The following is a 57,671-nucleotide window of genomic DNA, read 5'->3' on the forward strand; positions in this document are numbered from 1 at the left end:
ATATGTGCCAGAAACAGTGACGTATGAAAAACGATTTGAAGCGGCATTACAAATGATAGATATTTTTTATAATGAAATTCTATCGCTACCAGGTGTGAGATTTATCCGAACGAAAGAGGATATAAATAGATTAAAACAAGACGAGGTTGGCGCGCTATTAACGTTAGAAGGGTGCGAAGCAATTGGCAAAGAAGCGATGAAATTACGTTTGTTTTATCGGTTAGGTGTACGTTCTTTCGGATTAACATGGAACTATGCGAATTTGTTAGCTGATGGGGCGCTAGAGACGCGTGGAGCAGGTTTAACTACTGTTGGTAGACAAGTTGTACAAGAGTTGAATACTTTGCAATTATGGACGGATCTATCACATTTAAATGAGAGAAGTTTTTGGGATGTGATAGAAATTGCAAATAACCCAATTGCATCCCACTCAAATTGTTATAAACTGTGTGAGCATCCACGCAATTTAAATGACGAACAAATTAAAGCGCTTATACAGAGAAATAGCATAATCGGTGTTACTTTTGTACCGCAGTTTCTAACAAGTGAAAGACAAGCAAATATAACAGATATAGTAAAACATATCGAATATATTTGCTCGCTAGGTGGAGAAAACAATATAGGGTTTGGTTCAGATTTTGATGGGATTGTAGATACGGTTGTCAATGTATCTGCCTACGGAGATTATGAAAATGTCATGAATGAGCTTTATAAATACTATGCTGCATCTACTGTAGAAAGATTTTTATATGATAATTTTGTTGAACATATGAGTTTTTAAGTTTTTGGTTTAAAATTCAGAATAATTAAAATTAATTCATTTGATTTTATTGCTTTTTTTAAGACCTAATACTAGAATGAAAAACAAAATAGCTTTATACTAAAGATTCAGGGAAATCAGAAGAGGCATAATTTGCGTCCGTTGTAGTTTATTTGCATAAAAAATGCTAAACTATTACTGTAAAAAAATACACTACAATGAATGCAGCCAAAAGGGGTGTAGGAGATGATTAGTCAACTTTCATGGAAAGTTGGAGGCCAACAAGGTGAAGGAATTGAAAGTACAGGAGAAATCTTCTGTATTGCATTAAACCGATTAGGATATTACCTATACGGTTACCGCCACTTCTCATCACGTATAAAAGGCGGCCATACAAATAATAAAATTCGTGTAAGTACAACAGAAGTACGAGCGATCTCAGATGATTTAGATATTTTAATTGCTTTTGACCAAGAAACAATTGATTTTAACTTCCACGAACTACGTCCAGGTGGAATTGTAGTTGCGGATGCGAAATTTAATCCAACAATACCTGATAATACAGATGTAAATCTATATGTGATACCGTTTACAGATATTGCTTCAGAATTAGGCACATCATTAATGAAAAACATGGTTGCTGTTGGAGCATCAAGTGCAGTATTAGGATTAGACGAAACAGCTTATTTAGATGTTGTTGAAGAAATCTTTGGTCGTAAAGGAGAGCAAGTCGTTCAAAAGAATATGGACGCAATTAAACGCGGCTCTCAATATATGAAAGAATTACTAGGTGAGAAAGTAAACATGATGCAGCTTGAAAAAGCTGATGGTAAAAAACGCATGTTTATGATTGGAAACGACGCAATCGCATTTGGTGCGGTAGCTGGTGGTGCTCGTTTTATGTCAGCATACCCAATCACACCTGCATCAGAAATTATGGAATACTTAATTAAAAAATTACCGAAAGTCGGCGGAACAGTAATCCAAACTGAGGATGAAATCGCAGCTTGTACAATGGCAATCGGTGCAAACTATGCTGGTGTTCGTACATTAACTGCATCTGCTGGTCCTGGTCTTTCATTAATGATGGAAGCAATCGGTTTAGCAGGTATTACAGAAACTCCATTAGTAATTGTTGATACACAACGTGGTGGTCCAAGTACGGGATTACCAACGAAACAAGAACAGTCTGACTTAATGGCGATGATTTACGGTACGCATGGTGAAATTCCAAAAATCGTAATGGCGCCAAGTACAGTTGAAGAAGCTTTCTATGACATTGTAGAAGCATTTAACTTATCTGAAGAATATCAAGTTCCTGTTATTTTCTTAACAGATTTACAGCTTTCGTTAGGAAAACAAACAGTAGAACCACTTAAATTAGATAAAGTGGAAATTCGTCGTGGTAAGCTTGATTTAGAAGCGGAATTACCAGAACGTGAAAATAAAGCATACTTCAAGCGTTATGAAGTAACTGAAGACGGCGTTTCACCGCGTGTTTTACCTGGTATGAAAAATGGTGTTCACCATGTTACAGGTGTAGAACATGATGAAACTGGAAAACCATCGGAATCAGCAATAAACCGTAAAGATCAAATGGACAAACGTTTCCGTAAAATGGAAAACTTGAAGTTTAATACCCCTGTTTATAAAAATGTTAAGCATGAAGAAGCAGACGTATTGCTTGTTGGATTTAACTCAACTCGTGGTGCGATCGAAGAGGCAATGACGCGTTTAGAACAAGAGGGTATGAAAGTAAACCATGCTCATGTACGTTTAATTCACCCGTTCCCAACAGCTGAAATCGATCCACTTGTGAAAAAGGCGAAGCGTGTTGTAGTAGTAGAAAACAATGCAACAGGTCAGCTTGCTAACATTATGAAAATGAATCTTGGTAATGGTGAGAAAATTTCTAGTCTTTTAAAATATGATGGAAACCCATTCTTGCCGAAAGAGATTTACAACGAATGCAAAAAAGGGGTTGTATTAAATGGCAACATTTAAGGACTTTCGTAACAGTGTAAAGCCAAACTGGTGCCCAGGTTGCGGAGACTTCTCAGTGCAAGCTGCAATTCAACGTGCGGCAGCTAACGTTGGTTTAAATCCAGATGAACTTGCTGTTATTTCTGGTATTGGCTGTTCAGGCCGTATTTCAGGTTATATTAATTCATATGGTGTGCATAGTATTCATGGTCGTGCCCTTCCGATTGCACAAGGTGTAAAAATGGCAAATCGTGATTTAACAGTCATCGCTTCAGGTGGTGATGGTGATGGATTTGCGATTGGTATGGGACATACAATCCATTCTATTCGTCGTAATATCGATATTACGTACATCGTAATGGATAACCAAATTTACGGGTTAACAAAAGGGCAAACTTCACCACGTAGTGAAGCTGGATTTAAAACGAAAAGCACACCGCAAGGTTCAATTGAACCATCACTAAATGTAATGGAAATGGCTTTAACAGCTGGTGCGACATTTGTGGCGCAAAGCTTTTCGAGTGATTTAAAAGAATTAACACAAATTATTGAAGCTGGTATTAACCATAAAGGATTTTCATTAATTAACGTATTTAGCCCATGTGTTACTTACAATAAAGTAAATACCTACGATTGGTTTAAAGAGAATTTAACGAAACTAAGCACAGTAGAGGGATATGATCCATCTAATCGCATGATGGCTATGCAAACTTTAATGGAAAATAACGGTTTAGTAACAGGTTTAATTTATCAAAATACTAAGCAACCATCATATCAAGAACTTGTTAAAGGCTATAGTGAAGAGCCTTTAGTGAAATCTGATTTAAATATGGATCAGAAAATGTTTGATGAGCTTGTTGCTGAATTTATGTAATATAAGAAGAGGAGGTTGCCATGTGGCAACCTTTTTTTATTAGAAAAATATAGGGTAGTCTTATTTACTTAGAAAATTCAGAATGGTAAAATAATATATAAATCGTTGTATGAAAATGGCAAGTTCATTGCTTATGAAATGTAAGATAATAAAGGGCCTCTGTATTGTTAAAATTGGCGAAACAGGTCATACTATGGTAATGTTTATAGGGATAAAGCAATATGCTTTTGGGTAGGACAACAAGAAATAATAAAAAGGGAATGTCTATTTGCGTGGGGAAGACTTCATTCTTATGAATGATTAGATTGATTACTCAAGTTTCAAAGGACAAGTTATCTCTCAAGCTATCTAACCATTTTTGAGGTGAGTCTAGGCGCATTAAAATGGACTATAGAGTGTGTATAGTTAAGGGTGAAAGGAGATTACCGATGAACGAGCAACAACGATTAGCAAGTCAACAAGCAAATTCCTCTACGAAAAAAGAAGAGAAAGATTATAGTAAATACTTTGAAAGTGTATATCAACCACCTTCCTTAAAGGATGCGAAAAAGCGAGGGAAAGAAGAAGTTAAAATTGAACGGGATTTTGGCTTACCTGAAGAGTTTCGCAATTTTGGTACAGGAAGAAAGTTCTATATTCGTACATATGGTTGTCAAATGAATGAGCATGATACGGAAGTAATGGCAGGTATTTTCACAACGCTTGGATATGAACCAACTTTTTCGACTGAGGATGCAGATGTAGTTTTATTAAATACTTGTGCAATTCGTGAAAATGCTGAAAATAAAGTGTTTGGTGAACTAGGCCATTTAAAGTCACTAAAGCGAAGAAATCCGGACCTTTTAATTGGTGTATGTGGTTGTATGTCTCAAGAAGAATCTGTTGTAAATAAAATTATGCAAAAAAATCAGCATGTAGATATGGTATTTGGAACGCATAATATTCATAGATTACCGTACATTCTAAAAGATGCGATGTTCTCGAAAGAGACGGTAGTTGAAGTATGGTCAAAGGAAGGCGACGTAATTGAAAACCTTCCGAAAGTACGTCGTGGTGATATTAAAGCTTGGGTAAATATTATGTATGGCTGTGATAAGTTCTGTACGTATTGTATTGTACCGTATACGCGCGGAAAAGAGCGGAGCAGACGTCCAGAAGATATTATCCAAGAGATTCGTCATTTAGCTGCGAATGGTTATAAAGAAATTACATTACTTGGACAGAACGTAAATGCATATGGTAAAGACTTTGAAGATGTAGAATACGGTCTTGGTGATTTAATGGACGAACTTCGTAAAGTTGATATTGCCCGTATTCGTTTTACAACGAGCCATCCACGTGATTTCGATGATCACTTAATTGAAGTGCTTGGCAAAGGTGGCAACTTAGTAGAACATATCCATTTACCAGTTCAATCTGGAAGTACAGATATGCTGAAAATTATGGCGCGTAAATATTCACGTGAGCATTATTTAGAACTTGTAAGAAAAATTAAAGAAGCAATTCCAGATGCAGTATTAACAACAGATATTATCGTTGGTTTCCCAAATGAAACAGATGAGCAATTTGAAGAAACGATGTCGTTATATCGTGAAGTAGGATTTGATACTGCCTTTACATTTATTTATTCTCCTCGCGAAGGTACACCAGCTGCAAAAATGAAAGATAATGTACCTATGGAAGTGAAGAAAGAACGTCTTCAACGCTTAAATACACTAGTAAATACGTTGGCAATTGAAAAGAATAGTCGTTACAAAGGTCAAATTGTAGAAGTGTTAGTTGATGGGGAAAGTAAAAATAATCCGGAAGTACTTGCAGGTTATACTCGCACGAATAAACTTGTAAACTTCGTCGCTTCAAAATCTTTAATTGGTCAGCTTGTGAAAGTAAAAGTAACGGAAGCAAAAACTTGGTCTCTTAACGGGGAATTAGTTGAAGAGCCGATTGAGGTGAAATAATAGATGAAAGTATATTCGAAAGATGACATTGTTGAACAAGCAAAAGAATTAGCAAAAATGATTTCTGAAACAGAAGAAGTTGATTTTTTTAAGAAAGCAGAGGCGCAAATTCATAAAAATGAAAATGTAAAGCGCGCAATCGATGAAATTAAAGCACTGCAAAAACAAGCAGTAAACTTGCAGCATTACGGGAAGTGGGAAGCTTTAAAAAAGGTAGAAGCTGAAATTGATGCATTGCAAGATAAGTTAGACAGTATTCCAGTCGTACAAGAATTTAAATCTTCACAAACATATGTAAATGACTTATTACAGTTAGTTGCTAGTACAATTTCTAACAACGTAACAGATGAAATATTAATTTCAACTGGTGGCGATGTACTTAAGGGTGAAACTGGCGCAGCGGTAGAAAGTAAAAAAGGAAATTGTGGTTGTTAAAGAGATGTCATATTGACATCTCTTTTTTTTAGTTGATTAAACGTAAGTTCTTCTCAAAAAAAGAATGACACATTCCGCTATTGTCACGCATATGATTAAGTGAATAGTGATTGAGGAGGGTTACGAATGTCCGAATTTAGAGAGATTATTACAAAAGCAGTGGTTGGAAAAGGACGTAAGTATACAAAGTCAACGCATACATGTGAATCGAATAATGAACCAACAAGTATTTTAGGGTGCTGGGTAATTAACCACTCGTACGAAGCAAGAAAGAATGGGAAGCATGTGGAAATTGAAGGTTTCTATGATGTGAACACTTGGTATTCATTTGATGGAAATACAAAGACTGAAGTTGTAACAGAACGCGTGAACTACACGGACGAAGTAAGCATTGGTTATCGTGATAAAAACTTTTCTGGTGACGATTTAGAAATTATTGCTCGTGTTATTCAGCCACCAAATTGTTTAGAAGCGCTTGTATCACCAAACGGTAATAAAATTGTTGTAACTGTAGAACGTGAATTTGTAACAGAAGTAGTTGGAGAAACGAAAATTTGTGTAAGTGTAAATCCTGAAGGCTGCGTAGAATCAGATGATGATTTCCAAATTGCTGATGATGAATTTGAAGAATTAGATCCGAACTTTATCGTTGATGCAGAAGAAGAGTAATAGAAAGCTAGGGAGAAGTTCTTCCTAGCTTTTTACTTTACATAAGTGGCGCTGAATGAACATGATTCTTTATGAAATATGTTATAATGAAGATAGACTCCTGAAATAGGAGATATGGATGTCCGTGAAATGTGACATATATGAAAATTGATTACTATGTAAGAATTATGGAGGAAAAGTATGACGCAATATACCCCTATGATACAGCAATATTTAAAGGTTAAGGCAGACTATCAAGATGCCTTTTTATTTTTCCGATTAGGCGATTTTTATGAAATGTTCTTTGAAGATGCCGTTAAAGCAGCTCATGAACTTGAGATTACATTAACGAGCCGAGATGGTGGCAGTAGTGATCGTATACCGATGTGCGGTGTACCGCATCATGCAGCTAAAAACTATATTGAACAACTTGTTGAAAAAGGATATAAAGTTGCTGTTTGTGAGCAAGTGGAAGATCCAAAAACAGCTAAAGGTGTAGTGCGCCGTGAAGTAGTACAACTAATTACGCCAGGAACGATGATGGAAGGGCGTACAATTGATGAGAAAGAAAACAACTTCTTAGCCGCATTAACACATTTTGAAGATGGATCATATGCTTTAGCTTGTAATGATTTAACGACTGGACAAAATACAGTAACGTTATTGACTGGTTCAGTAGAAGATATTTTATTGGAAGTGTATGCAACTGGTTCGAAAGAAATTGTTGTAGATTCTTCATTTTCTAAAGATGAATTAAATAAATTAACTGAAACGTTAAAAATGACAATTTCATATGAAGATGCAACGGCAATTCCTGAAGGATTAGAACATCTTGTGAAAAATGTTTCGCAAGCAAAGTTAATTAAAGCAATTGGACGCTTATTTAACTATGTGATAAGAACGCAAAAACGTTCATTAGATCATTTACAACCTGTAGAAATTTATTATACGAATCAATTTATGAAAATTGATGTGCATTCAAAGCGAAATTTAGAGCTGACGGAAACACTTCGAACGAAAGAAAAAACAGGATCATTATTATGGCTATTGGATAAAACAAAAACAGCTATGGGTGGTCGTATGTTAAAACAGTGGATGGAACGTCCACTTATTCAGAAAGAAAAAGTTGAAGAGCGTTTAGAAATGGTTGAAACATTTGTAAATGATTACTTCTTACGTGAAGATTTAAAAGAAAAATTAAAAGAAGTATATGATTTAGAACGTTTAGCAGGAAAAGTTGCATTTGGTAATGTCAATGCACGGGACTTATTACAGTTAAGACGATCTTTACTTCAAGTACCAGCTATTTTAGAAGCGATTAGTTTGTTAGATAATGCTTATGCAGCAAGGTTAATTCAAGGCGCGGATCCATGTGAGAGCTTAACTGAATTACTAGGAAGAAGTATTCAAGAAAACCCACCGCTTTCTATTAAAGATGGAGATATTATTAAAGACGGTTATAATGACAAGCTTGATCAATATCGTTACGTTAGTAAAAACGGAAAAACGTGGATCGCTGAGCTTGAAAAACGAGAGCGTGATATTACAGGAGTTAAATCGTTAAAAATCGGGTACAACCGTATTTTCGGCTACTACATTGAAGTGACGAAGGCGAATCTTGCAGCACTTCCAGAAGGCCGCTACGAACGAAAACAAACGCTTGCTAATGCTGAACGTTTCATTACAGATGAACTGAAAGAAAAAGAAACGTTAATTTTAGAAGCAGAAGAAAAAATTGTACAACTAGAATACGATTTATTTACAGCGCTTCGTGAAGAAGTAAAAGTATTTATTCCGAAATTACAACATTTAGCAAAAGTAATTAGTGAATTAGACGTACTGCAAAGTTTTGCGACAGTTAGTGAAGAAGAACAGTTTGTAAAACCTGTACTAACAACGAAGCGTGAAATCTTTATTAAAGATGGTCGTCATCCTGTCGTTGAAAAAGTATTGAACGGGAAATTGTATGTACCGAATGATTGTATTATGCCAGAGAAGATGGATGTCTTTTTAATTACAGGACCGAACATGTCTGGTAAAAGTACGTATATGAGACAGTTAGCACTTGTAACGGTTATGTCACAAATTGGTTGTTTCGTACCAGCGACAGAAGCAGTATTACCTGTATTTGACCAAATCTTTACGAGAATTGGTGCAGCAGATGATTTGATTTCAGGTCAAAGTACATTTATGGTCGAAATGTTAGAAGCGAAAAATGCAATTGCAAACGCATCAGAAAGAAGTTTAATTTTATTTGATGAAATTGGACGAGGTACATCTACGTATGATGGCATGGCACTTGCACAGGCAATCATTGAACATATTCATGACCAAATTGGGGCAAAAACGTTATTTTCTACACATTATCATGAATTGACTGTGTTAGAAGAGAGTTTAGATCAACTGAAAAATGTACACGTTTCAGCAATTGAAGAGAATGGTAAAGTAGTATTCCTTCATAAAATTCAAGATGGAGCAGCAGATAAAAGTTACGGAATCCACGTTGCGCAACTTGCAGAGCTTCCAGATAGCTTAATTGCCCGTGCGAAAGAAGTGTTAGCACAACTAGAAGGACAAGAAGAAATTATTATTCCAAAGCGTGTAGAAGTGAAAGTGCAGGAGCAAGAAGTTATTCCAGAACCTGTAGTTGTAAAAGAAGAGCCAGTAGAAGTACTAGAGGCGAAAGTAGAGACTGAGGAAGAATCACAACTATCTTTCTTTGGAGGAGAACAGTCTTCGAAGAAACAAGACAAGCTTGCGTTAGATCAAAAAGAAACAGCAGTACTGGCGCAAATTAAAAAAATTGATTTACTTGATATGACGCCTTTAGAAGCGATGAACGAACTGTATCGCTTACAGAAAAAGTTAAAGAAAGGATGAGTAAGTAGATGGGGAAAATTCGCAAACTCGATGACCAACTCTCTAACTTAATTGCGGCAGGAGAAGTAGTAGAGCGTCCTGCTTCAGTCGTAAAAGAACTTGTGGAAAATTCTATCGATGCGAATAGTACATCTATTGAAATCCACTTAGAAGAAGCTGGTTTATCGAAAATTCGCATCATTGATAATGGAGATGGCATTGCAGAAGAAGATTGCATCGTAGCTTTTGAACGACATGCGACAAGTAAAATTAAAGATGAAAACGATCTGTTTCGCATCAGAACACTCGGTTTCCGTGGTGAGGCATTGCCGAGTATCGCCTCAGTTAGTGAATTAGAATTAATCACTAGCACAGGTGATGCACCTGGTACACACCTTATTATTAAAGGTGGAGACATTATAAAGCAAGAGAAAACCGCGAGCCGAAAAGGAACAGATATTACAGTACAAAACTTATTCTTTAATACACCAGCGCGTCTTAAATATATGAAAACCATTCATACAGAGCTTGGTAATATTACAGATATTGTGTATCGTATTGCAATGTCACATCCAGAAGTATCGTTAAAGCTGTTTCATAATGAAAAGAAATTGCTTCATACGTCAGGTAATGGTGATGTAAGACAAGTACTTGCATCGATTTACAGCATTCAAGTTGCGAAGAAACTTGTTCCGATTGAAGCTGAATCTTTAGATTTCACAATTACAGGCTATGTAACATTACCAGAAGTAACGAGAGCATCTCGAAATTATATGTCAACAATCGTAAATGGCCGTTACGTTCGAAACTTTGTATTAATGAAAGCAATTCAGCAAGGATATCATACATTACTGCCAGTCGGACGATATCCAATCGGATTTTTATCGATTGAAATGGATCCAATGCTTGTTGACGTTAACGTACATCCTGCAAAATTAGAAGTTCGTTTTAGTAAAGAACAAGAATTGCTAAAGCTTATCGAAGAAACATTGCAAGCTGCATTTAAAAAAATACAGCTCATTCCAGATGCAGGCGTAACAACGAAGAAAAAAGAAAAAGACGAGAGTGTGCAAGAACAGTTCCAGTTTGAGCATGCGAAGCCGAAAGAACCATCCATGCCGGACATTGTTTTACCAACTGGCATGGATGAAAAACAAGAAGAACCGCTGCCTGTGAAACAGCCAGCACAACTGTGGCAACCGCCGAAACAAGAATGGCAACCACCACAGTCGCTCGTAAGAGAAGAACAAAGTTGGCAGCCATCTACTAGACCGATAATGGAAGAACCAATTCGAGAAGAAAAATCGTGGGACAGTAATGAAGAGGACTTTGAATTAGAGGAATTGGAAGAAGAAGTTCAGGAAATAAAAGAGATTGAAATGAACGGTAATGACTTACCGCCACTTTATCCAATTGGACAAATGCATGGAACATATATTTTCGCTCAAAATGATAAAGGCTTATATATGATTGACCAACATGCCGCGCAGGAACGTATTAATTATGAATACTTCCGTGATAAAGTAGGAAGGGTAGCGCAAGAAGTACAAGAACTGCTTGTACCGTACCGTATCGATTTATCTCTTACTGAATTTTTACGTGTTGAAGAGCAACTAGAAGAACTGAAAAAAGTCGGTCTATTCTTGGAGCAATTTGGCCATCAATCCTTTATCGTCCGCTCACATCCAACGTGGTTCCCGAAAGGACAAGAAACAGAAATTATCGATGAAATGATGGAGCAAGTTGTTAAACTAAAAAAAGTTGATATTAAAAAATTACGTGAAGAAGCAGCCATCATGATGAGCTGTAAAGCATCGATTAAAGCGAATCAATATTTAACGAACGATCAAATATTTGCTTTACTGGAAGAACTACGTACAACAACAAACCCGTATACATGCCCGCACGGAAGACCGATTCTTGTGCATCATTCTACTTATGAGTTGGAGAAGATGTTTAAGAGGGTTATGTAGAGTGAATAAACTACATTTCAAAAGGGGGCAACATTTACTGTTGCTCCCTTTTAATATGTAGATTTAATTGTTAAACGAGAATATGGTGAAGTAATTTTGCAGTTTATTTCTTGGCTGCGTTAGCTTATATTTATCTATGTATAAAAAAGCGCTGTATACAGCACTTTTTAAAAGGTGCATGAATAGTATAATGAAGATTTTTACATTATTAAAGACATAACTATGCATGGCCTAATATTGATTCTTATTTGGTTAATTGTCATAAGGATCTATACGATTATTTATTTTTATTATTATTAATTTTTTCAGTGTATAGAACTTGCTCTTTGTAGTGTTTCTTAATTGGAAAGTTATGTGTACCTGTGCCGTTCTTGAATTTTTTATCAATGGGGTTCTTTAGAGGAACTGTTGTGGTTTCAGTAAATTCATATGGGTAATTTATTTTAGATTTATCTTCAAACATGAAAATGCCTCCTTTTAGGATTTCCTAAATTCTTTACTATAACATGATATGCATATAGATTTTTTTTGGACTAGTTATTTATATAGGTTAATGGAATTTAATTACATAACCACTGAAGCCTTTTAAAGGAAAATAATTTGAGAAAGAAATGGTATGAATAGCCGTTGGCTCCTATTGTTATTTTTTTGTTTGACAGCGCAGTGAATAATGTATATAAATTCAATATAGATTGTTTTTATAATATGATTTATATGAGATTTTCTTGATAATATAATGTGGAATATTATAGTATTATTAGGTTATTAGGAACATTTAATGCTGTTTCATAACTGAAAGGGAATTGAAAAAAAACTGAAACTTTTCTCATAAAAATTCAATCTAACTTGAAAAATGAAAGGAAAATGAAATTTTCCAAAAGATATTCTTTGTTAAGATAAAAAGCATACATACAAAAAGTATTGGTATATCTTAAAAATGTATTTTCAAGATATAGTGGGGGGAAAAGATGAGATTAGAAAAACAATTAATAAAAAAGATGTATTATGAAACATTCCTAATGGAGAATGAAACAAAACCAACTCTTGACGTACTTGGACAAGCTTATGTAAACGATGAAAAAAATGAGATTTCTGATGGGTCTTATATTCGTTTTGCACAAGGTGAATTTTATTATCGTCATCAAGATTTTGAAGCAGCTATTTTTAAATGGGAGAAGGTTAGTAATGAATTAGCACCATGGGCACAAAAAAATATTGCGGATGCTTATTTCGAACTTAATCAATTATCATATGCTGAAAATATTTATACTTCTATTACTACTGATAATAAAATATTGATGATCGAAATTAGACTACAATTACTTTCTCTTTACATTGAGCAAAATAATTTTGACTCAGCTTTCGGTGTTATTAAAGAAGCAGTTTCTTTAAATCCTGATTATCCGAATGTCACAAAAATTGCCCGTTCCTTTTATGAGGAACAGCAAGATTTTGATAGTGCAGTAGAGCTTGCTGTGAATGAGTTAATTCGAATAGAATCGTATCCGTGGTTTGAGGTATTAAAAGGATATATTGATAAAGGGTTTACTAAACATATTTCACCAGATTATTTTTATAATGCATTAGCTACATTAAATAATGTAGATCAAGTACAGTTTACGCAAATGGTTTCATCACTTTGGAACAGTTATAAAGATGAACAAAATTATTTATTATGGCTTAATACAATAAATGAATTTTTCTTACATATTGAAATACATTCGTCCGATATATGGAACAAAGTTTCTGCTCTTTACGAAGAAACTTACTTTGCATTAATTCAAGGTCAATATACGCTTAGACAATTAAACGATATCATACCCAATCTGTTAGCAAATTGGTTAAAAGTAGTTAATCCATCTTATGCTGTATTTCCATCTGCAGCTGTATTGGCATGGGATGAGATTTTCCCTTCCAAAATAGATTCAGCAAATATAGAGCATGCGGAAAACTTACTGTCACATTCTATTAATCATGTAAATGGCTTAGAGTACAGCTTACACCTTTTTGAATCTATTACACAGTGGGCACAAAAGCACAATATAGAAATAGGTCACCGATTTAAATGGTTAGTTGACGAACTCGCAGATTTAAGAACAAATCGTATTTTAGTAACGGGAACTTCAGGAAATGGAAAAACTACATTTATTAACTCTATATTAGGAGAAAACATATTAGAAAAATCAATTTCAAATGTAGTAGTTTTAAAAAATGATGCTCATATAGAAATAAACGCTATAACAGACTCAGCAATTACAACAACGGAAGATGTCTCTGATTACCATAATATGATGTCTCAGCACCATCAAACATATAGAGATAGAGCGTGTGTTGAATTTAAATTACCATGCAGATTTTTAAATGAAAATAAACTTACATTTGTAGTGACACCTGGCTTTAATAGGAATAACGACACTAGAGATGAGATATTCGAATATTTAAATTCTGTAGACGAATTACTGTTCGTATTGAATGCGGATTCACCTTTTACTGACAAAGAACGTGACATTCTATTAAGTATTCAAGAACATACGCCAAATTTACAAATTCATTTCTTATTAAATAAAATCGATAACATTTACAGTGAAGCAGAAGTGAAAAGGGTATTACATGATACGGCAACGAGAATAAACACATATTTCCCGCATGCGAGAATTTTCCCTTATTCCTCGTTATATACAAGTAGTAAACAATTAAATGATTTAACTGAGTTTATTCATTTTAACTTTAATCATAAAAATATCGATGCAGAACGTACTGAAAAGTTATTATTTTTCATTCGAAAAACAATTACATATCTTTTGGATAAACGTGTTGAGAAAGAAAATAATCTAGTAGATGCTATTAATTGGAATGAAGATATGCTAGTGAAACTAAACGGTAGCATTAATAACCTTACTGCATTTGAGAGGGAAAAAATTCATTTCATTACACAATCATATCGTTCAATGAAGACTGAAATTACAAATGATCTTACTGAAAATATTCCGAAGATATTAAAGAGCTGTTCTAATTTAATTAGTGAAGAAAGTGATTTCGGGCACATGGATACGGAACTAAATAAAGCAATGAATGAAAAAGTGCATAAATATTTAGAACAAACTGTATTACCTAATCTCGCTCTTTCTATGCAAAATTGGATTGCAACTTCTAATAATGAGCTTCTTCAAAGTCAAACGTATTTAGAAGAACTTAGTGAAGGGCTTAATTCACTATTTGGAGAAAATAGAATACAATTAGAATGTGATTTTAAAGTGCTTGATGACTGGCGCAGAGATACTGACAGGATGACGACTAGAATACAAATGGATGAAGTAAATATTTTACGTCGATTTACGCCAGCACAATTTTTGTTGAAAAGTGCCGGTAAATTATTTGGAGTTCTTCCTAAAAATAAATCTATGCTATATAACAAATACAAACAGTATGTAGAAAATGAAGATTATACTGAAGTAACGGCTTCTATTATGAAGAAATTTTTCTTGCAATTTGAGCTGTTTGAAAACACACAAGAGCGAGATATTAATATATTCTTTAGGAATCCATTTAACTCCTTAAAGCAAGCTGTAGAAAACACGCATTTAGAAATACAAGAAAAACAAGAGATATTACATAAGATGAAATCAAATCCTGAAATCTATCATGATTCTATCATGCTCTTTGAATTGAGATTGCGTCAATGTGAAGTAATTTTAAATATAGGTGATGATAATACCTATACGGATGTAGCTTTAGAAACAAGCGTAGAATAAAAGTAAACACATCAGATTTTTTATATGAAAAATCTGATGTGTTATAAGAAAGTAAAAAGGAGCAATTGTAATAAGTTGCTCCTTTTTCATATATAGATTATTTTTCTGTTTCTTTAATTTTAGTTTGTACTTCGCCAGTTTTAATTTTATTACTTTCTGAGAAGCGTAATAAATCGCCTTCAATAATTTTGTCAGACATTCGTAATTCATTTTGTGCACGTTTAATGAGGGCTTGAGCTTCTTTTTTTGGTAAATCTACAATTTCCCCTGTTATACGGTCGTAGAAAGTGTTGTTTTTGTATGCATACTTATCTGTAACGAAGCTACCATCGCGTAAAACAACAAAGCCAGTATATTCATCTGAAAACATATCATGGCCAAAACGGATATCATTCGTAGAACCAACACCTAATAAATTTAGAATAGTAGGTTTCATATCGATTTGTCCCGTAGGCTTTGAAATAGTTTGACCTTCTGTTTGTCCAGGAATATGAATATATAAAGGTGTACGTTGTAAATTTAAAGTATCAAATTCTGTTATTTGATCTTTGTCTAAAAACTGTGCCATTGCACGATTATGTTTTTCGGAAATGCCATAATGATCACCGTATAACACAATAATAGAATCATCATACATTCCCTCGGCCTTTAAACGCTCAATAAATTTTTTAATTGATTCGTCTAAGTAACGTGCAGTTACGATGTAACGATCGAATACGCCATTACCAGAGTTGTATGGTTCAATGAATTTTGTATCTTCATCATACGTGAATGGATAATGGTTTGTTAAAGTAAGGAAACGAGCATAGAATGGTTGATCAACAGTTTTTAATATATCTACTGATTGATCAAAGTATTCGATATCTTTTAATCCCCAATTTAAATTTGTTTCTGGCGTAATTTTGTAATCAAGCTCATTATAGTAACGATCATAACCAAGAGCGGAGTACATAATATTACGATTCCAAAATGTTGCGTTATTCGCATGGAATACAGAAGTGAAATAACCTTGCTGACGTAAAATTTCTGGAGTCGCAGTATAATCATTGTTACCGTGTGTGAAGAATACAGCCCCTCGATTTAATGGATACAACGACGTATCGATTAGAAATTCAGAATCGGATGTTTTCCCTTGACCAGTTTGATGGAAAAAGTTATCAAAGTAATAACTTTCATTTATGAATTCATTTAGGAATGGTGTAACTTCTTGCCCATTGACTGATGCGCCTATTAAGAAGGTCTGCAAGGATTCAAGAGTGACGACAATTACGTTTTTTCCTTTCGCTGCACCAAACATATTAGGGTTTGGCTCGCTTTGGTTTGCTTTTACGTAGTTTTCAGTTTCTTGTAATTTACTACTATCAGCAAGTGCTTTTTGTGACCCAGCTTTTACTTGCAGTGTTAAGTCATATACTTGGTGAGTATATAAGCCTAAATTTTTGACAAGCATTACCCGGTCGAATGATCTCGTTAATAATTCAGGGCGCTCTTTTTCTGCAAGCTGTAGATTCGCAAAGAATACACCAATCGTTAAAAGAAAGTATAACAAGCGTGTAGAATGAGTTACACGTTCTGTTTTAAAGACCAATGATTTCTTTTTTAATAAAATAAAGAAGAAAACAATGTCTACGAATGCGAGTATAATTTTGTAGTTTAATATCTCTATAATACTGCCGCCTACTTGGCCAAAGTTTGAGGTTTGTCCAAGTACTGGTAATGTAACGAAATCACTATAAAAATCATAGAACATTACATTTCCAACAAGCACGATCGTTAATAAGAAATTAATACATAGCGCTATATAATTTCGCTTTTCACCAGTTGCAAATAATGCTAATCCAACAAATGCTAATGATGCGGCTAGAGGGCTAATAAACAAAATAAGCTCTTGCGTTGAAGACTCAATTTTTAAATCAAAACTGAATCGCGTAATAAGATATGTTTTTAACCATACTGCTAAAGCCATTATTATAACAAAACTTATATTTTGCATTTGTAAATTTATTTTATTCTTCATTTTTACACCTTCTTTATACAATTTATTTAATTGAAGTTATATATTATGTTTTTATAACTATTAGAGTTTAATGAACCATTTAGATTATGTTTTCTAAAGGGAATAATTTGAAGTATTCATATACATACAATGGGGATTTTTAAAGCGTAGTAGCATAAATATAACTCTTTTTGAGAAACGGGCAGAACAAGTCATAGTTGTAGTGAAATTGACTTATAGACATCCTACCATATTAAACACTATGATGATGTTACAAAATATCGAACAAATGAAAGTGAAAATGGATAGAGACTTTTAAAACTGTTGACATTCAATTTATTAGAATTGAATGTCAATCGTTTTAAATATACAGTTATGTTACATATGTATTTTGTAAAATTCCGTTTCTTTGCCAGTTAATCATTAGCCGGGAAGGATAGGAGGGATTATTAAAACACTTTTACTATATATAAGTAAAAGTGTTTTGGAATTGAAAATATTTGACTGACATCTTAATGATAGAAATTAAATGTCAGATAAGTACTTTCCAACATACAGACCACTTGCAGCAGCTTGAGATAAGGAATGAGTGACGCCGGAACAATCTCCAACTAAAAATAGTCCATGCACACTTGTTTCAAAAGAGTTATTGATTTTTATCGTAGGAGCATAGAACTTTCCGTCAATTCCATATAGTAAAGTATGTTGATCAATAGGCTCTTGTATAAATTGTTCTAAACGTAATAAAAATTCTTTCAGCCCTTCAATATATAATTGAGGAACTTCTTGATTCAAATCTCCATAATCCCCCTGTAGTGTAGGTTGTATACGATTATGTTCCATGCTGTTTTTCGCCGTAGGTTGTTTCTTTAATAAGTCCTCTAAGCGCTGTATAACAATCCGATCTCGTCCTTGGTTAATGCCTTTAATAATTGAACTTGCGTATACATTTGCTTCTTTGAGAGTTGGAAAATAGCGAGGAATAAATAAAGTGAAGTTTAAATTAGAAGTGCCAGTTCCTTGCTCTCGAAAATTTTGACCGTCAGGCATAACTAAACCTTCTTCGTACTTTCGAATGATGCGTCCTTTTGGATTCATACAGTAAGTAGTTGCTGTGAAATGCTCACCTTGATAAGAAAGTTTTGTTTCAAAAGTATCTTTTAATATAGAACGTAATTGATGTTCTTTCATTTCTACTCTAATTCCTAAATCTACACGTGTTTGCTCCTGAGAAATACTTAGAGAACTGCATATTTCTTTTAACCAATCGGCCCCTGAACGCCCAGTTGCAAATACTAGTTGCTTAGTTTGAACTGTTCCTTGATTTGTCTCTATTGTAAAATAATCTTCCTGTTTCAGAATATGTTGTACATCTATTTGAAATTTGATCTTTATTTTCGTCAATAAAAATTCATAGAGCTGCTGAAAAATGTTATTGGAAAGGGGAGTACCAAGATGTCTTACTTCTGTTGTTAGCATTTGTAAACCACACGCTTCAGCTCTTTTAGTGAGACTTGAATTTTCAGTACAATATTTTGAGACAGAACTTCCACCAAACTGACATAGAATTTCATCTACTTCAGCCATGAGCTGTATAAAGCCCTCTTTACCGACTTTTTGCTCAAGTTCTCCGCCAAATCCGTTTGTATAATTAAATTTCCCTTCAGATCTTCCTAAACCACCAAACCCGAAATATTTATCACATGTAGTACAATTACACACTTTTCCTTCGTCTAAAGGACAATGGCGATCTTCTAGCGCTTTACCTTTATCAAGAATTAAAACTTTTTTGTTACTTTTAGCTAGTGAATAAGCCATAAAAATGCTACTTACTCCAGCGCCGATAATTGTAACATCATACATATTCTTTCACCTGCTAACGAATAGTTTGTTTTTTATTTTTCTAGTGTATAACAATTTTATGAAGTTAAGAAATAGCTTTTATTAATAAAGTGGGAGTTTTTGAACTTGATGCTGTATTAACTTCTCCGAGTGGTGGAGTAAATACAAAAATTTTTATTTGAAAGAAGAAATAGTTTGAAAAATCACTATGTCATATGATTAATAACATCTTACATAGAAAAAAAACAGACCTTTTAAGTGAAGAGGTCTGTTAATGATTTTAAATCTTATTTAGCAAACACATGGTTACCAATTACTGCTACTGTTTGACGTGTCGTAATCCACTTGTCTGTTGATGTTTTTGGATTGTAGAAATAAATCCAGTCAGAATGTACTCCATTTGTGGAGATAGCCTCTTCTACAGCCATTTTTGCTTCTGCACTTGCAGGCTGATTAATTCTGCCATCTGTAACAGGAGTAAATGCATATCCGTATTTAATAGGTTCATAAATAACACCTGTTATTGTATTTGGAAAACCTTTTGCATTTACACGATTTAGTATAACTTTTGCTACTGCTACTTTTCCTTTATAGGATTCGCCACCTGCTTCAGCAGTAACTAAGCGTGCCATTAAGTCTTTTTCTTTTTGTGAAATGCTTGAGTTAATTTTTAAATGTTGTCCTGTATAAAGCTTGTTTCCGACTGTATTGTTAATTTGTTTTATAGATTGGACGGTGACATTGTAACGCTTTGCTATCGTTTCTAATGAATCCCCCGGTTGTACTTGATAAATAATTTGTCCAGAAATGCTCGCAGGCTTGGCGTTTTGAGGAACAGTGATTTCATTTGATTTCACGGACCCTGGAATATGTAACTGTTCGCCAATAAAGGTTTTATCGTTTCCTTTATTATTAGCCTGTTTAATGGATTGTATTGAAACTCCGTATTGTTTACTAATGCCCCAAAGTGTATCGTTCTTTTTTACTGTATGAATGGTAGAAGCTTCAGCTGTACTTTGACTACATACGAATGTAATTGCAGCCGCGGATAAAGGGATTATATGTTTTATTTTTAGTAATTTCATTGTAAATCCTCCTAAGAAAAAATTAAGGTGAAACTATTAAGTAATGTAGTTCAAAATGTGTATATGCGTAATATATTAATGTAAGTATATTAGCACATATAAAATAAATAATCACTATAAGTTTCATATTCGTGTAGTGTAGAGTCAGAATATGAAATATTGCATATGAAAATACATTGAAGTTCATATTTCTGATTACTATAATCTATTTAGTAGAAAGGGAATACGTTATAGAAATAAAATCATTATAGATTAATATAATGATTAATAATTAATAATTATTAATAGGAGGATTGATGTAATGAAAATATTTCAAAAAATGTATGCGTCAACTGTAATCATTACAACACTTTTAGGAACAGGAGGTACTATCAATAGTGTACATGCTGATTCTATAGAACAGCAGAGTAAATTAGGGATAGAACAAGAAACAGATAAGCAAATCATTGTAAAATTTAAAGCAGATTTGGATTTTCCATATGAAGATGGTATTGAAAAACAAATACAATCTCAAACGAATGATAAAGTAATAAAAGATCTTTTGACAGAATATCCAGATGTAACATTTACTCGTTTATTCACATCTGTAAGCCCGGAACAAATACAAAACCTTGAAGTGAAAGCACCTAATCATGTATCTACAAGTTTATTAAACTACTATATTCTTCAAAATCAAAATAGTGGGTATGAAGAAGAAATAGTAGATAAGTTAAAGGCATCTTCTTTAATAGAAGATGCGTATATGAAGAAACAAGAGAAAATAATGCCACCTGAAGTGCAATCATCAAGTGTAGCTCTTAATCCTAATAAAAATCCTAGATTTAAAAAACAAGGTTATCTTGAAGCAGCCCCATACGGTATTAATGCGCCTTTCGCCTGGGGAGTTCAAGGCGGTAATGGAAATGGTATCACTTTTGTTGATATGGAATACGGATGGCTATTAAATCATGAGGATTTATTACATCAAAATATTGAATTAATGTCTGGAAGAAATATAAATCAGCATGTCGGTCATGGGACGTCTGTACTAGGAATTGTATCCTCTGAGGACAATGAAGTCGGGAATATTGGGATTGCGCCAAAAGCGAAAGCAAAGGTTATCTCTCAAATAAGAGATAACGGACAGTATAATACGGCTGATGCAATATTAAGCGCTGTAAATCAGTTAGAAGCTGGGGATGTTTTATTGTTAGAGGCGCAAGCATCCTTTGATGGATATGGTGATAAATATTTACCTGTTGAAGTACAACCAGATATTTTTGATGCAATTCGTGCTGGTACAGATAAGGGAATTGTAATTATAGAGGCTGGAGCAAATGGGTGGAATGATTTAGATCAGTTCAAAGATAGAAAGGGTAAGCAAGTCTTAAATCGTAATAGTAAAGATTTTAAAGATTCGGGTGCAATTATGGTAGGAGCTGGCTCTTCATCTTTCCCTCATGAACGTATGTGGTTTTCGAATTATGGAAGCCGTATTGATGTGTACGGATGGGGAGAAAATGTAGATACAACTACAGCCGAGCAAAGTAGAAGTGCTGTAAATCTTTATACTTCAAGCTTTAGCGGAACATCTAGTGCTTCGCCAATTATTGCTGGGGCAGCGACTTTAGTACAAAGCATTGCTAAAGAAAATTTAGGACAACCATATAGACCTAGTGAACTAAGAGCAATATTAAGCAACCAGAGCACAGGAACAAAATCTAAAGATCCATATGCAGATAAAATTGGTGTTTTACCAGATTTGAAGTCTATACTAGTAAACTTAGGCTTAGGCTATGAACAAAGAAAACTAAACGGTGGGAATGAATTACAAGTAACAGAAAATGAACCAAATAATGAGCCTAGACAGGCAAATAAAGTTAACTTTCATACACCGGTGAAAGGAACGCTACATAATAGTGATAGAGTAGATGTATTTACTTTCCAAATTGACTCGCCGGAAAATATTAATATTTCTCTACTAAATGAACAAAATATCGGAATGACATGGGTACTTCATCATGAATCAGATTTAAATAACTATGTAGCATATGGTGAAAATGAAGGAAATGTAGTTAAAGGAACTTATAATGCAAAGCCAGGAAAATATTATTTATACGTCTATAAATATGAGAATAAAGATGGTTCATATGTATTGAACATAAAATAAGCAAAGGGAACTTCAGATGAAGTTCCTTTAAATTTTTCTAATTTAGTATATGTGAATGATTTTTTAACTTTACTTCTATGCAATATTTCATATTGATGAAATGTTATTTATTTTTTATGAACTAGCCTATATTATATTCAATAAGTTTGATATAAAAACAGAAAAAGAGAGTGATAATAATGAGAAATAAGAAGTTAATTTTGAAATTATTCATATGTAGTACAATATTTATCACATTTGTATTTGCTTTACATGATAAGAGAGTAGTTGCAGCTAGCTCTGTTAATGAGCTTGAAAATTGGTCAAAATGGATGCAACCTATACCTGATAATATTCCGTTAGCACGAATTTCAATTCCAGGAACACACGATAGTGGGACGTTCAAGTTGCAAAATCCGATTAAGCAAGTGTGGGGAATGACGCAAGAATATGATTTTCGCTATCAAATGGACCATGGAGCTCGCATTTTTGATATAAGAGGACGTTTAACAGATGATAATACGATAGTTCTTCATCATGGGCCATTATATCTTTACGTAACACTGCATGAATTCATAAATGAAGCGAAACAATTTTTAAAAGATAACCCGAGTGAAACAATTATTATGTCTTTAAAAAAAGAGTATGAGGATATGAAAGGGGCAGAAAATTCATTTAGTAGTACGTTTGAAAAAAATTATTTTGTTGATCCTATCTTTTTAAAAACAGAAGGAAATATAAAACTTGGAGATGCTCGTGGGAAAATTGTACTACTAAAAAGATATAGTGGCAGTAATGAATCTGGAGGATATAATAATTTTTATTGGCCAGATAATGAGACGTTTACCACAACTGTAAACAAAAATGTAAATGTAACAGTACAAGATAAATATAAAGTGAGTTATGATGAGAAAGTAAAATCTATTAAAGATACAATCAATGAAACGATGAACAATAGCGAGGATTTAAATCATCTATATATTAATTTTACAAGCTTGTCTTCGGGTGGTACAGCATGGAATAGTCCATATTATTATGCGTCTTATATAAATCCCGAGATCGCGGCATATATTAAACAAGAGAATCCAAAAAGAGTTGGTTGGGTTATCCAAGATTATATTAGTGATAAGTGGTCACCGATTCTCTATCAAGAAGTTATAAGAACTAATAAGTCGCTTTAATTTTTATCATAATTTCATAGAAACAATATAACTCTATTAAAAGTCTTGTGGAATTCCCATAAGACTTTTTAGTATTTGATAGTATGAGAATCAAGTTCTTCGAATATAATTATAAGATTAATAAAAAAATGTCGATAAATGTCGATTGTTGTTGTAATATAAAACAAGTAAAATATAATATATAGATGGAGTGATTTTGTTGTCTTTTATTAAAAATAGTAAAATTGGAACGAAATTAAATGTGTTAGTCATTATATCGAGTTTGGCTTGTATCATGTTATCTTCACTCGGGTTTTTAGGGCTTCAAAAAGGTGAAAATGCATCTTCTAGTATGTATGAAGAAAGACTATTACCAATTGAATGGATAGGAATTGTAGAATCAAATTTTTACCATGTTAATATGAATTTTATGGAGATTATGATATCGAAAGATGAAAAAAGAATGAAAGAACTCATAATAGAAATGGATAAGACTAGAAAAGAAAATGATGAGCTGTTAAAACAATTTGAAACTAGAATTAGTTCTCATAAAGAAAAAGATTTGTATAATGCGTTTCAAAGTCAATTTAAAGATTTAAGAGTACAAATGAAAAAAGCACAAGATTTGGGACTGACTAATAATGAAGAAGCCTATAGCTATTATTTAAAAGAAATTGACCCTAATATGGAAAAAACAATTCAGTCTATTCGTGAACTTATTTTATATAATAATAATGCTGCTGAACAGCTACAAAAAGAGAATGTTAATAGTGTGAAAAATACAATCATAACATTTGTAATTATTTCATTTGTTGGAATCATAATAATCATTTTTATTGGTTTTATAACAAAAAATGCTATAAAAAAACCAATTGTATTATTACAAAAAGATATGGAACGAGTATCTGCTGGAGATTTAACAATTCGAACTTCTTATAAATCCGAGAACGAATTAGGCCATATTGTACAGTCCTTTAATAGTATGTTAGATAACTTGCAACAATTAGTCGGTCAGGTGAAGGTTACGGCGAAAGAAGTGATTGTTTCAACTGAAAATATGCTACAAGAGACGAAAACGGCAGCACATATATCAAACGAGGTTGTTCGAACTACTTCTGAAATAAATAAAGAAATAGAGGGACAAGTGACTAGTATTCAAGAAAGTTCAACTTCAATGGAAGAAATTGCAACTGGTGTTCAAACAGTAGCTGAATCTTCAGCGATGGTTGCTGAAGTTGCTGTTGCAACAATAGACCAAGCAAACTCTGGTAGTGAAGTTATAAAACAATCTATTCATCAAATGAATAGCGTGAATGAAGTTGTCGAAGAAACTTCTAAGGTCATTGATAGACTTGTTACGCGTACACAACAAATTGAAGAAGTGTTAGATGTTATTACTAATATTGCGGAACAAACGAATTTACTTGCTTTAAATGCTGCAATTGAGGCAGCACGTGCTGGAGAAAATGGAAAAGGATTTGCAGTAGTTGCAGCTGAAGTAAGAGGTCTAGCTGAGAAATCTAAAACATCTGTAAATGATATAAATAATTTAATACGTTTTATACATCAAGATACAGAGGATACAGTTCATGTAATGAAAAAAGGTCAACAACAGGCTAGTGGTGGTAAAGAAGCAGCGCATAAGGCAGAACTCGCATTTTCATCTATTATGCAAGATATTAATAGAATAACGACCCAAATTCAAGAAGTGTCTGCTGCCACAGAAGAAATGTCTGCTGGGACAGAAGAAGTAAATGCCTCTTTGTCAATAGTTTCTGAAACTGCAACACAAGTCGCACAAGAAACGAATCGAACGGTACAATCAATTCAAGCACAAGCCACATTGATTCAAGAAATAACGACGAAATCTAATGAAATGAAAAAGAAAGTCGAAAATTTAGAAATGCTAATTTCACAATTCATTATTGAAGAATAAGTCTATTAACATTTATCCCGCTATTTGCCGGGCAGTAAGACCCCTACCTCAAAATTCAGCGGAAGCAAAGAAGTTAGGTAGGGGCCTGCTGCCCGTAAAAGCCCGATTGGTGAAGACTGATTAAAGTTTCACTTTATCATTAGTATAAACTTTAAGATACTCAACATAGTGCTGTGTTGTATAATTTGAAAAAGGACCTTCATAGGTTCTTTTTTTGTAAATGGTGTGAACGATACTTTTCATTATGAAAAAATCAAACTTTTAAATCGGGTTAATTTCAAGTGGAAAATGGATATAATTAACCTTGCGAAAAAGCAACTGGTCCTAAGTGATCAGTTGCTTTTTATTTTTAAAGTGGATGAGCAAAAAAACGCGAAAGTGGTTGGTCCGCTTTTTACAAACATCTATTATGATAAGAGAAGAAAGGTAGTATGTTATCAGCATTTTAAAGAGGAAGGTTTTTATGTAAGTTCTTTAATTAAAATAGATGGGTCTTAGAGAGGTGAAAAGACAATGAGTTTTGCAATTTCACTAGTCGTTATTATTGTAATTGTATCGCTATTTGGGACTGTACTAGTTGCAAGAAACGTGGAGGAGAATTACGGCAAGTCTACAAAAAGAAATGTGAAAAACTTATCTGCAATCTATATTCTTCTTCTTTTTGTTCTACTGGTTGGGGTAACATGGTATGTGGTAATGATTTGATAGTTTGTGAAAGAACTGAAATGAGAGTATGAAGTTGGAATTTCAGAAGCTATCGAGTAATCAGAAAGAGAACTATTTTGGATATATCCATTTACGGATAAGAAAATGTGACTAATTAATACTATTTTTACGGTGAATACTGTTAGTAAAAAATGAGGATAGTTCGTTTTGAAAGGAGGGAACTAGATGGAATGGAAACCAAATCGTGCAGATAAGACACCTGTATATAAACAAATTGCTGATTATATTGAAAGAGGCATTTCTTCAGGTGAATTTCCTTCTGATAGTAAGTTACCTTCTGAGCGTATATTGGCAAAGGGATTACAGGTGAACCGGAGTACAATAGTAGCTGCGTATGAAGAATTAAAATCACTTGGAGTAGTAGAACGGCAAAAGGGAAGCGGAACACGGGTCAATACAGACATATGGGGTGTCTCACATAAACGAATACCGAACTGGGGTAGGTACGTGGAGGACGGATCATTCTTACCTAACGTACCACTCGTTCAACAAATTCGAACGGAAACACAAAAAGATGATTTAATTAATTTAGCAAGTGGTGAACTGTCACCAGAATTAATTCCAAGTGATAGATTTCGAACAATTTTGTCGGAGAAAACATTTATGGAAAACCTCGGTTATGACCATCCACTTGGAAATGAGATGTTGAGAAAAACAATTTCAGCACATGTTCAGCAATATAAACAAATTGAAGCAGATTCAAGCTCTATTCTTATTACGTCTGGAGCACAACAGGCGCTTAATCTTATCGTTCAATGTTTATTAAAACCTGGCGATGCGATCGCGATTGAAGATCCTTCGTATTGTTTTTCGCTTCCAATGTTTAAATCGGCCGGTTTAAACATATTTCATTTACCTGTTGATGAGCATGGAATGAATCCAGATGACTTAATCGATTTGCACAAAAAGCATCGCATTCGGATGGTATTTTTGAATCCAGATTATCAGAATCCAACGGGTACTGTACTTTCATTAGCGAGACGTAAAAAGATTTTAGAACTGTCTTCTGAGTTCGGTATACCAATTGTAGAAGATGATCCGTATAGTTTAATTTCTTTTAATGGAGAAGTGAATCCGACATTAAAATCAATGGATCAAAATGGAAATGTTCTTTATATAAGTTCATTATCAAAAATTGTTGCATCAGGATTACGTATTGGATGGATAATTGGTCCTATACGAGTAATTGAGCGTTTAGCAGATGCAAAGCAACAAGTTGATTTTGGCCATAGTGTATTTACGCAGTGGGTAGCAAATCAATTTTTAGAATCAAAGGATTTTCATACACATATTACGATACTTCGTGGACAATTAAAGCAAAGAAGAGATGAATTAATTACAGAGCTTGAAGGAACATTGGGAGACCGAGTTGAATGTTTCGTGCCAGAGGGTGGAATACATGTATGGTGTAAAGTGAAAGGAAAGTTTGATGAATATCACTTATTAGGTGAATCTATACGGAATGGTGTCGCATTTGTTCCGGGCAGTGTTTTAGGTTCGAAAAATGAATATATACGATTTACGTTTGGTAGAGCGAATATAGAACAAATTCAACTTGGAATTAAACGGTTTGCTTACACGCTAAATGAGATTTCATAATATGGATGTGTGATAGTGAAATGAGGGAAATAAATGAAGTACGTGACGCTTTTACTTCAAGTAGGCGTGCTATATGTATTTAGCTTAGTGGGTATGTGGATTCAGGAAATATTCCATCTATCAATACCGGGAAGTTTAATAGGGATGTTAATACTGTTCCTGTTTCTTTTCACTCGCGTTCTACCGTTAAAGTGGTTTGAGTTAGGTGCGGAAAAGTTAATCGTATTTTTACCGTTATTTTTAATCCCTTCGACAACAGGGCTCATGGAATACGGATCTTTTCTTTTAAGTAAGGGGAGTATTATATTCCTTTTAGTAGTTGCAAGTACTATAGTAACTTTAATTGTTTCAGGTTATATAAGTCAATTATTAGTAACATCAAAAAAATAAAATCGACAAGGTGCACGATTCAAATGGTCTTAATTATTATTACTGTAGCAATTTATTTCTTGGCGACAAATCTATATAAAAAATTTACGTTTGCATTTACGTTACCGGTGTTAACAGTTACGGCAATTATGATTTGTTTATTTTTGATTTTTGGTATTTCTCATCATGAGTATAGGGAAAATGGGGGAGACATTCTTTCAAGCTTATTGAGCCCTGCAATTGTAGCATTAGCCATACCTCTATTTAAAGAGCGAAAGATACTGATGAAAAATTTTTTATCGATACTTATCGGAGTAGTGATAGGTATAGTGGCTGTAACGAGCATGAATGTAGTGATTGGCGGAATTTTAAATATAGATAAGGAACTTATATTAACTACTTTACCACAGTTAGCAACGATGCCTATTGCCCTTTCATTAGCGGATCAAATTGGTGGTATTCCATCTATGACTTCTAGTTTTGTAGTTGTTGCAGGGATAACAGGTGCTATTGTCGGACCGACAGTACTTAAGTTTTTCAGTATAACAAGTACGATTGGAAAAGGAGTTGGAATGGGCTGTGCATCACATATTATCGGTGTGAGTCGTTTAGTGAAGGAAGGCGAGAAAGAAGCGACTATCGGTTCGGTAACGATGATTGTAACTGGAATACTCATTAGTATACTAATACCGTATGGAACGAAATTTATTTTTTAAATGTAATGGAGATGATAACAATGACAACATGGTTTATAGTTACATTATTTGTTTTTGGAGCTATTAAAGTATTAGTTTCTAGTATGCCCACTTCTGTTGTAGAATCAATTATTAGTAAATTTGAGTTGCATCAAAAACTTGAGGCGGAAAATACTTCTATATCAATAGATGGAAAAAATATAGAGGGAGAAATGAAACTACAAGTTATTCATGAATTTAATGAAGCTTTGTTTTTAGATAAACATTATTTCCCGCCGCACGGAGAAGGGACACCAATAGTCATTGATACGAAGAAAGGGAATAAAGAGATTAGGTTTTCTCTATATAGTTATGAGGAACATATTGATGTCATTAAGCAATATAAGAAGAAAGTCGTTGCCTATCGTTTACGCTCTAAAAGCCTACAAACACTGGCACCATTAGCAATAATGGAAGAGTATGCTTAAGAAGGGACCTATAATGGTCTCTTTATTTTTTTATCCAATTATATATGTTCCAAATAAAAGAATGGAAAATCATATAACCAAATAAAGAATATGTATGGTTCCAATTCGTACTGTGTATAAATAAACCTAAACTTTCAGCAATCTGTTCAAAAAGGCTAGCACAAATACCAATTGAAATAATAAATAGAATTCTAGAAACTTTAGATAATTTTTTTGAAATGTGTATAAAGATAACTGTTAAAATCGGCAGTACGAATAATGTAAAAGCTATATTAACCGAAAATGTGGATGAGAAGGGTCTAGCTGGAAAGGAATATATTTGTTTATGAACAAAAAAAGCATCTAAACAAGTTCCAATAATAGCAGAGAGAAAGATTGTAACTACTAATGCTAGAAACTCATTCTTCTTCTCGGAGGAGGACATTTTTCTTTGCGAGAATTGCGAGTTCAATTTTTTCGAGTGTTTTGCAGTAGTCTTCTGTAATTTGTCCATTTATATTTTCCTCCTTATCAACTAAATAATGTACAACTTGCCAATCGGTAAACCAATCTTCACTGTCAACTTCCTCATGCTTCATATCTCGCCATGCATAGATGAGTGCAGGGCTGTATATGCGATAAGCGTCATTTCGTAACTGGCATTTTTTTATTCGGCGCTTATAAAACTCACGGGAAAAAGATTCATTTACACTTGAAAATAAATGGGGCCAGTAATCTTTCCTTGATCCCGTGTGCGGATGGTGTTGGGCCCAGCTTATTATTTGAGATAAAACATGTGTATCTCGAAATAATAATGAATATAATCTTTTTCCAATTAATATTCGTTCATGTAAGGAAGTGAAATGTTTCATTGTATCACCAAATAGTAACACTTTTTGTTTCTTATCATTTTCGTAGAATGGGAAAAGGATATGATTAAACTGAAAGAAATCAAAGAGTTTAAATCCAATACTATTGAGTACGGTCTTTTTAAATTGTACATTTTGAATCACTCTTTTTTCTAAGTAGTTTTGTTCATTAATAATAGTTGCAATGGCTAATGTTTTTTTGTTGCCTGTTTTCCAAAAATCGTTCCACATCGTTTCCATAAATGTAGAAACATTTAGGTGAGGGAGAAGGTGAAATAACTTTTGTGATTTCTTTACACTTTGTTCGTAAAGTAAAAATTGAGGGTATACATCTTGGAAAATAAGCCAATTCCCTCTTTCTAAAAAAGAAAAAAATATGAATTGATCTTTCTCTGATAAGATTCTCGTATATAAATCGCCCTTTAAATCAGTCATATTCCAACCGCCGTTACGTGATACCATATGTCCAAGCAGTGCCCAATGTATTTCTGGATATTGAATGTAAAATTGGTAGTATGCGCGTGTTCTTGTAACATTATTTTTATTTAGCTGTTCTGTTTGTATTTTTATTTTGTTGATGATGAGTTGCTCTTCTTTCGTTAATTTATACAAGGTATCAGAAGGAATAAGCTTGCTTTTTTGTTTCAATTCATTTTTTACATCGAATAGGGAGAGGGGCAGTGCTTTGGAAGGTCCGTTATATGTATGATTTGAATTGCTTTGGTCCATTCCGTTACCTCCCTTTTTCATAAATTTAAACATGATTATTGGCTATGAATCATTCTATTTATCCCGCTATTTGCCGGGTAGTAAGATCCCCACCTCAAAATTCAGCGGAAGCAAAGATGTTCGGTGGGGGATCAACTGCCCGTAAAAGCCCGATTGGTGAGGGCTGATAATTAGTGGGGGATGAACAATATCCCCACTGATTAAAGTTTCACTTTATTTTATTACGAGTATAAGAAATAAATGAGCGGTGTTTTTTTACAAGGAATTTATTTATCATGCAAACAGTATAAAAAATCTTACTGTTGTGAGGTGAAATGAAAAACAGAAACGTTGTTTAATAGTTTCTGTTTTTTTATTTTGTCAATTAAATGTAACAAACGACGATTATGATTTGAATCAATTGAAAATAATTCAATAAATACTATTTAAATTGAGATGTTTCGTAGGAGGAAAAGGAATGTTAAATAAAATAATTTTAATTACTGGTGGTACAGGTTCGTGGGGGCATGAACTTATAAAACAACTATTAGAAAAATCACCGAAAGAAATTAGAATTTTTTCAAGAAATGAAACGGTTCAGTTTGAAATGCAGCAACAGTTTATAAATGATGAAAGGTTAAAATTTATTATTGGAGATATTCGTGATAAAGATCAACTAGTCTATGCTTGCCAAGGTGTACATTATATATTTCATCTTGCAGCTTTAAAACACGTTCCAGTATGTGAGTATTATCCTTATGAAGCTATAAAAACCAACATACATGGTACGCAAAATGTAATTGAAGCCTCTATACAGATGCGAGTTGAAAAAGTTATATATGTTTCAACGGATAAAGCAGCTGATCCATCAAATACGTATGGGATGACAAAAGCAATTGGTGAAAAATTAATGGTTCATGCGAATATACAAACGAAGAAAACAAAATTCATTTGTGTTCGTGGTGGAAATGTTTTAGGGACGAGTGGAAGTGTAGTACCGCTTTTTAAACAACAAATTAAAAAATCTTCACAAGTAGGGATTACCGATGCGAATATGACTAGATTTTTCTTAACAGTTGAAGATGCTGTTGGATTGTTATTTAAAGCCGTATATCAAGGTAGAGGCGGGGAAATCTTTGTTATGAAAATGCCGGCATGTAAAATAACAGATTTAGCAGAAGTGTTAATTGAAGATTCGGAAAAAAGGAACGTTAAGGTAAAAGAGGTAGGGATAAGACCAGGTGAAAAATTAAGTGAAATGCTTTTATCTGAGGTAGAGAGTAAAACAAGTATAAGTTTTGATCAAAATTATTTTGTGGTACTACCGACCATTCCTATAGAAGGACTTCAAGAATATTATTCTAGCTATCCGCTAGTGGATGTGAAGAGTTTTAGTTCTCAACAAGACTTACTTGCAAAACATGAGGTGAAACAAATGCTATTAAAAGGAGGATTTTTGCGATGAAAAAAAATGCGAGCCTTTTAATAACTGGTGCAAATGGTTTTACAGGACGCCATGCTTGCCAATATTTTTTAGAGCAGGGCTTTCATGTAATTCCTATGTTTCAAAATCGTGCACATAGAGAAAAAATTAGAAATGGTATTACTTGTAATTTAACTAATAAGAGCGAAGTAATAAAGGTAATGAAACAAATAAAGCCAGACTACGTATTGCATTTAGCAGGAAGGAATTCGGTCATAGAATCTTGGACATCTGCTCTTGAATATATAGAGATTAACGTAATAGGAACGTTATATTTATTAGAAGCAATTAAGCAAGAAGCATCGCATTGTAGAACATTAGTTATAGGATCTGCTTTGCAAGCAGATAGTATGGACGAAATGAAAATTTCAAATCCATATAGTTTAAGTAAAACGATGCAAGTCATTATTGCAGAGGCTTGGGGAGAATTAATGGATTCAAATATTATCATTGCAAAGCCTTCAAATTTAATTGGTCCAGGGGTATCGAATGGCATTTGTTCGATTCTCGCAAAGAAAATGATAGATATAGAATCAGGTAGAAGTAAAGCTATTATTGAAGTAAACAGTTTGAAAGATAGTAGAGATTTTCTAGATGTACGTGATGCGGTTAAAGCGTATCATGTGTTATTACGAGATGGAATAAATGGAAAACAATATAACATCGGATCAGGAGTAAAACGATCTTTATTAGATGTACTAGAACAATATAAAGAATTAACACAGCTAAATTTTTTTATAGAGGAAACAGAGAAAAGTGGGAGCGACTCAAATGAGAGTTTAGTAATAGAGGAAATAAAAAGGTTAGGTTGGATCCCAGAAATTGAATTTCATCAATCATTAAAAGATGTACTTGAGTATGCGAAGTGTAGTGACATCTGCATGCAATGAAAAACAAAAAAGGGTGTAAGAAATATATGAATGGTTATGAAGTAATAGATAATCAAAATACGCTATTTCTTTCAATTGTTGATACGCTGGACTGGAAAGATGAAGAAGCGCATGTATTGCGTCTTTATGAGGCAATACATAAATATCAAGCGTATGTAGAAGAAAAAAGGGTTAATCGAATAAAGTCAGCATTAGAGACCGAAACTAGGTATGTGATTCAAATCTTTGCTCAATATGAGTGTAGTGAGTATGGAAATGATTTTTATGAACTCATTAAAGATCTTTTACAAGATATAGAGGTGGAGTTAAAGATTTATATAAAAAATAATAAGTTTATTTACATTTAAAAGGTAAATATAAAGCTAGATTTTTAATAATAAAGGTGGGTATAAGTTATGAGCAAAACGATTCTTTTTACTGGGGGCGGTACAGCCGGACACGTTATGATTAATATTGTATTAATTCCTAAATTTATAGAGCAAGGATGGAGAGTCGAGTATATTGGATCCAAAAATGGAATTGAAAAATCATTAGTGAAAAATGTTAAATACAATAGTGTTTCAACGGGCAAGCTTAGGAGATATTGGGATTGGGAGAATTTTAAAGATCCTTTTAAAATTATAAGCGGTTGTTTACAAAGTTATAAATTAATTAAGAAAACAAAGCCTGACGTTATCTTTTCAGCAGGAGGATTTGTTTCAGTTCCTGTAGCTATAGGAGCATGGTTAAATCGTGTGCCTATAATTATACGTGAACCAGATAGCACATTAGGACTTGCCAATAAAATAGCATTACCTTTTGCTACAAAGCTATGCACAACATTTCCTCAGACAGGAGAAAATGTAAGTAATGAGAAGAAGGTTTATGTAGGACCGATTGTAAGGGAAGAAATTGAGAAGGGTAACGTATTAAGAGGAAGAAGATATTGTGAATTTCAACAAGATAAACCAGTGTTATTAATTATGGGTGGGAGTCAAGGTGCTAAATGGATAAATGATATGGTAAGGAAATGTTTAGATACAATACTATTAAACTTTAATATTATTCATATATGTGGTAAAGGGAAGGTAGACCCATCTATTGGCATGGAGGGGTATATGCAATTTGAATATATAGGAGACGAGTTGCCGCATATACTAAATATGGCAAGTGTTGTAGTTTCCAGAGCGGGTTCTACTGCTATTTCTGAATTGTTATTTTTGAAGAAACCGATGTTGCTTATCCCGTTAACTAACAGTTCCAGTAGGGGAGATCAAGGTTTAAATGCTGAATATTTTTCACGGCAAGGATATGCGGAAGTAATACTCCAAGACAGAGTAAATACGAATACATTTATACATGCAGTAAATAAGTTGTATACAAATCAGGAGAAATATATTCAAAACATGAATGAATATAAAAAAACAAATGATGAGGGGATTCATCAATTAGTAGATATAATAAATGATGTGGTGAAGTAATAGAAATGTAAATGGAAAAACAAAAGGAAAGAAGGTATCTTCTTTCCTTTTTACTATATTTGTTCAAATTTATTGTTAGTTATTCCAATTAGCTATGTAATATGGGTGAATGCCGTTTTCTAATAGCTCAGTAAATGCATCAATATGAATAGGCTTACTGTAATAATAACCTTGAATAAACTGACATTTATTTTTTTGAAGGAAATTTACGTGCTCTTTTGTTTCTACACCTTCAGCAATGACAGACATTCCTAGTGTATTTGCTAATGTGATGATTGTTTTAATAATTTCCATTCCATCATCACATGTTTCAGACATTGTAATAAATTCTCTCGGAATTTTTAATGTATCAATTGGATATAAAGGTAAGTAGGCTAGCGAAGAATAACCTGTACCAAAGTCGTCGATTGAAATGTGAATCCCTAGACTTTTTAGTGTACGCAGTTTTATCAATGTTTCTCGTTCATCCATCATTGCAATTCGCTCTGTTAATTCAAGATCAAGAGAGCTTGCTGGTAAACCTGTATTTGTTAAAGTAGAAGAAATAGACCTTACAAAATCCTCTTGTTCAAATTCTTTAGCAGATAAATTTACACCTATTTTTAAATGTGAATATCCGAGTCCGTGCCAACGTTTCATTTGCTTACAAGCCTGCTCTAATGTCCATTTTCCTATTGAAATAATTTGTAGTGTTTCTTCTGCAATCGGAATAAACTCGTATGGAGAAATAATACCTAATTCAGGATGATTCCACCTAATTAAAGCTTCTGCACCGATGATTTTATTAGATTCACTATCAACTTGAGGTTGATACAAAAGGAACAATTCTTCATTTTGTAGTGCGTTTGGTAAATCTTTTTCTAATCGTAATCGTCTTTCAATTTTTTTAGCGATTACATCGTCATAAATAGAGAGAGAGTTAAGCTCTTTTGCTTTTGCATCATACATTGCAACATTGGCGTTTTTCAGGAGTGTAGCGGTATCGATTCCGGAATGTGGATAAATAGCGATGCCGATACTCAGTGATAAAGTTAATTTATGCTCATGTATGATAAATGATTTTTTCATGCATTCAAATAATTGGTTACATAATTGGAATAAGTAATCTTCGTCAGTATAGTTTTCAATTATGATTGTAAATTCATCGCCACCGATTCTTGAAAGATGAGTATGTGATGGAAGACATGATTGGAATCGCTTTGCTACTTCTTCTAATATGTAATCTCCTGACGAATGTCCAAGTGTATCGTTAATTGCTTTAAAGCGATCTAAATCTAAATATAATAATGCAAACTCGCTTCCTGCTATTTTAGCATTTTTTATAACTCTCTTTAATTTTTTATGAAAAAAGGCACGGTTCCCAATTTTCGTTACTGTGTCATGGAATGCTAAATATTTAATTTCTTCTTGCTGTTTTTTTAGTGCAGTAATATCTTTCACCATAATATAGCTTCCTGAAATTTGTCCGTCTATTATAATAGGAATGATTGTAACGTATAAAAAATAAGTAAAGCCATCTTTATATTGAGAACTAAGTTGTAAGGATGCCGATTCTTGTTGTTTCACTTTCTCTAATGCCAATGCTAGCTTATGCTTATCTTCATCTAAAATAATCGAAAAACAAGTTTCACCTAGTAACTCATCCGTTGGTGCACCAAGTAGTACACTCCCAGCCTTATTTACATTTAAGAATATTCCATTTAAATCAATGGTGAAAATAGGGTCAGGATGATATTCATATAATGATTTAAACTTTTGTTGTTTTTGAGAAAGAGCCTCTGATTTATGAACTAAATCAGACGTCCGTAAAGTAACTTTTTCTTCTAGTTGGGCATTAAATGCCTGCAAACGTTTTGTTAAGGAATTGTTTTGCATACGTACGATAGAATGACGAATGAGTACGAAAATAAAAGTAATACAATTTCCTGTAATGAGAGTTGAAGATGATGTTTGTTCTTTTAATGTAAACCCGATTAGTATTGCAACAGCAAGATAGGGAAATACAACTAAAGCTTTTTTTCCTATTATAGGGTTTACAATGAAATAATTTTTATGGCTATTATGATCTTCTGGAATAGAGCCAGCTATTGCAATAAGTAATATAGGTATTCTATATAAAAGACGTAATAATGTTATCGTTTCAGTTGATAAGTGGTTATTTAAGTAAAAATAAATATAGTTAAAAGTTGCAGAACTTATTAATACAAAAATAAAGATATAAATTTTCCGTTTGGATTTAAAAATTGTTGGACGGAAAAAGAGACTAACACCTAGCAGCAGAAATAATAAATCTGCAATTGGGTATAAAAATGAAAGGAAAACATCTCCTAGTGAAAGAGAGAATATATTTAAACTTGGTTGGTTAAATAAATACCATTCTAATGTAAATATGGAAGTAAGCACTATGCATATATCACAAATAAAGAACGCTTTTTCCCATTTATTGCATTCCTTTAAAATTTTATAGCAGAAAGCGATAAGACAGAAAAATAGAAAAAACATGTAAAATACATCAGAAACAGTAAAACGATGTATTGGAATTTCGAAGAAGCTATCCTGATATGTATATACTATTTTCCCTAATAAAAAACTACCAATTGCTATTGTAATACATATCCAAAACGGATTTGAACTGACTTTTTTAGAATATATAGAGTAAATCAGTGATACAAATGTAATGGCTTCAACGATAAGTGAAGCGAAGCGTACATCTGAATTTGAAAAATGAGTAGGGAACAGATAGAAAAACATAAAATAGATTGAATAGCATATTAATGTTCCAATTAATATACATAATTGTAAATTTTTATTTAATTTCAATGAAATCACCTTCTTTAATTATGTACTATGTTCGTTATATCTATACATAATAATATTATTTAAGAATTGTATCAGATTTCCTTATAAAAATCATGTTTATAAGGAAAGTGTTAAATAGTGTAAGTATTCTTAAAGTTAAAAAAACATTGTGGTTGATAGTATAGACTGTATCAAGATTTTAAATAGAAATTGTATATTTAGTCATCCTTTGAATTGTAAAGTTTTTTTAGTGATTTGTAAGTGGAGATGCAAAATTGCATATAAAATGATGAGGATTTTTTAGGCGAGATTTTTATTTTGAATCTGAAAATTAACATTTGTGAAAATATAGGGAAAGGATATAGAATAAGAACGTGTATTCTTACAGAGTGGATAGTATTGCCACTAAATAGGGAGGTTTTTTATGATATATCGAATTAAAGATGCAGAAATATACTATGAAATTGTGGGAGAGGGTAAACCGGTCATTATCATACATGGCTGCGCCCCTGATCATAGGTTAATGATGAAATGTATGGAATCAGTATTTCAGAAATATGAAGGTTATAAGCGAATATATATTGATTTACCTGGTATGGGGAAATCGAACGCTCCAAATTGGATAAATAGTTCAGATCGTATAGTAGAAGTGCTTATCACATTTATTGAGGAAATCATTTCTACTGAAAAATTTTTATTGGTAGGAGAATCATATGGAGGCTATTTAGCCAAAGGTATACTTACAAAGATGTTTGAGAGAGTTAGCGGATTACTATTAGTATGTCCTGTTGTTGTAGCGGAGCCAGAAAAAAGGATTCTTCCAGATAAACAGGTAATTGTACAAGATGAGGAATATTTAAATACGCTTACTTCCACGGAAAGAGAGAAATTTTGTGAGTTAGCTGTAATAGCAAATGAATATACATATACGCGATTTAAAGAAGAAATTAAGCCTGGGTTAGATGTTGCTAATTATGAATTTATTGAAAGGTTGCAAAAGAATTACTCTCTTACTATGGATTTTCAGCGTGAAAAATATGAAAAGCCCGTTCTTTTACTGACTGGAAGACAAGATATATCAGTAGGTTATCAAAATATTATAGAAATTATTGAAGAATATCCCAGGGCAACATTAGCAGTGTTAGATATGGCAGGGCATAATTTGCAAATTGAGCAGCCTGAATTATTTGAGAGTTTAGTAGGAGAATGGATTAGACGAACAAATCAGCACATTTTATAAAGTATTTTAGTATTACACTTAAGTGTTGAAATGGGATAAATGAACGTGATGTATTAACTAATAAACAATTTTAAGGAGAAATTATGAGCACATATATTTATATGGTTAGACATGGTGAATCACCAAAACTAGAAGGAAATGAAAGAATGCGCGGGTTAACTGAGAAGGGACGTATGGATGCCCGTAGAGTAACTGACATATTAAAAGCGGAGAAAATTCATACTTTTATTTCCAGTCCCTATAATCGGGCTATGTTAACGATAGAGGAGTCAGCTAATTTCCATGAAAAAGAAATAGTAGTATATGAAAATCTTAAAGAGTGTATGTTTTCAAGTGAGGGTCAGGTTATATCAGACAAAGAGGTGTATCCACTTGTACAGAAGATGTTCTCTAATCCGGACTTTTCACGAACGGAAGGAGAGTCATATGCAGACTGCCAGAGAAGAGTAGTGAAAGTATTAAAAGAAATCTTAATAGATTTTCAAGGACGCAAAATTGTAATTGGTACACATGGGCTTGTCATGACATTAATGATGAACTATTTTGATAAACAATATGGTTTTGAATTTTTAATGAATACGTCAAAACCGGATATATATAAGATGGAGTTTAAAGAAGAACAATTAATGAATGTAGAGAGATTATGGAAAGCGGAATAAAATTAGTTGCATGGATTTTGTTGTAAAAGTTACTTTTATAGCAAAGTCTTTTTTTGAATAGAAAGCATCTTTATCAACTATTTTTAGAATGTTAAATCAATAAGTAATTATTCAGTATTTGAATAAATTATGGGGGAATTGGTTTAGGGAAACAATTTTAAATGTGTCAAAACTCCAAACGTTGGATTTATATTCAATAGGAGAAAAAGATGTAGAATTTTGTCTTACAGTCCCCGTTTACTTTTCATTTCATTACATATAGGCTTTGTGGTGTAAGGGGGACATCACCTTTACGCAAAATCTATAAGGAGGTCATTGTAATGAAACAGATTAAAAAGTTTGCGGGAGTTGCTTTAGCGGGGACGATTGGATTAAGTGGACTACTGTTTTTAGAACCAAGTGTAAGCGTTGCGGAAGCACAGCAAGTGAAAGTGGAAAATTTCAATACAATTGATGTAACGATGGATCTAAATGAATTGTATGTATTAAGTGGCAGAAGTATTGATATTCTTTCTGGAGATAAAGAAGCAATTCAGTTAAATAAATACACAATTAGTTTTAATAAACCTGGGAAGTATGTGATTAAAGTAAATGGTTGTATTTATGATGATGTATATACTTTTATTGTGAATGAGTAGTATTATATATTCTTAAATTGCGAGATAAAAACAGAAACACCCTATTTGCGGCGGGAGTCGTAAATAGGGTGAATTTATTTGCATTAAGCAGTACTTTAAATATGTTCACTAATTTTCTTTTTGTTATGTAAAGTATGTAAAAGTGTTTGAAACATCTTAAATGATTGCTGAAAGATTGGACTTTGAATAAAGGTGTACAGAAAAGTTACGATGAAAACAGGACCGCCTAGCATAAATCCAACAACTAGTACAATACATTCTACTATGATTCTAGCACGGCTAATAGAAAGTCCTGTTTTGTCGGAAATAGTAAGCATGAATCCATCACGAGGGCCAGCGCCAATCCCAGCTGCAACGTACATCCCTCCCCCGATACCTGTAATGGCAATACCAGAAAATAAAATGAGTAAGTTTATCCATAAATAATTACTAGCGTCTGGAAGCATGTTTGATTGTAAGAAAAAGTCCATAATGGGACCGATAAGTAGTGCATTCAAAAATGTACCGACATTTATATATTTTCGATCTACTAGTAAAGATATTAGAACGAGACATAACCCACATATGACACTCCACGTACCAATGGTCCATCCAAACTTTTGGTAGAGAGCCATATTTAAAACTTCCCAAGGGTGCAAGCCTAGAAATTTAACTTTGACCGCAAGAGCATTTCCAAGGCCAAAGAAAATTAATCCTAAGAAAAAAAGAAAATAGCGAAAGAGAGTTAGCCTCATCTTTAAAACCTCCCATATTTTATAATTATGTATGTTACCTGTTACGGTTTTAATGTACAAATATTATGTCTTTTTATCATTCGTTTAAAAATGTTAACAATGTAAATGAAATATGTATCTTCACAGTCAAAAAAGTTAAAATATTTCGTTTTAAGGATTATAATGGAGAGAGAAACGTAAAAGGGAGTGAATGAACTTGAAACAAGAACTTATTGAAAGATTTACGAGATATGTAAAAATTGATACGCAATCAAATGAAGAAAGCCATACAGTACCAACAACACCAGGACAAATTGAGTTTGGTAAGTTATTAGTGGAAGAGCTAAAAGAAATTGGGTTAACAGAAGTAATGATGGATGATAATGGCTATGTAATGGCAACACTTCCAGCTAATACGGACAAGGATGTTCCTGTAATCGGATTTTTAGCTCATTTAGATACGGCAACAGACTTTACAGGGAAAAACGTCAAGCCACAAATTCATGAAAATTTTGATGGTAATGCAATTACGTTAAATGAAGAGCTAAATGTTGTGTTAACACCAGAGCAGTTCCCGGAATTACCATCATATAAAGGGCATACCATTATTACAACTGATGGTACAACACTTCTAGGAGCAGATGATAAAGCTGGTCTTACAGAAATTATGGTTGCAATGAACCATTTAATACATAATCCGCAAATTAAGCACGGGAAAATAAGAGTAGCATTTACACCGGATGAAGAAATTGGTCGTGGGCCAGCGCATTTTGATGTAGAAGCGTTTGGTGCATCATTCGCTTATACGATGGATGGAGGTCCATTAGGTGGTTTAGAGTATGAAAGTTTTAATGCTGCAGGTGCTAAGTTAACGTTTAACGGAACGAATACACATCCTGGAACAGCGAAAAATAAAATGCGCAATGCAACTAAACTGGCTATGGAGTTTAATGGGCATTTACCAGTAGAAGAGGCGCCAGAATATACAGAAGGCTATGAAGGATTCTATCATTTACTTTCTTTAAATGGTGATGTTGAGCAAAGTAAAGCGTATTATATTGTTCGAGACTTTGATCGTGAAAATTTTGAGGCACGTAAAAATAACGTTAAAAATATTGTGAAGAATATGCAAGAAAAGTATGGTGAAGATGCAGTTGTCTTAGAAATGAATGATCAATACTATAACATGCTTGAAAAAATTGAACCGGTAAGAGAAATTGTTGATATTGCATATGAAGCAATGAAAAGTTTAGACATTGAACCAAATATTCATCCGATTCGCGGAGGCACAGATGGATCACAATTATCATATATGGGATTACCGACGCCGAATATTTTCACTGGTGGTGAAAACTATCACGGTAAATTTGAGTATGTTTCGGTAGATAATATGGAAAAAGCCGTTCAAGTTATTGTAGAAATTGCAAGACGTTTTGAGGAGCAAGCTTAAAAAAGAACCAAGTAGTACGAATGTGCTACTTGGTTCTTTTAATATAGTACTCGCCATAAATAAAAAGTCGCATAAGACTCCCAATTAGCCCAGTTTGCCGCGAAATCTTTTATTTCATTTTTAGTCGGTTTATTTTCGGAACCTGTTATAAATTTAATTGCATTATGCAGACCAACATCATCAATTGGAAAAGCTGAAGGAAATCTTAAACAACGCATTAAAACATAGTTGGCAGTCCATGGGCCTATACCATGGATAGCGGTTAATTGTTTCTCAGCAACCTTTACATCTTGTGTTTGCAGTAAATCCTCTTTTGATAGTTTTCCCTCTGTGATAAGCTTCGCAATACCGATTAAATATTCACATTTTCTAGTCGTCATTTTTAATTGTTGGAGATCTTCTACATGTAGATTTGCAATTGTTTCAGGTGATGGGAATATCCAATGCTTTCTACCGTCCCATTCTACATAACTTCCAAATTGCTCAACTAATCTTCTTTTTAGCGTATAAGCATATGTTAGGTTAATTTGTTGACCGATAATTCCCCAGGAAAGTGCCTCAAATAAGTCTGGAATACCTAAAGTACGAAGGCCATAATATTGTTCAATTGGTCCTTGAAGGAGTAAATCATGTTTAGCTAATGTATAAAAGGGGGCTAAATCAGTAGTTAAATCAAACCATTCTTTTACATAGTTAGCTACAGCTTCACGTATCGATTTTTCAGATGTGAATGATTCTTCTAAACAAAGTATTTGAATATTGCCATCAGTATTCAAACTAATTTCAACTAAAGGATTTACATCTTGAACAGGGATAACTTTATAAATTTTGTTATCTTCAATATGGAACATACATTCATTGTTAGAACGTGATAGATAACGTAAATTTTCTTGGAAACAAAATTCTTTTGGAACTGCTATAGATAATGCGCTATTATATTCTGCTGTCATATGAATTCCACCTGCAACTTTTCTAATGTAAGCAATTTTTTCTTCATTTCTAATCCACCCCTAAATCCGATTAGTTTCCCATTCTTCCCAATAACGCGGTGACAAGGAATGGTAATAAGAAGAGGGTTAGCAGCAATAGCAGAAGCAACGGCGCGCACAGCTTTAGGTTTTTGAATTCTTTCAGCAATTTCTGTATAAGAATAGGTCTTTCCATAAGGAATTTCACGTACCGCATTCCAAACAGATGATTGAAAATTAGTTCCATAAGCATCGATAGGGAATGTAAAAGTTTCTCGCTTGCTTTCTAAATATTCGATAATTTCTTTCGTATATATTTGCAAGTAATCTGGACTATGGATCAATATATGTTGGGGCAGTTTTTTTCTAGCCCATATATTTAATTCTTCAAAGTTTTCGTCTTGTGATCCAATGAAACATAGTCCATTTTCAGTTGCAGCAATATGAAATCGCCAATTTTTATGTGTAAGTAGCGTCCAATATATATAATTATTTTTGTAGGAATTCATTATCGTATCCCTCTTTCATTTCGTTCTTTTTTCGATATTCAGTAGGAGTAAATCCGGTTTTTTTTTTAAATAAAGTTGCGAAATACTCTGGGTTTTCTATCCCGACAGCAGTACTAATTTCTTTAATAGATTGATTTGTGTGTAAAAGGTATTCGGTTGCTTTAAGAACCCTGAATTGTTGTATATATTCTATAGGAGTTAGCCCTATTATTCTTTTGAAAGTACGCTGTAAATGAAAAGGGCTACCATGACACATTTCCGCAAGCATGTCGAGAGTTAAGGATTCGTCATAATGCTTTTCGATATAGTCTTTAATTTGTTCTACCCACTCTTCATTAGGTAAAGTGATCCCGTTTGGCTTACAACGTTTGCACGGGCGAAAGTTTTCACTTAATGCTTGTTCTGCATGATGAAAAATTCGTACATTGTTTCTATTCGGTATTCTTGATTTGCATGATGGCCTGCAAAAGATTCCAGTTGATTTCACAGCATAAAAGAATTTGCTATCATAGGAAGAATCATTATGAATAATTGCATGCCAATACTCACTCGTTAATGTTAACCCTTCATTGTGCAAAAACATCACCTCTGAAAGTAGTATAACCTGAATAAAGTGCGTATGTACGTATTTACAAATGCAAGAGCAAGATTACAAAGATGAACATATGATTGTTTTTCTATTTTGTGATAGCATGAACTTTGAAAGTGAACATCAAGAGGAGGACTATAAGTGAAGTTAATTTCATGGAATGTAAATGGTTTACGTGCAGTTATTGCAAAGGGTGGATTTTTAGAATATCTCGAAGAATCTAATGCAGATATATTTTGTCTGCAAGAGATTAAATTGCAAAGTGGCCAAATTGATTTAAATCTAGAGGGATATTATACATACTGGAATTACGCTGTGAAAAAAGGGTATTCGGGAACGGCTATTTTTACAAAAAAAGAACCGCTTTCTGTTACATACGGCTTAGAAATTGAAGAGCATGATCAAGAAGGGCGACTTATTACATTAGAATTCGAAGATTTTTACATGATCACGTTATATACACCAAATTCAAAACGTGGATTAGAACGATTAGATTACAGAATGAAATGGGAAGATGATTTCAGATCCTATATCAAACGATTAGATGAGAAAAAACCAGTTATTTTTTGTGGAGACCTAAATGTTGCTCATAAAGAAATCGATTTGAAAAATCCAAAAAGTAATCGTAAAAACCCTGGATTCTCCGATGAGGAACGAGAGAAATTTACATGTATTTTAGAAGAAGGATTTATTGATACGTATCGTTACCTTTATTCTGATCAAGAAGGTGCATACTCGTGGTGGTCGTATCGTATGGGCGCGAGAGCGAAAAATATCGGATGGCGTTTAGATTATTTTGTTGTTTCGGAAAGAATGAAAGACCAAATAACAGAAGCGAAAATTAATAGTGAAGTAATGGGATCAGACCATTGTCCAGTTGAATTACATATAAATTTCTAAAAAAAGAAGTATCTCCCTAAAATCAGGCGGATACTTCTTTTTTTAATTCAGTTTGTTAAAATTTTTCAAATCATTCTTGAAATAATTTCATATTAAATATATACTTAGTAACGATAATCATTATCAGTAGAAACGGTTATCAAGTGATGAAGGTGTAAAAGAATTATAGTCTAGGGGAAGTGAACGTGAATGAGTTCTGGATAAAATTATTAATCTAATGAAATATATATTTGAGACAAGGTTCATATAGTTAAATTTTATTGAGAATATAGTTTGAAAATTCGAGAGGAGACATATAAAGATGAACAAGAAATTATTTACTTTAGGGATGGTTACAGTTTTAAGTGTAGGTTTAGCGGCATGTAATAGTGCGGATAAAACTTCAGGCGAGCAAAAACAACAGACAAAAGCTACGGAAACGAAAAAAGATGAAAAACGAAAAATTACATATTTAGGTAAAGAATATACAGTGCCAGCAAAAGTAGATAAAATTGCGACAGCTAGTTTAGAGTCAATGGAAGATGCGGCGGTACTTGGAATTAAACCAGTTGGTGCCATTACTGTAGGTGGTAAATTACCAAAATACCTTGAAAAAGAGTTAGAAGGTGCGAAATCTGTTGGTGAGAAAATGCAACCAAATTTCGAAACATTACTACAATTAAAACCAGATGTTATTACATCGAGTACGAAATTCCCAGCAGAAACAGCTGAAAAGTTTACGAAAGTAGCTCCTACATTCCCGGTATCACACGTTTCAACAAATTGGGAAGATAACTTAAAGTTAATGGGAGAATTAACTGGTAAAAAAGATAAAGCAGAAAAAATTATTAAAGACTACAATTCGGACGCTGAAAAAGCAAAAGCAAAACTAGGAGATAAGTTAAAAGATAAAAAAGTACTTGTCATTAGATTAAGAGCAAACGAATTATTCTTATATCCAGATGGAGTATACTTCAACCCTGTAATTTATAAAGATCTTGGACTAACTGCTCCAGAACAATTGAAAACTGTAAAAGCACAAGAGAAAATTTCATTTGAAAAACTTGCTGAACTTAACCCAGATTATATTTTCTTACAATATGAGGCAAGTGAAAATAAAAACCCGAAAGTGTTAGAAGAAATTGAAAGTAATCCAATTTGGCAAAGTATGAATGCTGCGAAGGAAAAGAAAGTATTTGTAAATGTTGTAGATCCAATGGCACAAGGTGGTACTGCTTGGAGTAAAACAGCATTCTTAAAAGAAGCAGTGAAAAATTTATCTAAATAATACAATAAGTAAGGTGCGTTGAATGATATGCAGAAAACAAATGCAGTACCAGTAACCATATTATGTATAGCACCCATACTCATCTTATTTACAGTTATACTTTCGATTTTGTATGGGGCGAAAAGTATTGATGCTGAAACAGTGTGGAACGCATTATTTCATTTTGATTCAAGCGATGTAAATCATAATATTATTATTACTTCACGTTTACCAAGGGTAGTTGCAGCTCTTTTAGTCGGAGCATTTCTAGCCATATCAGGAGCACTTATGCAGGGGATGACAAGAAACTATCTTGCATCCCCTTCTATTATGGGTGTGACGGATGGCGCTGCCTTTGTTATTACACTTTGTATGATCTTTCTTCCGGGAATGTCATCAATTGGTATGGTTTTATGTTCAATGATTGGTTCTGCACTAGGAGCCGGTATCGTGTTTGGTTTTGGTTCGCTCCTTCAAAATGGCTTATCACCAGTTAGGTTAGCGATTATAGGGACAGTTATTGGAACATTTTTAAGCAGTGTATCGGCTGCAATGGCTTCATATTTTCAAATTTCTCAAAATGTTAGTTTTTGGTTTAATGCAAAATTAGATCAAGTAGATCCTAATATCATTAAAATCACGATACCGTTTGGGATAATTGGAATAATTTTAGCGCTGTTAATATCAAAATCTATTACCATTCTTTCATTAGGCGAAGAGGTTTCTATTAATTTAGGGCAGCGTACAAAACTAGTTAAAGCGATGGCAATTTTATCAGTTATCTTTTTAACAGGAACAGCAGTTGCTTTAGTGGGGAAAGTTGGTTTTGTAGGTTTAATTATTCCGCACATTACTCGCTTTATAATTGGGGTAGATTATAAGTGGATTTTGCCATGTGCAGGCGTTATTGGTGGCGTTTTCTTAGCGTTATGTGATGTTTTAAGTAGATTTGTAAATTATCCATTTGAAACGCCAATTGGAGTCGTAACATCTTTAATTGGAATTCCTTTCTTCCTTTATTTAATTCGTACAAGAGGAGGAGAGAGACATGCTTAAAAGTTCAAGTCAACGTTTTGGAATGACGATGGGGATTATTGTATTTTTAATACTATGTGCCATTTACATTAGTTTAACGAATGGTACGTTTGATATTACGATTACAGATGTATTTAAAACACTTTTTAGAATTGATCCAGTACCAGAACATGATTTAGTTATTTTTGAGTTTCGCCTTCCGCGTATTGTAATTGCTGGATTAGTAGGATTAGGCCTTGGTGTTGCGGGTGCTGTTATTCAAGGGATTACAAGAAATGGATTGGCAGACCCAGGTATTTTAGGCGTAAACGCCGGAGCAGGAACAGCCATCGTTATTTTTATGTTTTTCTTTCAAGGGCAACTAAAGAGCACAGATTGGATTTCTATAATGATGATGCCTATGTTTGGTTTAATAGGTGGATTAGGTGCAGCGCTAATCATTTATTTGTTTTCTTGGAAAAACGGTAAGTTAGATTCGCAACGACTGTTATTAACAGGGATTGCAATCGGTTCAGGGTTTGGAGCATTCTCTATGTATTTATCACTCAAAATGAAGTCAACCGATTTCGAGATGGCTGCAGTGTGGGTGTCTGGAAGTATATATAGTGCAAACTGGAAGTATATTGTGGCTATGTTACCATGGCTTATTATCTTAATTCCGCTTATACAAAAGAAAGCTTATTTATTAGATTTATTTCAATTGGAAGAAACGAGTATTACAAGTTTAGGTGTTTCAGTAGAAAGAGAGAAATCGATTTTACTGTTAAGTAGTATCGGACTTGTGAGCGCATGTGTTGCTGTTTCAGGGAGTATCGGTTTTATTGGACTAATGGCACCGCATATAGCGAAAAGACTTGTCGGTATTCAACATAAGTATATAATTCCTACGTGCGGCGTAATAGGAATGTTTCTTGTAATTGCTTCAGACTTTATTGCGAAAACAGTTTTCACACCTGTAGAGCTACCAGTTGGAATCGTTATTTCTATTGTCGGTGTACCGTATTTCTTATATTTACTTTATAAGGCGAAAGCGTAAGAGGAGGAATAAAAGTGAGTATTTTAAGTGCAAAAAATTTAGAAACAAGTTATGAAAAGCTTACAGTGTTTCGCGATTTAAATGTGGAAATACAAGAAGGAAAAGTAACGACAATTATAGGTCCAAACGGTTGCGGTAAATCGACATTGTTAAAAACAATGGGAAGAATTTTAAAACAAAAAAGCGGAAAAGTATATTTGCAAGGGCAAGATTTACATACAATTCCAACGAAAGAAATTGCGAAGCAGTTAGCTTTACTCCCGCAAACGCCAATTGCACCAGGTGAACTTAAAGTGGAAGAATTAATTTCTTATGGACGCTATCCACATCGAAATAACGTAAATAAGTTAACGACAAAAGATAAAGAAATGATTGATTGGGCATTAGATATAACGAAAACTTCTGAATTTCGGACGAGACAAATTGCAAATTTATCGGGCGGTCAAAGACAAAAGGTATGGCTAGCGATGGCATTAGCACAAGAGACAGAAGTGTTGCTATTAGATGAGCCAACTACATACCTTGATATGTCTCATCAATTAGATGTATTACAAATTGTGGAGAAGTTAAATAAAGAACATAATTGTACGGTTGTTATGGTATTACATGATATTAATCATGCAGCAAGGTTTTCAGATGAAATTATTGCAATGAAGGAAGGAGAAATTGTTATAACTGGTAGCCCAGAAGAAATCATTACAAATGAAGTGTTAAAAGAAGTATTTCATATTGATGCGCGTGTCATGATTGATCCGTATAACGGGGCTCCTGTTTGTTTCGGTTATGATAGCGTTGTATCTCAAGAAGAAAAAATCGAAATATATGTAACAAGTTAAAAAGGGGGGGATAGGGTGAATACTACAGTTGAAAAACAGCAGATTATAACATCTAATACAGAGCAGTGGAAAATGTATTCAAAATTAAAAGGTAAAGAATATCAAATTCATATTTCAAAGCCGAGGCAACCAGCACCGGATTCAGGATATCCTGTCATTTACGTATTAGATGGCAATGCCTTTTTTCAAACATTTCATGAAGCAGTTAAAATACAATCAGTAAGAGCGGAAAAAACCGGTGTTTCACCAGCTGTTATAGTAGGAGTGGGTTATCCAATTGAAGGCGCATTTTCAGGGGAAGAAAGATGCTATGATTTTACGCCTAGCGTAATTTCAAAAGATGCTCCTTTAAAACCAGATGGTAAACCGTGGCCTAAAACAGGAGGAGCACATAATTTCTTTACTTTTATTGAAGAAGAACTGAAACCACAAATTGAAAAGAATTTTGAGATTGATAAAGGTAAGCAAACGTTATTTGGGCATTCTTTAGGTGGACTATTTGCTCTCCATATACTATTTACAAACTTAAATGCTTTTCAAAATTATTTTATTAGTAGTCCATCTATATGGTGGAATAATAAATCTGTACTTGAAAAAGAAGAGAACCTTATACATGAATTAAACAATGCTAAGTTTGAAACAGGAGTGTTCCTTACAGTTGGGTCACTAGAACGAGAGCATATGGTTGTAGGTGCAAATGAATTATCAGAGCGCCTTCTCCAAGTAAACCACGATAAACTTAAATTTAAGTTTTATGAAGCTGAAGGAGAGAATCATGCATCTGTTGTGCCGACGTCTTTAAGTAAAGGATTGAGATTTATTAGTTACGTATAGGAAAAAAGGTAAGCAATTGCTTACCTTTTTTCCTTATTGTTTAAAGGCAACGTATCCATCAATTAAAAAACTAGTGAAAAAGCGAGTCATTTGAGTAAAGCCACATTCCTCCATAATAGTTAATAAATTAGCTTCGGAAATAGGAAATATTTCTGTTTCAAAAGAATTTTCAAATCGGTCCCAATCTTCTAATGGAATTTGATTTTGCATCATATGATTGCGCCAAGCATGTAATTGTGTAGAAAACATACTTGTATGGGGCACACCATTTATTGAAGCGAGAAAGAATGGCGCACCAGGCTTTAGGCGATTACTAATATCATTAATAAGTTCTTTTTTCTCCTTATTAGTTGGAATGAAGTGCAGGACAAGCATACAGGTGGCAGCGTCAAATAACTGATTTGGTAATAATGTATGGATAGTTCCATGTACAAGATGAACATGGTTTTGTATGCCTTCGTTTTTAATTCTTTTTTTAGCTAACTGTAGCATGCTTTCAGATGGATCGACCCCTGTAAAAGATAAGTTGTTATTTTGTTTGCCTATTGAGAGAATTTCTTGTCCGCCACCAGCACCTATAACTAGTAAATTTGGATTCATGTTTTTTATAGGGAGTGTAGTAAATAAAAAATGGTTCATCATTTCATATAGGTGGTAGTAGCCTGGGATTTTACATGGAATTCTTTGTTCATATGAATTTACGGTAGTATCATTCCAATTCATTTTTAACCTCCTAAGTATGTGTTTTATAGGTTTATTATGAAATGAAATTATGAAGGGGAACAATCCCGTAAATCTGGGGGGGAAGAGGATGCATGAAAAAACAATGAAAGAAATTAAAATGGTAGCGAATCATATAAGTTCTATAAGATCATTTCAAGAGTCATTTCTCCACTTGATACGTAAAGTTATTGATTTTGACGCCGCTTGTTTTACAACTATAGACCCAATTTCTTTTTTATCTACTGGGGCATTTACCGATGAGAGTGTTGAAAAGATTCATCCACAATTGTTTATGAATGAATTTTTAGAAGATGATTTTAATAAATTTAAATGTTTAACAGAACACTCTCCTCATGTTGCTTCTCTAAGTATGGCGACAAATGGTGAACAAAAGAAAAGCTCTAGATACCGAAATATTTTAAAACCAGCAAGTTTTGGAGATGAATTAAGGGGCGTTTGTATGAGTAAGGGGAAATGTTATGGCCATCTTAGTTTATTTCGAGGAAGTATAAGTCCCGCTTTTCATATCGATGATTGTAAGTACTTAGCAACGATAGTCCCAATCGCTGGAGAGGCTTTAAAGAAGACAGTTTCTATACCTTTTTCAGAAGAGAAGGTGATAGGCACAGGTACGATTATAGTAAGTGAGGATTTTAGTGTATTATATTGGAATCAAGGTGGCAGCGAGTGGCTTTCAAATCTTAGAAAGCATGAACAGTTAAATATAAAAGAAATACCAAGGCCAATACGTGCGGTTTGTTCGAAAGTAAAGGCTAACGAGTATAATGTAGGGTGTATGAATAGAGAAGAAAACGTTTGTCTACCTTTAGCCTATGGCCATTTTTTAATCATTCGGGCTAGTAAGTTAGAACGTACAAGTAGTTTTCAAGGTGGTTATATTGTTCTATTCGAAAGAGCAAGACCGGAAGAGATTTTTCCACTTATTATGGAAGCTTATAGTTTTACAATACGTGAGAAGCAAGTAATACGTAAAATTCTTACAGGTATGTCGACAAAGGAATTAGCCCAAGAACTTTGTATATCTATATACACGGTACAAGATCATTTAAAATCCATTTTTGAAAAGACTGGGGTAAGTAGCAGGAATGAACTTGTGTGGGAAGTATTTTCGAAGTTTTGCTTTGATGTCAATGAATGAAAATAAAACAACTCTACAAAGATCACATGAAGTACGGTGGATGAGTTGTAGGATTGGACTTAAAAAGGTTATGGATGAAACGTTCCATAACCTTTTTTGATATGTAGAATTGTCCTTTTTGAACGTTTTGTTTCAACTTTTCGTCTAAAGAGACGAAAAGTTGTCACAATTCGGTCACAATTAGCATAAACATAAAATAGACGAAATGAACTTATTTCCAAAAAGGCTTAGTTCATTCCAATCATGATTCGTAGAGCTGCAAAAGCATGGATTAAAAGTTCACTATATTTTCAAGGAGGTAGATCGTATGAAAACTATTCTTGCTATCGCTGGGCTTATTTGGGTTTTATCACATGGAATTCCAATTTATGAAGGAGAACAAATTCGCAGTGCTCTGAATAAAAATTTTAATGAATATCATGTTATTGATCGGCAAGATAATGTTGTGACAGTTCGTGTAAATGACTGTTTTCATACGGTAACCGTGGAAGGAACTTCAGTAGTGAATGATGAAAAAGTATGTGATCAGCAATAATTATATATAGAAGGAAAAAAGTCTCAATTTATACACGTATAAATTGAGACTTTTGTATTTATGGATGAATAATAAGAGGGGATGGATAATCCCCTTTTATTATTTTTTTGAAAAAAGGAAAGGGTATCATGATAATTGAGGCTGAGAAGCTAATAAGTTGTTAAGAATAGGCATAAAGTGTAAATATACTCTTATGGGGTATCATGCGTAGATATTTAATGCTATAATTGGTATACTCATAAAAACAATTGTTTTATTGGATGAAGAGAAACTTTAAGAAGGTGATAATATGGATCATAAAGAGAATGAAGCAGTAACACATAGATCAGAAAAAGAAAAAGAACAGATTATAAATAGATTAAAGAGAATTGAAGGACAGGTTCGCGGTATTCAAAATATGATTGAAAATGATCGTTATTGCGTGGATATTTTAGTGCAAATTTCAGCGATTAATGCAGCGATGAAAAAAGTAGGAATGGGCGTTCTCAAAAATCATACGAGTCATTGTGTTTCAGGAGCTATTAAAAATGGAAATGGTGACGAAGCAATTGAAGAATTAATGACAGTATTTGAACGTTTTTCAAAAGCGTAAAAACAAGCTAGTATTTAACTGGCTTGTTTTTTTGTTTACCCTTATATTGGATTTTGGTGTATTGTAGTGAAAAAGTGTGTGTAAAATAAACTTTTAGAAAATAATTGAAAAATCATGATATAAAACCATTGATTACCTTAGGGGGGTATGGTAAGATGTAATTGTGATTAACAAACAATGAATAAACAAGAGGAGGATTTTAAATGGAACAGTTAACATTACAAGTTGAAGGTATGTCTTGTGGACATTGTGTAAATGCTATCGAAAGCAGTGTGAAAGAGCTAAACGGTGTTGAACAAGTGAAGGTTCAATTAGCAGAAGGAACTGTTGAAGTTACTATCGATTCGTCTGCTGTAACATTAAAAGATATCGTTGCTGTAATCGAAGATCAAGGATACGATGTTCAATAATTATTTTTAGATATGGAGATAAATCGTACTTTAAATGAAGTACGATTTATTTTGCTAATACTTATACCTCATAAGGGTATATAGAGGTGAGAGACATGAATGAAAAAAAAGAGGCCAATCTTCAAATATCAGGAATGACATGTGCGGCATGTGCAAATAGAATTGAAAAAGGTCTAAAAAAAGTAGAAGGTGTTCATGAGGCAAATGTAAATTTTGCGCTTGAAAAAACAAAAATAATGTACGATCCAACTAAAACAAATCCGCAACAATTTAAAGAAAAAGTTGAATCGTTAGGATATGGAATTGTAAGTGATAAAGCTGAATTTACTGTTTCAGGAATGACATGTGCAGCATGTGCAAATAGAGTTGAAAAGCGTTTAAATAAGTTAGATGGTGTGAACAAGGCGACAGTAAATTTTGCTTTAGAATCAGCCACAGTAGACTTTAATCCTGATGAAGTTAATGTAAATGAAATGAAGAGCGTGATTACGAAGCTAGGATATAAATTAGAAGTGAAACCAGATGATCAAGATGCATCAACTGATCATCGATTACAAGAAATTGAGCGACAAAAGAAGAAGTTTATTATTTCGTTTATTTTATCTTTCCCATTATTGTGGGCAATGGTTAGTCATTTCTCATTTACTTCGTTTATTTATTTACCAGATATGTTAATGAACCCTTGGGTGCAACTAACACTTGCAACTCCTGTTCAATTTATCATTGGTGGACAGTTTTATGTTGGGGCTTATAAAGCGTTACGCAATAAAAGTGCTAATATGGATGTTCTCGTGGCGCTTGGAACGTCGGCCGCCTATTTCTATAGTGTATATTTAAGTATTCAATCTATTGGTTCTTCGGAACATATGACAGATTTATATTTTGAAACGAGTGCGGTACTTATTACATTAATTATTTTAGGTAAATTATTTGAAGCGAAAGCAAAAGGGCGCTCATCAGAAGCGATTAAAAAATTGATGGGTTTACAAGCGAAGACAGCTACAGTTGTGCGAGATGGAACAGAAATAAAAATTTTGATTGAAGAAGTAGTAGCTGGTGATATCGTCTATGTAAAGCCTGGTGAAAAAATCCCAGTAGATGGGGAAATTGTAGAAGGAAAGTCAGCGATAGATGAATCGATGTTAACAGGCGAAAGTATTCCGGTTGATAAAACAATTGGAGATGGAGTAATCGGTTCTACAATAAATAAAAATGGGTTTTTAAAAGTGAAAGCCACTAAGGTAGGCAGAGATACTGCATTAGCTCAAATTATTAAAGTAGTAGAAGAGGCTCAAGGTTCAAAAGCTCCTATTCAAAGGGTAGCAGATCAAATTTCAGGTATTTTCGTACCAGTTGTAGTTGTGATTGCAATTATCACATTTGCAGTGTGGATGCTATTTGTTACACCTGGTGATTTTGGCGGAGCACTTGAGAAAATGATTGCCGTACTTGTTATCGCTTGTCCGTGTGCATTAGGGCTTGCAACGCCTACATCTATTATGGCAGGATCAGGAAGATCGGCTGAGTATGGTATTTTATTTAAGGGCGGGGAGCATTTAGAAGCAACACACCGATTAGATACAGTTATTCTAGATAAAACAGGTACTGTGACAAACGGGAAGCCGGTGTTAACAGATGTAATCGTAGCAGATGGATTCCGTGAAGAAGAAATACTACGTTTAGTAGGGGCAGCAGAAAGAAATTCTGAACATCCACTTGCAGAAGCGATTGTAGAAGGAATTAAAGAAAAGAAAATTGATATCCCAAGTTCAGAAACGTTTGAAGCGATTCCAGGATTCGGTATCGAATCAGTTGTAGAAGGAAAACAATTATTAATTGGCACACGTCGATTAATGAAGGAATTCAATATTGATATTGAAGAAGTTTCTAAATCAATGGAAGCGCTAGAACGAGAAGGAAAAACAGCAATGCTTATTGCAATCGATAAAGAATATGCCGGTATAGTTGCCGTTGCAGATACTGTGAAAGATACTTCAAAAGCAGCTATCGCAAGACTGAAAAAAATGGGTCTAGACGTTGTGATGATTACAGGAGATAATACACAAACTGCTCAGGCGATTGCAAAGCAAGTTGGTATTGATCACGTAATTGCAGAAGTATTGCCAGAAGGAAAAGCAGAAGAAGTGAAAAAACTCCAAGCACAAGGTAAGAAAGTAGCAATGGTTGGAGATGGAATAAATGATGCTCCTGCTCTTGCTACGGCGGATATCGGTATGGCAATTGGAACAGGAACGGATGTAGCGATGGAAGCGGCAGATATTACGTTAATCCGTGGGGATTTAAATAGTATTGCTGATGCGATCTTTATGAGTAAAATGACGATAAGAAATATTAAACAAAATTTATTCTGGGCATTAGCTTATAACGCGTTAGGAATTCCAATCGCGGCATTAGGCTTCTTAGCACCTTGGGTTGCTGGAGCAGCGATGGCATTTAGTTCTGTATCCGTTGTATTAAATGCATTAAGATTACAAAGAGTTAAATTAAAGTCTTAAAAAGCTACATTAAAGTAATTGAATAGAATTAAAAAACAATACTTTGAATAAGTATTGTTTTTTTGTTCGTATAGAAATTAAAACGATATAATAAAGAAGAAATATGGAATCGTATGTAGTAGAAAAGTTAAGAGGTAGTTTGGTAAGGAGACTTATATATGTTAAAAGATATTATAGTTAGAACATTTCAGAAAGAAGATTTAGAGCAAGTATTACAATTGTTCTATGAGACAGTTCATACGGTTAATGCAAAAGATTATAATGAGTTACAGCTACAGGCGTGGGCACCAAATCGACTAGATAGAGAAAGCTGGTTAAAGTCTTTAGAGAAGAATATTAGTTATGTAGCGGATCATAACGGTGTGATATTGGGATTTGGGGATTATAACGATGATCATTACGTAGATCGTTTATTTACACATAAAGATTATCAAGGGAAAAGAGTCGCTTCATACATACTACAGATGTTAGAAAAAGAAGCAGTGAAATTGAGGCATAGGGAGATATATACAGAGGCGAGCATTACCGCAAAACCTTTTTTTAAAAGTAAAGGTTTTATTTGCATAAAAGAACAAAAGAAACAGCATAATGGTCAGATTTTTATTAATTATGTTATGAAAAAAATATCCTTCTCATAAATGAGAAGGATATTTTTCATTATTTTACAGCTTCTTTTAGTTCTTTACCAGCTTTGAAAGCAGGTACTTTAGAAGCTGCGATTTGCATTTCTTCACCAGTTTGTGGGTTACGGCCTGTACGAGCAGCTCTTTCGCGAACTTCGAATGTACCGAATCCGATAAGTTGTACTTTTTCACCAGCAGCTAAAGTGTTAGTGATTGATTCTACTACAGTTTGTACAACTACAGTAGCTTCTTTTTGAGAAATCTCAGCATTTTGTGCTACGTTTTTAATTAATTCTGTTTTGTTCATGTTTTTCACCTCATATGTAAATAATGCTATTTAAGTTGTTATTATAACGTATAAAACATTCGAGAACAAGTGTACGTACATATATTCGCAAAAAAAATGAAATTTGTAATATTTTTTAGGACACTTTATAGACATTCCATTTAAGCGGATAGAGATTTGTTCTTCATTTCAGTCTTCTCTTGATGAGAAGGTAGTTTCTTATTATAAGATATGAAGTAAGGTAGTGCTACAAATAACATACCCCCTACTAAATTTCCAAAGAAAACAAAAATAAAGTTTGGAAAATATTCAGCCCAAGTGAAATGACCGGCAAAAATCGCAGCTGGGATGACAAACATATTGGCTACAACGTGTTGAAATCCAATCGCAACAAAAGTCATAACTGGGAACCAAATACCGATAATCTTTCCGATAAATTCTTTACTTCCCATACTGAGCCAAACAGCTAAACAAACGAGCCAATTACATCCGATTGCAGAAATAAATGCTTGCAATGGTGTATCTTGTAGTTTCGCTTGAGCGATAGAAATAGTTTTCGCTAAAAAAGCTCCTTCAGTTAAGCCGACGATATGACCGAAAAAATAGGCTACGAATACAGCTCCTATGAAATTGCTAAATGTAACAATAACTAAATTTCGTATGAAATAAAATAAAGTAATTTTCTTTTGGAACCAGGCCATAGAAACTGTCATCATGTTACCAGTAACTAGTTCACCGCCT

Annotated in this window: 51 protein-coding genes (2 of these 51 cut by a window edge); 37 read left to right on the forward strand and 14 right to left on the reverse strand. The window is 33.6% G+C overall.

Features of this window, described 5'->3' with window-relative positions; all coding sequences use genetic code 11:
- The 8 genes from MHI28_RS28305 to mutL all read left to right on the forward strand — a co-directional run.
- A protein-coding gene (locus MHI28_RS28305) for a dipeptidase (protein WP_003279695.1) crosses the window boundary here: on the forward strand, positions 1–781 show its 3' portion. 179 nt of this gene lie to the left of the window's left edge; the window shows 781 of its 960 coding nt (coding positions 180–960); its start codon lies beyond the left edge, outside the window; the stop codon is at positions 779–781.
- Positions 782–1,006: 225 nt separating this feature from the next.
- Positions 1,007–2,764, forward strand: a complete 1,758-nt coding sequence (locus MHI28_RS28310; RefSeq protein WP_000625417.1) for a 2-oxoacid:acceptor oxidoreductase subunit alpha — start codon at positions 1,007–1,009, stop codon at positions 2,762–2,764.
- On the forward strand, positions 2,751–3,617 hold the full coding sequence (locus MHI28_RS28315) for a 2-oxoacid:ferredoxin oxidoreductase subunit beta (RefSeq protein ID WP_000190155.1): 867 nt from the start codon (positions 2,751–2,753) through the stop codon (positions 3,615–3,617). Before MHI28_RS28310 ends, MHI28_RS28315 begins: the two co-directional genes overlap by 14 nt.
- Positions 3,618–4,045: 428 nt before the next feature.
- Entirely contained in the window at positions 4,046–5,575 is a 1,530-nt protein-coding gene (gene miaB, locus MHI28_RS28320) for a tRNA (N6-isopentenyl adenosine(37)-C2)-methylthiotransferase MiaB (RefSeq protein ID WP_001005392.1), read from the forward strand.
- A gap of 3 nt (positions 5,576–5,578) precedes the next feature.
- Positions 5,579–6,010, forward strand: a complete 432-nt coding sequence (locus MHI28_RS28325; RefSeq protein WP_000870460.1) for a RicAFT regulatory complex protein RicA family protein — start codon at positions 5,579–5,581, stop codon at positions 6,008–6,010.
- Between the two features lie 126 nt (positions 6,011–6,136).
- Entirely contained in the window at positions 6,137–6,679 is a 543-nt protein-coding gene (gene cotE / locus MHI28_RS28330) for an outer spore coat protein CotE (RefSeq protein ID WP_001288799.1), read from the forward strand.
- 180 nt (positions 6,680–6,859) lie between these two features.
- On the forward strand, positions 6,860–9,538 hold the full coding sequence (mutS, locus tag MHI28_RS28335) for a DNA mismatch repair protein MutS (RefSeq protein ID WP_000195990.1): 2,679 nt from the start codon (positions 6,860–6,862) through the stop codon (positions 9,536–9,538).
- Between the two features lie 8 nt (positions 9,539–9,546).
- Positions 9,547–11,490: a DNA mismatch repair endonuclease MutL gene (gene mutL, locus MHI28_RS28340; protein WP_000516486.1), complete on the forward strand. Its 1,944-nt coding sequence runs from the start codon at positions 9,547–9,549 to the stop codon at positions 11,488–11,490.
- Between the two features lie 277 nt (positions 11,491–11,767).
- On the opposite strand, the gene MHI28_RS28345 is transcribed toward mutL, so the two are convergent.
- Positions 11,768–11,953 (reverse strand): hypothetical protein, encoded by a 186-nt coding sequence (locus MHI28_RS28345; RefSeq protein ID WP_000461138.1) that lies wholly within the window; start codon positions 11,951–11,953, stop codon positions 11,768–11,770.
- Positions 11,954–12,458: 505 nt separating this feature from the next.
- On the opposite strand from MHI28_RS28345, the gene MHI28_RS28350 reads away from it, so the two are divergent.
- Positions 12,459–15,242: a dynamin family protein gene (locus MHI28_RS28350; RefSeq protein WP_081143655.1), complete on the forward strand. Its 2,784-nt coding sequence runs from the start codon at positions 12,459–12,461 to the stop codon at positions 15,240–15,242.
- Between the two features lie 97 nt (positions 15,243–15,339).
- Here MHI28_RS28350 and MHI28_RS28355 read toward each other — a convergent pair whose 3' ends face one another.
- From MHI28_RS28355 to MHI28_RS28365, 3 genes are all read right to left on the reverse strand, one after another.
- Positions 15,340–17,259, reverse strand: coding sequence for an LTA synthase family protein (locus tag MHI28_RS28355; protein ID WP_340828375.1), 1,920 nt, complete (start codon positions 17,257–17,259; stop codon positions 15,340–15,342).
- A 504-nt stretch (positions 17,260–17,763) separates the two neighbouring features.
- On the reverse strand, positions 17,764–19,101 hold the full coding sequence (locus MHI28_RS28360; protein WP_000272409.1) for an NAD(P)/FAD-dependent oxidoreductase: 1,338 nt from the start codon (positions 19,099–19,101) through the stop codon (positions 17,764–17,766).
- A 266-nt stretch (positions 19,102–19,367) separates the two neighbouring features.
- The gene (locus tag MHI28_RS28365) at positions 19,368–20,165 is read right to left on the reverse strand and encodes a cell wall hydrolase (RefSeq protein WP_000771008.1); all 798 of its coding nucleotides are present in this window, start codon (positions 20,163–20,165) and stop codon (positions 19,368–19,370) included.
- 301 nt (positions 20,166–20,466) lie between these two features.
- Between MHI28_RS28365 and MHI28_RS28370 the strand changes: the two genes are divergently transcribed.
- The 8 genes from MHI28_RS28370 to MHI28_RS28405 all read left to right on the forward strand — a co-directional run bounded on the left by MHI28_RS28370 (position 20,467) and on the right by MHI28_RS28405 (position 29,245).
- A complete protein-coding gene (locus tag MHI28_RS28370) occupies positions 20,467–22,314 on the forward strand; it encodes a S8 family peptidase (RefSeq protein WP_340828376.1) in 1,848 nt (615 codons plus the stop codon).
- Between the two features lie 179 nt (positions 22,315–22,493).
- Complete coding sequence (plcA, locus tag MHI28_RS28375) at positions 22,494–23,474, forward strand: phosphatidylinositol diacylglycerol-lyase (RefSeq protein WP_001244685.1); 981 nt, start codon at positions 22,494–22,496, stop codon at positions 23,472–23,474.
- 199 nt (positions 23,475–23,673) lie between these two features.
- Positions 23,674–25,389, forward strand: a complete 1,716-nt coding sequence (locus MHI28_RS28380) for a methyl-accepting chemotaxis protein (protein ID WP_000008149.1) — start codon at positions 23,674–23,676, stop codon at positions 25,387–25,389.
- 513 nt (positions 25,390–25,902) lie between these two features.
- A complete protein-coding gene (locus tag MHI28_RS28385; RefSeq protein WP_000006462.1) occupies positions 25,903–26,094 on the forward strand; it encodes a hypothetical protein in 192 nt (63 codons plus the stop codon).
- A gap of 186 nt (positions 26,095–26,280) precedes the next feature.
- On the forward strand, positions 26,281–27,714 hold the full coding sequence (pdxR, locus tag MHI28_RS28390) for a MocR-like pyridoxine biosynthesis transcription factor PdxR (protein ID WP_000454959.1): 1,434 nt from the start codon (positions 26,281–26,283) through the stop codon (positions 27,712–27,714).
- A gap of 33 nt (positions 27,715–27,747) precedes the next feature.
- Positions 27,748–28,104 carry a CidA/LrgA family holin-like protein gene (locus MHI28_RS28395; RefSeq protein ID WP_000878483.1) on the forward strand — a complete coding sequence of 119 codons (357 nt, stop codon included), beginning with the start codon at positions 27,748–27,750 and terminating at the stop codon, positions 28,102–28,104.
- 23 nt (positions 28,105–28,127) lie between these two features.
- The gene (locus MHI28_RS28400) at positions 28,128–28,799 is read left to right on the forward strand and encodes an LrgB family protein (RefSeq protein ID WP_000242949.1); all 672 of its coding nucleotides are present in this window, start codon (positions 28,128–28,130) and stop codon (positions 28,797–28,799) included.
- Positions 28,800–28,819: 20 nt separating this feature from the next.
- A complete protein-coding gene (locus MHI28_RS28405) occupies positions 28,820–29,245 on the forward strand; it encodes a YfmQ family protein (RefSeq protein ID WP_000214632.1) in 426 nt (141 codons plus the stop codon).
- A 22-nt stretch (positions 29,246–29,267) separates the two neighbouring features.
- Here MHI28_RS28405 and MHI28_RS28410 read toward each other — a convergent pair whose 3' ends face one another.
- A complete protein-coding gene (locus MHI28_RS28410) occupies positions 29,268–29,669 on the reverse strand; it encodes a CBO0543 family protein (RefSeq protein ID WP_042595508.1) in 402 nt (133 codons plus the stop codon).
- Positions 29,644–30,822 carry a DUF2515 domain-containing protein gene (locus MHI28_RS28415; protein WP_000372811.1) on the reverse strand — a complete coding sequence of 393 codons (1,179 nt, stop codon included), beginning with the start codon at positions 30,820–30,822 and terminating at the stop codon, positions 29,644–29,646. Before MHI28_RS28415 ends, MHI28_RS28410 begins: the two co-directional genes overlap by 26 nt.
- A 457-nt stretch (positions 30,823–31,279) precedes the next feature.
- On the opposite strand from MHI28_RS28415, the gene MHI28_RS28420 reads away from it, so the two are divergent.
- Genes MHI28_RS28420 through MHI28_RS28435 form a run of 4 tightly spaced genes read left to right on the forward strand, consistent with a single transcriptional unit; the run spans position 31,280 to position 34,634 of the window.
- On the forward strand, positions 31,280–32,266 hold the full coding sequence (locus tag MHI28_RS28420; RefSeq protein ID WP_000932593.1) for a UDP-N-acetylglucosamine 4,6-dehydratase family protein: 987 nt from the start codon (positions 31,280–31,282) through the stop codon (positions 32,264–32,266).
- The gene (locus tag MHI28_RS28425; RefSeq protein WP_000739089.1) at positions 32,263–33,174 is read left to right on the forward strand and encodes an NAD-dependent epimerase/dehydratase family protein; all 912 of its coding nucleotides are present in this window, start codon (positions 32,263–32,265) and stop codon (positions 33,172–33,174) included. Before MHI28_RS28420 ends, MHI28_RS28425 begins: the two co-directional genes overlap by 4 nt.
- Positions 33,171–33,521, forward strand: a complete 351-nt coding sequence (locus tag MHI28_RS28430; protein WP_002082318.1) for a DUF6572 domain-containing protein — start codon at positions 33,171–33,173, stop codon at positions 33,519–33,521. The genes MHI28_RS28425 and MHI28_RS28430 overlap by 4 nt, the downstream gene beginning before the upstream one ends.
- A gap of 48 nt (positions 33,522–33,569) precedes the next feature.
- Entirely contained in the window at positions 33,570–34,634 is a 1,065-nt protein-coding gene (locus tag MHI28_RS28435; RefSeq protein ID WP_000047567.1) for an undecaprenyldiphospho-muramoylpentapeptide beta-N-acetylglucosaminyltransferase, read from the forward strand.
- A gap of 75 nt (positions 34,635–34,709) precedes the next feature.
- Here the strand turns inward: MHI28_RS28435 and MHI28_RS28440 are convergent, their stop codons facing one another.
- Positions 34,710–37,454 carry a sensor domain-containing protein gene (locus tag MHI28_RS28440; protein ID WP_000773542.1) on the reverse strand — a complete coding sequence of 915 codons (2,745 nt, stop codon included), beginning with the start codon at positions 37,452–37,454 and terminating at the stop codon, positions 34,710–34,712.
- A gap of 403 nt (positions 37,455–37,857) precedes the next feature.
- Between MHI28_RS28440 and MHI28_RS28445 the strand changes: the two genes are divergently transcribed.
- The 3 genes from MHI28_RS28445 (at position 37,858) to MHI28_RS28455 (ending at position 39,970) form a co-directional block, all read left to right on the forward strand.
- Positions 37,858–38,673: an alpha/beta fold hydrolase gene (locus MHI28_RS28445; RefSeq protein WP_000640339.1), complete on the forward strand. Its 816-nt coding sequence runs from the start codon at positions 37,858–37,860 to the stop codon at positions 38,671–38,673.
- 83 nt (positions 38,674–38,756) lie between these two features.
- Complete coding sequence (locus tag MHI28_RS28450) at positions 38,757–39,332, forward strand: histidine phosphatase family protein (protein WP_000109173.1); 576 nt, start codon at positions 38,757–38,759, stop codon at positions 39,330–39,332.
- 320 nt (positions 39,333–39,652) lie between these two features.
- Entirely contained in the window at positions 39,653–39,970 is a 318-nt protein-coding gene (locus MHI28_RS28455; protein ID WP_000809494.1) for a hypothetical protein, read from the forward strand.
- A gap of 95 nt (positions 39,971–40,065) precedes the next feature.
- On the opposite strand, the gene MHI28_RS28460 is transcribed toward MHI28_RS28455, so the two are convergent.
- Positions 40,066–40,704: a YczE/YyaS/YitT family protein gene (locus MHI28_RS28460; RefSeq protein ID WP_001241258.1), complete on the reverse strand. Its 639-nt coding sequence runs from the start codon at positions 40,702–40,704 to the stop codon at positions 40,066–40,068.
- Positions 40,705–40,900: 196 nt separating this feature from the next.
- Here MHI28_RS28460 and pepT point away from each other — a divergent pair, with 196 nt between their 5' ends.
- Positions 40,901–42,133 (forward strand): peptidase T, encoded by a 1,233-nt coding sequence (gene pepT, locus MHI28_RS28465; protein WP_000807003.1) that lies wholly within the window; start codon positions 40,901–40,903, stop codon positions 42,131–42,133.
- 38 nt (positions 42,134–42,171) lie between these two features.
- Here the strand turns inward: pepT and MHI28_RS28470 are convergent, their stop codons facing one another.
- The 3 genes from MHI28_RS28470 to MHI28_RS28480 are packed head-to-tail and all read right to left on the reverse strand — an operon-like array spanning position 42,172 to position 44,187.
- A complete protein-coding gene (locus MHI28_RS28470; protein WP_000123498.1) occupies positions 42,172–43,083 on the reverse strand; it encodes a DNA-3-methyladenine glycosylase 2 in 912 nt (303 codons plus the stop codon).
- Positions 43,080–43,610, reverse strand: coding sequence for a methylated-DNA--[protein]-cysteine S-methyltransferase (locus MHI28_RS28475; RefSeq protein WP_086412867.1), 531 nt, complete (start codon positions 43,608–43,610; stop codon positions 43,080–43,082). The genes MHI28_RS28470 and MHI28_RS28475 overlap by 4 nt, the downstream gene beginning before the upstream one ends.
- Positions 43,591–44,187, reverse strand: coding sequence for a bifunctional transcriptional activator/DNA repair enzyme AdaA (locus MHI28_RS28480; protein ID WP_000551298.1), 597 nt, complete (start codon positions 44,185–44,187; stop codon positions 43,591–43,593). The genes MHI28_RS28475 and MHI28_RS28480 overlap by 20 nt, the downstream gene beginning before the upstream one ends.
- Positions 44,188–44,340: 153 nt before the next feature.
- Between MHI28_RS28480 and MHI28_RS28485 the strand changes: the two genes are divergently transcribed.
- The 6 genes from MHI28_RS28485 (at position 44,341) to MHI28_RS28510 (ending at position 50,086) form a co-directional block, all read left to right on the forward strand.
- Positions 44,341–45,099, forward strand: a complete 759-nt coding sequence (locus tag MHI28_RS28485) for an exodeoxyribonuclease III (protein ID WP_000767606.1) — start codon at positions 44,341–44,343, stop codon at positions 45,097–45,099.
- A 301-nt stretch (positions 45,100–45,400) separates the two neighbouring features.
- Positions 45,401–46,366, forward strand: coding sequence for an iron-hydroxamate ABC transporter substrate-binding protein (locus MHI28_RS28490; protein ID WP_001035504.1), 966 nt, complete (start codon positions 45,401–45,403; stop codon positions 46,364–46,366).
- A 27-nt stretch (positions 46,367–46,393) separates the two neighbouring features.
- On the forward strand, positions 46,394–47,401 hold the full coding sequence (locus tag MHI28_RS28495; RefSeq protein WP_001173054.1) for a FecCD family ABC transporter permease: 1,008 nt from the start codon (positions 46,394–46,396) through the stop codon (positions 47,399–47,401).
- Positions 47,394–48,416, forward strand: a complete 1,023-nt coding sequence (locus tag MHI28_RS28500) for a FecCD family ABC transporter permease (RefSeq protein WP_000920455.1) — start codon at positions 47,394–47,396, stop codon at positions 48,414–48,416. The genes MHI28_RS28495 and MHI28_RS28500 overlap by 8 nt, the downstream gene beginning before the upstream one ends.
- Positions 48,417–48,430: 14 nt before the next feature.
- Positions 48,431–49,252, forward strand: coding sequence for an ABC transporter ATP-binding protein (locus MHI28_RS28505; protein ID WP_000025762.1), 822 nt, complete (start codon positions 48,431–48,433; stop codon positions 49,250–49,252).
- 15 nt (positions 49,253–49,267) lie between these two features.
- Positions 49,268–50,086 (forward strand): alpha/beta hydrolase, encoded by an 819-nt coding sequence (locus MHI28_RS28510; RefSeq protein WP_001098706.1) that lies wholly within the window; start codon positions 49,268–49,270, stop codon positions 50,084–50,086.
- Positions 50,087–50,119: 33 nt separating this feature from the next.
- Here the strand turns inward: MHI28_RS28510 and MHI28_RS28515 are convergent, their stop codons facing one another.
- Positions 50,120–50,809, reverse strand: a complete 690-nt coding sequence (locus MHI28_RS28515) for a class I SAM-dependent methyltransferase (protein WP_001104343.1) — start codon at positions 50,807–50,809, stop codon at positions 50,120–50,122.
- Positions 50,810–50,897: 88 nt separating this feature from the next.
- On the opposite strand from MHI28_RS28515, the gene MHI28_RS28520 reads away from it, so the two are divergent.
- The 6 genes from MHI28_RS28520 to MHI28_RS28545 all read left to right on the forward strand — a co-directional run bounded on the left by MHI28_RS28520 (position 50,898) and on the right by MHI28_RS28545 (position 56,659).
- On the forward strand, positions 50,898–51,968 hold the full coding sequence (locus MHI28_RS28520; RefSeq protein WP_000544759.1) for a helix-turn-helix transcriptional regulator: 1,071 nt from the start codon (positions 50,898–50,900) through the stop codon (positions 51,966–51,968).
- Positions 51,969–52,275: 307 nt separating this feature from the next.
- Entirely contained in the window at positions 52,276–52,503 is a 228-nt protein-coding gene (locus MHI28_RS28525) for a hypothetical protein (protein WP_000849105.1), read from the forward strand.
- A 289-nt stretch (positions 52,504–52,792) separates the two neighbouring features.
- Positions 52,793–53,095 carry a metal-sensing transcriptional repressor gene (locus MHI28_RS28530; protein WP_000349643.1) on the forward strand — a complete coding sequence of 101 codons (303 nt, stop codon included), beginning with the start codon at positions 52,793–52,795 and terminating at the stop codon, positions 53,093–53,095.
- Between the two features lie 203 nt (positions 53,096–53,298).
- Positions 53,299–53,505: a copper chaperone CopZ gene (gene copZ / locus MHI28_RS28535; protein WP_000436973.1), complete on the forward strand. Its 207-nt coding sequence runs from the start codon at positions 53,299–53,301 to the stop codon at positions 53,503–53,505.
- A gap of 95 nt (positions 53,506–53,600) precedes the next feature.
- Positions 53,601–56,021 (forward strand): heavy metal translocating P-type ATPase, encoded by a 2,421-nt coding sequence (locus tag MHI28_RS28540; protein ID WP_001003184.1) that lies wholly within the window; start codon positions 53,601–53,603, stop codon positions 56,019–56,021.
- 158 nt (positions 56,022–56,179) lie between these two features.
- The gene (locus MHI28_RS28545) at positions 56,180–56,659 is read left to right on the forward strand and encodes a GNAT family N-acetyltransferase (protein ID WP_000910173.1); all 480 of its coding nucleotides are present in this window, start codon (positions 56,180–56,182) and stop codon (positions 56,657–56,659) included.
- Between the two features lie 19 nt (positions 56,660–56,678).
- Here the strand turns inward: MHI28_RS28545 and MHI28_RS28550 are convergent, their stop codons facing one another.
- Together MHI28_RS28550 and MHI28_RS28555 are read right to left on the reverse strand one after the other, a co-directional pair.
- The gene (locus MHI28_RS28550; RefSeq protein WP_001043904.1) at positions 56,679–56,951 is read right to left on the reverse strand and encodes an HU family DNA-binding protein; all 273 of its coding nucleotides are present in this window, start codon (positions 56,949–56,951) and stop codon (positions 56,679–56,681) included.
- 140 nt (positions 56,952–57,091) lie between these two features.
- Positions 57,092–57,671 carry the 3' portion of a formate/nitrite transporter family protein gene (locus MHI28_RS28555; RefSeq protein ID WP_000110551.1) on the reverse strand. Its footprint extends 236 nt past the window's final position, so 580 of the gene's 816 nt are visible here — the last part of the coding sequence; its start codon lies beyond the right edge, outside the window; its stop codon occupies positions 57,092–57,094.

This window comes from Bacillus sp. FSL K6-0268, from assembly GCF_038005425.1.
GTDB lineage: Bacteria > Bacillota > Bacilli > Bacillales > Bacillaceae_G > Bacillus_A > Bacillus_A thuringiensis_S.

Bases quoted from the DNA above. Each gene is read 5' to 3' on its own strand.
- MHI28_RS28310 (WP_000625417.1), top strand. From the start codon at position 1,007: ATGATTAGTCAACTTTCATGGAAAGTTGGAGGCCAACAAGGTGAAGGA.
- MHI28_RS28315 (WP_000190155.1), top strand. From the start codon at position 2,751: ATGGCAACATTTAAGGACTTTCGTAACAGTGTAAAGCCAAACTGGTGC.
- miaB (WP_001005392.1), top strand. From the start codon at position 4,046: ATGAACGAGCAACAACGATTAGCAAGTCAACAAGCAAATTCCTCTACG.
- MHI28_RS28325 (WP_000870460.1), top strand. From the start codon at position 5,579: ATGAAAGTATATTCGAAAGATGACATTGTTGAACAAGCAAAAGAATTA.
- cotE (WP_001288799.1), top strand. From the start codon at position 6,137: ATGTCCGAATTTAGAGAGATTATTACAAAAGCAGTGGTTGGAAAAGGA.
- mutS (WP_000195990.1), top strand. From the start codon at position 6,860: ATGACGCAATATACCCCTATGATACAGCAATATTTAAAGGTTAAGGCA.
- mutL (WP_000516486.1), top strand. From the start codon at position 9,547: ATGGGGAAAATTCGCAAACTCGATGACCAACTCTCTAACTTAATTGCG.
- MHI28_RS28345 (WP_000461138.1), bottom strand. From the start codon at position 11,953: ATGTTTGAAGATAAATCTAAAATAAATTACCCATATGAATTTACTGAA.
- MHI28_RS28350 (WP_081143655.1), top strand. From the start codon at position 12,459: ATGAGATTAGAAAAACAATTAATAAAAAAGATGTATTATGAAACATTC.
- MHI28_RS28355 (WP_340828375.1), bottom strand. From the start codon at position 17,259: ATGAAGAATAAAATAAATTTACAAATGCAAAATATAAGTTTTGTTATA.
- MHI28_RS28360 (WP_000272409.1), bottom strand. From the start codon at position 19,101: ATGTATGATGTTACAATTATCGGCGCTGGAGTAAGTAGCATTTTTATG.
- MHI28_RS28365 (WP_000771008.1), bottom strand. From the start codon at position 20,165: ATGAAATTACTAAAAATAAAACATATAATCCCTTTATCCGCGGCTGCA.
- MHI28_RS28370 (WP_340828376.1), top strand. From the start codon at position 20,467: ATGAAAATATTTCAAAAAATGTATGCGTCAACTGTAATCATTACAACA.
- plcA (WP_001244685.1), top strand. From the start codon at position 22,494: ATGAGAAATAAGAAGTTAATTTTGAAATTATTCATATGTAGTACAATA.
- MHI28_RS28385 (WP_000006462.1), top strand. From the start codon at position 25,903: ATGAGTTTTGCAATTTCACTAGTCGTTATTATTGTAATTGTATCGCTA.
- pdxR (WP_000454959.1), top strand. From the start codon at position 26,281: ATGGAATGGAAACCAAATCGTGCAGATAAGACACCTGTATATAAACAA.
- MHI28_RS28395 (WP_000878483.1), top strand. From the start codon at position 27,748: ATGAAGTACGTGACGCTTTTACTTCAAGTAGGCGTGCTATATGTATTT.
- MHI28_RS28400 (WP_000242949.1), top strand. From the start codon at position 28,128: ATGGTCTTAATTATTATTACTGTAGCAATTTATTTCTTGGCGACAAAT.
- MHI28_RS28405 (WP_000214632.1), top strand. From the start codon at position 28,820: ATGACAACATGGTTTATAGTTACATTATTTGTTTTTGGAGCTATTAAA.
- MHI28_RS28410 (WP_042595508.1), bottom strand. From the start codon at position 29,669: ATGTCCTCCTCCGAGAAGAAGAATGAGTTTCTAGCATTAGTAGTTACA.
- MHI28_RS28415 (WP_000372811.1), bottom strand. From the start codon at position 30,822: ATGGACCAAAGCAATTCAAATCATACATATAACGGACCTTCCAAAGCA.
- MHI28_RS28420 (WP_000932593.1), top strand. From the start codon at position 31,280: ATGTTAAATAAAATAATTTTAATTACTGGTGGTACAGGTTCGTGGGGG.
- MHI28_RS28425 (WP_000739089.1), top strand. From the start codon at position 32,263: ATGAAAAAAAATGCGAGCCTTTTAATAACTGGTGCAAATGGTTTTACA.
- MHI28_RS28430 (WP_002082318.1), top strand. From the start codon at position 33,171: ATGAAAAACAAAAAAGGGTGTAAGAAATATATGAATGGTTATGAAGTA.
- MHI28_RS28435 (WP_000047567.1), top strand. From the start codon at position 33,570: ATGAGCAAAACGATTCTTTTTACTGGGGGCGGTACAGCCGGACACGTT.
- MHI28_RS28445 (WP_000640339.1), top strand. From the start codon at position 37,858: ATGATATATCGAATTAAAGATGCAGAAATATACTATGAAATTGTGGGA.
- MHI28_RS28450 (WP_000109173.1), top strand. From the start codon at position 38,757: ATGAGCACATATATTTATATGGTTAGACATGGTGAATCACCAAAACTA.
- MHI28_RS28455 (WP_000809494.1), top strand. From the start codon at position 39,653: ATGAAACAGATTAAAAAGTTTGCGGGAGTTGCTTTAGCGGGGACGATT.
- MHI28_RS28460 (WP_001241258.1), bottom strand. From the start codon at position 40,704: ATGAGGCTAACTCTCTTTCGCTATTTTCTTTTTTTCTTAGGATTAATT.
- MHI28_RS28470 (WP_000123498.1), bottom strand. From the start codon at position 43,083: ATGACAGCAGAATATAATAGCGCATTATCTATAGCAGTTCCAAAAGAA.
- MHI28_RS28475 (WP_086412867.1), bottom strand. From the start codon at position 43,610: ATGAATTCCTACAAAAATAATTATATATATTGGACGCTACTTACACAT.
- MHI28_RS28490 (WP_001035504.1), top strand. From the start codon at position 45,401: ATGAACAAGAAATTATTTACTTTAGGGATGGTTACAGTTTTAAGTGTA.
- MHI28_RS28495 (WP_001173054.1), top strand. From the start codon at position 46,394: ATGCAGAAAACAAATGCAGTACCAGTAACCATATTATGTATAGCACCC.
- MHI28_RS28500 (WP_000920455.1), top strand. From the start codon at position 47,394: ATGCTTAAAAGTTCAAGTCAACGTTTTGGAATGACGATGGGGATTATT.
- MHI28_RS28515 (WP_001104343.1), bottom strand. From the start codon at position 50,809: ATGAATTGGAATGATACTACCGTAAATTCATATGAACAAAGAATTCCA.
- MHI28_RS28520 (WP_000544759.1), top strand. From the start codon at position 50,898: ATGCATGAAAAAACAATGAAAGAAATTAAAATGGTAGCGAATCATATA.
- MHI28_RS28525 (WP_000849105.1), top strand. From the start codon at position 52,276: ATGAAAACTATTCTTGCTATCGCTGGGCTTATTTGGGTTTTATCACAT.
- MHI28_RS28530 (WP_000349643.1), top strand. From the start codon at position 52,793: ATGGATCATAAAGAGAATGAAGCAGTAACACATAGATCAGAAAAAGAA.
- copZ (WP_000436973.1), top strand. From the start codon at position 53,299: ATGGAACAGTTAACATTACAAGTTGAAGGTATGTCTTGTGGACATTGT.
- MHI28_RS28540 (WP_001003184.1), top strand. From the start codon at position 53,601: ATGAATGAAAAAAAAGAGGCCAATCTTCAAATATCAGGAATGACATGT.
- MHI28_RS28545 (WP_000910173.1), top strand. From the start codon at position 56,180: ATGTTAAAAGATATTATAGTTAGAACATTTCAGAAAGAAGATTTAGAG.
- MHI28_RS28550 (WP_001043904.1), bottom strand. From the start codon at position 56,951: ATGAACAAAACAGAATTAATTAAAAACGTAGCACAAAATGCTGAGATT.